This window comes from Pseudomonas sp. PDM02, assembly GCF_014852285.1.
Classification (GTDB): Bacteria; Pseudomonadota; Gammaproteobacteria; order Pseudomonadales; family Pseudomonadaceae; genus Aquipseudomonas; species Aquipseudomonas migulae.
On record NZ_JACVBL010000008.1, the window covers coordinates 227314 to 284984 of the forward strand.

The window sequence follows — 57671 nt, forward strand, 5'->3', positions numbered from 1 at the left end:
CTGCCGATGCCTGGGGCGCCACGTCCGCCCAGGCGCGCTCGCTGGTGCTGCTGAAAATCGCCGACCGCATCGAGCAGAACCTGGAACTGCTGGCGATCACCGAATCCTGGGACAACGGCAAAGCCGTTCGCGAAACCCTCAACGCCGACATCCCGCTGGCCGCCGACCACTTCCGTTACTTCGCCGGTTGCATACGTGCGCAGGAAGGCAGCGCTGCCGAGATCGACGGCAACACCGTGGCCTATCACATCCATGAACCGCTGGGCGTGGTCGGGCAGATCATCCCGTGGAACTTCCCGATCCTGATGGCCGCGTGGAAACTCGCCCCGGCGCTGGCGGCGGGTAACTGCGTGGTGCTCAAGCCAGCAGAACAAACGCCGCTGGGCATTACCGTGCTGGTAGAGCTGATTGGCGACCTGCTGCCACCGGGCGTGCTCAACATTGTGCAAGGTTTCGGCAAAGAAGCCGGCGAAGCGCTCGCCACCAGCAAACGCATCGCCAAGATCGCCTTCACTGGCTCGACCCCGGTCGGCTCGCACATCATGAAATGCGCTGCCGAAAACATCATCCCGTCCACCGTGGAGCTGGGTGGCAAATCGCCGAACATCTTCTTCGAAGACATCATGAAAGCCGAACCGTCCTTCATCGAGAAAGCTGCTGAAGGCCTGGTGCTGGCATTCTTCAACCAGGGCGAAGTCTGCACCTGCCCGTCCCGCGCGCTGGTTCAGGAATCGATCTACGACGACTTCATGAAAGAGGTGATGAAAAAAGTCCTGTCGATCAAACGCGGCGACCCGCTGGACACCGACACCATGGTCGGCGCCCAGGCGTCCGAGCAGCAATTCGACAAAATCCTTTCGTACCTGGAAATCGCCAAGGGCGAAGGCGCCGAGCTGCTGACCGGCGGCAAGGTGGAAAAACTCGAGGGCAGTCTGGCGACGGGTTATTACATCCAGCCGACCCTGCTCAAGGGCACCAACAAAATGCGTGTGTTCCAGGAAGAAATCTTTGGCCCGGTGGTGAGCATCACCACGTTCAAGGACGAAGCCGAAGCCCTGGCCATCGCCAACGACACCGAGTTCGGCCTCGGCGCCGGCCTCTGGACCCGCGACATCAACCGCGCCTATCGCATGGGCCGCGCCATCAAGGCCGGTCGCGTGTGGACCAACTGCTATCACCTGTACCCGGCGCACGCCGCGTTCGGTGGCTACAAAAAGTCCGGCGTCGGTCGTGAAACCCACAAAATGATGCTCGATCACTATCAGCAGACCAAAAACCTGCTGGTGAGCTACGACATCAATCCGTTGGGCTTCTTCTAACCCCGCGCGATACCGCGTAACGGTCTTCGCGAGCAAGCTTCGCTCCTACAGGATCACGCCGTACCTGTAGGAGCGAGGCTTGCCCGCGAAGGCATCCTCAAACACACCACAAATCACTGCCCTACCGCTCTGGCACGGGCTTTGCGTGCCCGCTCCACACCAAAAACCAGTTTCCGAAAGTCCAACAGATCAAACAATAAAAAAGACAGCGAGGACTTATGACTTCTTCCACACAGCTCAAACCCACACTCGGCACCCTGCACTTATGGGGCATTGCCGTCGGCCTGGTGATTTCCGGCGAGTACTTCGGCTGGAGTTATGGCTGGGGCACCGCAGGCACTCTGGGTTTCCTCGTCACCGCCCTGATGGTGGCGACGATGTACACCTGCTTCATCTTCAGTTTCACTGAATTGACCACCGCCATTCCCCACGCTGGCGGGCCCTTTGCCTACAGCCGACGGGCTTTCGGCGAGAAAGGCGGCTTGATTGCCGGCATTGCCACGCTGATTGAATTCGTCTTTGCGCCGCCAGCCATTGCCATGGCCATTGGCGCTTATCTGAACGTTCAATACCCGGAACTTGACCCCAAGATTGCCGCCGTTGGCGCCTATTTTGTGTTCATGACGCTCAACATCCTCGGCGTCAGCATCGCCGCCACGTTTGAACTGGTGGTGACCGTGCTCGCCGTCGCCGAGTTGCTGGTGTTCATGGGCGTGGTCGCACCGGGCTTCAGCTTCAGCAACTTCGTGCTCAACGGCTGGTCGGGTTCAAACGAGTTCACCATCGCCTCAATCCCCGGCATCTTTGCGGCGATCCCGTTTGCGATCTGGTTTTTCCTCGCGATTGAAGGTGCGGCGATGGCGGCTGAAGAAGCCAAAGACCCGAAACGCACGATTCCCAAGGCGTACGTCAGCGGCATTCTGACGTTGGTGTTCCTCGCGATCGGCGTGATGGTGATGGCCGGCGGCGTGGGCGACTGGCGTCAATTGTCGAACATCAACGACCCGCTGCCTCAGGCGATGAAAGCCGTGGTCGGCAACAATTCGACCTGGATGCACATGCTGGTCTGGATCGGCCTGTTCGGGCTGGTGGCGAGTTTCCACGGGATCATTCTCGGCTACTCGCGTCAGTTCTTCGCCCTGGCCCGGGCCGGCTACCTGCCACGTTCGCTGGCCAAACTGTCGCGTTTCCAGACCCCGCACCGGGCCATTCTGGCCGGCGGCGTGATCGGCATCGCGGCAATCTACAGCGACGGCCTGGTCAACCTGCAAGGCATGACGCTGACGGCAGCGATGATCACCATGTCGGTATTCGGTGCCATCGTGATGTACATCATCAGTATGCTGAGCCTGTTCAAGCTGCGTAAGACCGAGCCGAACCTGGAACGCAGCTTCCGCGCGCCGGGTTACCCGATCGTACCGGGGATTGCGCTGTTCCTGGCCGTGGTGTGCCTGGTGGCGATGGCGTGGTTCAACCCGCTGATCGGCTGTGTGTTCCTCGGTTTCATGGCGGCCGGGTATTTGTATTTCCAACTGACCGCCAAGCAGCGCTTCGATGCGCCGGCGGATGCGATGCTCGAAGGCGCCTGAACTGCACCGGCGCCGGGCGCACGCCCTGTTTGAGTGCGCCCGTTTCCTGTAGGAGCGAGGCTTGCCCGCGAATGCGGTGTGTCATTTGCATAGATGCTGACTGACCCACCGCATTCGCGGGCAAGTCGGATCGCCGCACCGCTCGCTCCTACAGGATTAGCGGCGCTGTTACGTTTTTCATAGAACCAGGAGGACACCGTGGCCACATTTGCCCATTCCATCGGCGCCCAGACCTACCGCTTCGCCAGCCTCAAAGAGGTCATGGCCAAGGCCAGCCCGGCGCGCTCCGGGGATTTCCTGGCCGGCGTCGCCGCCCTTAACGATGGCGAGCGCGTCGCCGCGCAAATGGCCCTGGCTGACATCCCGCTGACTCACTTCCTGCAGGAAGTGCTGATTCCTTACGAGGCCGATGAAGTCACCCGACTGATCATCGACACTCACGACAAACAAGCCTTCGCCGTGGTCAGCCATCTCACCGTTGGCGGGTTTCGCGACTGGCTGCTCAGCGATGCCGCCGACGAACAGAGCCTGCGCGCCCTCGCACCAGGCCTGACGCCGGAAATGGCCGCGGCCGTGTCAAAAATCATGCGCGTGCAGGACCTGGTGCTGGTCGCACAGAAAATCCGCGTGATCACGCACTTTCGCGGCACCATGGGCCTGCGGGGACGCTTATCCACCCGCCTGCAACCCAACCACCCCACCGACGAACCGGCCGGTATCGCCGCGAGCATTCTCGACGGCCTGCTGTACGGCAACGGCGACGCGATGATCGGTATCAACCCGGCCACCGACAGCATTGCCTCGATTTGCGCGATGCTGGAAATGCTCGACGCGATCATCCAGCGCTACGAAATTCCTACACAAGCCTGCGTGCTGACCCACGTCACCACGTCAATCGAAGCGATCAATCGCGGCGTTCCGCTGGACCTGGTGTTCCAGTCGATCGCCGGCACCGAAGCGGCCAATGCCAGCTTCGGCATCAACCTGAACGTGTTGCAGGAAGGTTACGACGCCGGTTTGAGCCTGAATCGCGGCACGCTTGGGCAAAACCTGATGTATTTCGAGACCGGCCAGGGTAGCGCGCTGTCGGCCAACGCCCACCACGGCATCGATCAACAAACCTGCGAAACCCGCGCCTACGCAGTTGCCCGACATTTCAAACCGTTCTTGGTGAACACCGTCGTAGGATTTATCGGCCCGGAATACCTCTACAACGGCAAACAGATCATCCGTGCAGGCCTGGAAGACCACTTCTGCGGCAAATTGCTGGGCGTGCCGATGGGCTGCGACATCTGTTACACCAACCACGCCGAAGCCGACCAGGACGACATGGACACCCTGCTGACCCTGCTGGGCGTGGCCGGGATCAACTTCATCATGGGCATCCCCGGTTCCGACGACATCATGCTCAACTACCAGACCACTTCGTTCCACGACGCGCTCTACGCCCGACAAACCCTGGGCTTGAAACCGGCGCCGGAGTTCGAACAGTGGCTGGCAAAAATGGGCATTTTCACTCAGGCCGATGGCAAGATTCATTTCGGCGAGCGCCTGCCGCCAGCCTTCCGCCAGGCGATGGGGCAACTGGGATGAGTGTCGAGATGGATAAACCGCCTGTTGATTCAGATAATCCTTTGCTGGAACTGCGGCGCCTGACCCCGGCACGGATTGCCCTGGGCCGCACCGGCACCAGCATGCCGACCAGCGCACAGCTGGATTTCCAGTACGCCCACGCCCAGGCTCGGGACGCGGTGCACCTGCCCTTCGACCATGCCGGGCTCAGCGCGCAATTGGCTGAATGCGGATACGAAAGTGTGCTCCTGCACAGCGCCGCCACAAACCGCGACAGTTATTTGCAGCGCCCTGACTTGGGGCGGAAATTGAGCGATGAGTCCGCGCAAACCCTGCGCAACCATGCTTCAGCCTATCCCGGCGGCGTCGATCTGGTGATTGTCGTGGCCGATGGTTTGTCGGCACTGGCTGTGCACCGCCACACCGTGCCCTTCCTTTCGCGCATGCGAGAGCAGATCGAAGTCGATGGCTGGACGGTTTCACCGGTGATTCTGGTAGAACAAGGCCGGGTTGCGATAAGCGACGAAATCGGCGAATTGCTGGGCGCAAAAATGGTGGTAATCCTGATTGGCGAACGCCCTGGCCTCAGCTCGCCAGACAGTCTGGGATTATATTTCACCTACAATCCAAAGGTCGGTCTGACGGATGCTTACCGCAACTGCATCTCCAATGTGCGACTGGAAGGCTTGAGTTATGGCATGGCGGCACACCGCTTGCTTTATCTGATGCGCGAAGCCTGTCGGCGGCAGTTGTCGGGGGTCAACCTGAAGGACGAAGCGCAGCTTCAGACGCTGGAGTCGGACGCAGGAGCGGACATGAAAGGTAATTTCCTACTGGGCCTGCCGGATGCCTGAACCGTTTCCGCATTGCGTTTCTGATTCAATTTCAGGCAGGATCGAAACACGGCTGCCCGAGTGAAGAACCGTTCGCCGTCAGAGCATGTGAAGACAGCCACTTGAAGACGAGACCTATCGATGCGGATTATTCAAGCGACCCTTGAACACCTGGACCTGCTGACCCCGTTGTTCGTCAAATATCGCGAGTTTTATGGTTCCCTGCCGTATCCGGACTCGTCCCGGGCGTTCCTCGAGAAACGCCTGCGCCGCAAGGAATCGGTGATCTACCTGGCCCTGGCCGATGACGACGACAAGAAGCTGATGGGTTTCTGTCAGCTGTACCCGAGCTTTTCGTCGCTTTCACTTAAACGCGTGTGGATCCTCAACGACATTTATGTCGCCGAAGACGCCCGCCGGCAGTTAGTGGCTGACAACCTGATGCGCACCGCGAAAAAAATGGCCAAGGAAACCAATGCCGTGCGCATGCGCGTTTCCACCAGCAGCGACAACAAAATCGCACAGAAAACCTACGAATCCATCGGATTCAAGGAAGACACAGAGTTCAAAAACTACGTGTTGCCGATCAGCGACGAGCTTTGATCCGCACCGAGCCCTCGTAGGAGCGAAGCTTGCTCGCGAAAGCGGTATGTCATTCAGCATATCCGCCGGATGCTCGACCGCTTTCGCGAGCAATCGAGCGTCGACCGGCTGCTCCTACAAAAAAAAGCAGACCGCGCCGCCGGTCTTGCGCGACACTCCTCGCTACAAACTCGACGCGCTTTTCACTTCTCAGCCCGTATAATGCCGACCTTTCCGGCTTGTAAGAAAAACTACACCCGTCTGTAGCCTTACGCGAAGTCATCCGCACAGGCCTGCCGAGTCGGGCCGTCACCACAGGTGCCTCCATGGATTTCAACCCGCTCGACCTTATCCTGCATCTCGATGTTTACCTCGACTTGCTGGTAAACAACTACGGGCCATGGATCTACGCCATCCTGTTTCTGGTGATCTTCTGCGAGACCGGCCTGGTGGTGATGCCTTTCCTGCCGGGCGATTCCCTTCTTTTCATCGCCGGCGCCGTGGCGGCCGGTGGCGGCATGGACCCGGTATTGCTCGGTGGCCTGCTGATGCTAGCGGCGATCCTCGGGGACAGCACCAACTACATCATCGGACGAACGGCGGGCGAGCGACTGTTCAGCAACCCGAACTCGAAAATTTTCCGCCGCGATTACCTGCAACAAACCCACGACTTCTATGACAAGCACGGCGGCAAAACCGTGACCCTGGCGCGCTTCCTGCCGATCATCCGCACCTTTGCACCGTTCGTCGCCGGCGTGGCGAAAATGCCTTACCCGCGTTTCTTCTTTTTCAGCGTCATCGGCACCATCCTCTGGGTGGGCGGTCTGGTGACCCTCGGTTACTTCTTCGGCAACGTACCGTTCATCAAGAAAAACCTCTCGCTGCTGGTAGTGGGCATCATTCTGCTGTCACTGGTGCCGATGATCATCGGTGTGATTCGCAGCCGCTTCGGCAGCGCCGCGTCCAAAGCCGAACCACACTGAACGATGTGGTCGCTCAGCGCCTGGCGTCGCCGGCGCATCCTGGCCAGGCACCCGATTGCCGACGATATGTGGCAGCGGGTGCGCCATCACCTGAGTTTCCTCGACGGCATCAGCGCGGCTGAAGACCAGTGGTTGCGCGAAGCCTGCGTACTGTTTCTCGACGACAAACACCTGACCGCCCTGCCCGGTGTCGAACTCCACCAGGAGCAGCGTTTACTGCTCGCCGCCCAGGCGCAATTACCGTTGCTGAAGCTGGGCGATCTGAACTGGTATCAGGGTTTTCACGAAATCGTCCTCTACCCCGACGACTTCCTCAGCCCGCAGCGCCATCGCGACGCCAGTGGCGTTGAACACGAGTGGGACGGCGAACACAGCGGCGAAGCCTGGCAGCAAGGCCCGATCATCCTGGCCTGGCCCGGCGTGATGGCCAGTGGTGGCTGGGAAGGCTACAACCTGGTGATCCACGAACTCGCGCACAAGCTCGACATGCTCAACGGCGACGCCAACGGCCTGCCACCGCTGCACGCCGACATGCGCGTCAGCGACTGGGCCAGGGTCATGCAAGAGGCCTACGACGACCTCGACCTGCAACTGGAACGCAACCCGGACGCCGAAACCGCCATCGACCCCTACGCCGCGGAAAACCCCGCCGAGTTCTTCGCGGTCACCAGCGAATACTTCTTCAGCGCCCCGGATTTGCTGCATGAGGCTTATCCACAGGTCTACGAACAGTTGAGTCTGTTTTACCGACAGGATCCACTGGCGCGTCTGCGGCAACTTCTGGCCGAGAACCCTGTCTATCAGGCACACGACTAAGGTCTACACGACCTCTGATCCGTAGCGTGATCGGCGGAATATGCCTATAATCGCCGCCACTTTTTGGTCAATCCGGCCAAGTGTTTTTGGTCAACTAACGGGGGCACCGCCCAATGAGCTACAGCAAGATTCCGGCTGGCAAAGACCTGCCGAACGACATCTACGTCGCTATCGAGATTCCGGCCAACCACGCGCCGATCAAATACGAAATCGACAAAGACAGCGATTGCCTGTTCGTTGACCGTTTCATGGCCACCCCGATGTTCTACCCGGCCAACTACGGTTACATCCCGAACACCCTGGCTGACGACGGTGATCCCCTCGACGTGCTGGTCGTGACCCCTTACCCGGTTGCTCCAGGCTCCGTGATCCGCGCTCGTCCGGTCGGCATCCTGAACATGACCGACGACGGCGGCGGCGATGCCAAAGTCATCGCAGTCCCACACGACAAGCTGTCCCAGCTGTACGTCGACGTGAAGGAATACACCGACCTGCCAGCCCTGCTGATTCAGCAGATCGAGCACTTCTTCGCGAACTACAAAGATCTCGAAAAAGGCAAATGGGTGAAAATCGAAGGCTGGGCCGGTGCAGACGCCGCCCGCGAAGCGATCACCAAGTCGGTTGCTGCCTATAAAGGCTGAGACGCCACTGGCCTTGCGCCACTGACGACATGAAAAAACCCCGGTTTATCCGGGGTTTTTTGTGCGCGCAGAAAAGCTTTTAAACGTGTCGTTTAACCATCCGGTGAATCGGTTTTTTCTTGTTTAATTTTTACTCGATACGTCTTACATCCGGTCTTAAATTTCCCTCGTATTTTGAACGGTTCGTTTATTCAAAGCCTCGCCATACGCCCGTAAACTCGTGCCTATGAAGAAAAAAAACACTAGCGGTCCACGGTTTAAAGCGCTCCTCAAAGTAGCGAACATCACGACGACCGGATTCGCCGAATACCTCGGCACGGCGCCGCAAAACGTCCACAACTGGTACACCCGCGGTGTGCCCGATCACTGCATGGAAGCCGTCGCCAGAAAACTCTCGGTCAACAGCGAGTGGCTCAAATATCTCGAAGGCCCGAAAGACGCCAAACACCTGCGTCTGGTCAGCGACACTGGCAACACCTTCGACGCCCAGGCCCTCCGCGGCATCTACACCGTCATCGAACCCACCGATGTCGAATTGCACTTTTACAAAGAAGCGCCCATCGCTCCCGGCTCCAGCAAAACCCACGTGATCGAGGACACCAGCCACCCCATCCGCCTACCCCGCAGCCACCTCGACTCCCTGGAAATCAACCATGCGGATGCCATCTGCGCCTACATGATCGGCAACAGCATGGCCGAGAAAATTGAAGACGGCTCAACCATCGCCATCGATCGCGGCCTGACCCAGATTGTCGATGGAGAAATTTATGCGATCGAACACGACGGGATGCTGCGCATCAAGTACCTGCACCGAATGCCGGGCAATGGATTGCGAATGCGCAGCCACAACAGCGCCGAGTACCCGGATGAGACTTTCAGGGCCGCGCAAATCGAAGAGCAGAACATCCGGGTGTTGGGTTGGGTGTTTTGGTGGTCGACGCTGAATAAGCGTCGCCCGCCCATTCCGTTCCTGTAACACCGCGCCGCCCCCTTCGCGAGCAAGCCCGCTCCCACAGGGATTGCGCAGTACCTGTGGGAGCGGGCTTGCCCGCGAAGGCGGTGGAACATTCACCTCAAAACCCGGATCAGCTACCCGATCCCAAGCAATTGACAGCTCTACCCCGCACACCACACTGGGAATTCCCCAAAAAAATCAGTATGCTGCGCCCCACATTTGCGCATCGACCCGCCCCGCGGCTCCGATCGCACCGACAAGGCAGATGATTTTCTCGCCGAGTCCCACAGCCGGACGCAAGATCCGGGTGTACGTTTTGAAGGCTGGCGCGGTTTACCAAAAATGAACCAAGCCAGTCCCCGAGAAGCCGGCCACAAGCCGGCTTTTTAATGCCTGAAATCCAAGCAAAATAGGGGCTGAATACAAAACGCCATTCTTGACCCACACTTTGACCCACACCCAAGCGCTGGGTTGCAGGCCGGAGCTCCATCGGTTCGCATTCAACGAACATGGTTGGTGTCGGCTACTCAACATCTGAAGAAAAGCGCATTTGGATCATGCAGCGGGCTCAGGAGGCTGAGACACTAGCTCCACCTCCTGTACTACCGCACTGATTAAAACAACACTCGAAAACGCCGCTTGTCAGCATCCGACGATTTGAGAATTCGATACTCCATCCCACTGGCCACCGCGATCTGCTGGGCGAAGTCCTTTTTGGCCTGCACCACGGCATCTTCGATCTGGTTGTCGGCTTTCACTTCGACGATAACGTACTTCAGGCTGCCATCCGGTTCTTCACGCAGGAAGATGAAGTCAGGATAGTAGCTGCGCACGGTACGTGAGTCCGGGTCGATATACTGAATAAAGAAGTCGGACTGACCGTGCGTCAGCATTCCGGTGAAGTAGATCTTCCTCACCCGCTGCTCGCGCAGCAAGTCCCAAAAAAGCCAGTTTTCTGAGCCCGAATCGAAGCAGTAGGTGTCAAGGTGGAAGCTCTTTGCGCGTTCCTCGTCCTTGATCTGCACGTCGTGCATCCGCACGATCTTGTCCTTGGACGCCGACACCTCGTAGTAGCCGTTGGCAGGCATCTTGATCAGATCGACCTCGTACTCGTCCTTCTTCTCATACTCGTCAAGATCAAACAGCAAACGGAATAGGCGTGGAATGATCTCGTCGTAGAGCAGCTCGTTGAACTCGTTGGTGATGGCTACCAGTTCGTCGATGCCTTCGCTGGTCGTGTCAAGCAACTCCTCGATTTCCAAGGGGCTTCGGTTCAGATAGCGGGACACCTCGGCCACCAGCGATAGCTGTGAGAAGACTCGCTTTTCTCGGCGCGAAGTCAGATCGAAAGTTCGACTACCGGAGGCCCGCGCCGCGTCGGCGGCGGTCAAGCCATCTTGCTGAGTTTCGATCAGGCGGTACTTCTCGACCAACGTACTCCAGTTTTTCTTTTCGGCGCGGTCAATTCCCAGCTTCTGGCCGGGCAGAATTGCCTTCTCACGTATCTGATAGAGCTTGCGAACGCGAACCAGTTTGATCTTAACCGGGGGTTCTACCACGCGGACTTCAACTCGCTCTTTGTCCTTGGCGACATTCTGCAGCTCATCGGCGCTGAGGCGACCGCAGTCAACCTACTGGACAGCCTTTTGCAAGTCAGCCCTAACCGCTTCGAAGTCATAGTGCTGGATGTATTGCACAGCCTTGGCTACGGCGCTAAGCATGTCACCGACTTCTTGCTGGAACTGGGTGCAGGCTTTGCCTTCGTCGGCAAGCAAGTGCTGCTGGATGTAGGTGGTGACGAATTTTTCGTCGACTTGCTGTTTTATCACCTCAAGCTACGTTGCTATGTCGTCATTGAACTCAAGGCTGGCAAGTTCAAGCCCGAACATCTGGGTCAGCTTGGTTTTTACCTCACCGCAGTGGATGCTCAACTCAAGCTCCCGCAGGACGGCCCAACCATTGGCCTTCTACTATGCAAGAGCAAGAATAAAGTAGTGGCCGAATACGCCCTGCGTGATAACGCCCGTCCCATCGGCGTGGCCGAGTACCTGTTAGTGGAGTCCTTGCCAGCAGAGTTGCAAACCAGCCTGCCCAGCATTGAACAAATTGAGCGCGTACTAGCAACTGAAGGCTCATCCTTCGAGGACGATGCGCAATGAGGGAACAAACACTGCGAATGCGGTGTTTGAGCCTCACGGATAACTAAACCCCTTAACCAACGTCAACTCCCCCACCGCCCGCATCGGCACCAGAAAAGTCTCCATCTTCTCGTTCGGCGTCCCTTCCTCGGTAATCACCGTCACCTGCGCCGTCGTCAGCGGCTGAACCGCATCCTCCTGCCCCTCTTCATCACTCCGATACCCGCCCCCAAAGTAATTCACATACACCAAATACTGTCCTTTGATCGGCGCCGGCATGGCGAAGATTTCCGGCCCATACCCCGTCGTCACGTCCACATCCAGCGCCGCGCCATTGGGCGCAACACGATCGCCGTACCAGATGTGCGCGCCATCGGGCGTGATGAGGTGCAAATCCAGATCCGTGCCGTCGCTGTCCCAGGCCAGCAACACCCGCAATTTCGCCGGTGTCGCACCACCGCTTGCATTGAGGAACTGCGTGCGATGCCGTTGTTGGCCGTCGGGGCTGCGGACTTCGACGCTGTTGCTGCCGTTGGGGAAGGAGAACGGTCGATCGAAGCGTCCAGCGGAGTCGATCTTCAGCGGCATGCTGACGCCGTTGACGATCAACCGGCCCGGTTCAGTGGACTTGGGTGTGGCTTTGATCTGGCCGGTGATGCGTGCGGTGTTGGCTTGGCCCACCGGCGTGCTCACCGAGGAGGCCGGGTAGTTGACGGTCTGGCGGAAGTTTTCGCCTTCGCCCTCGGCCGCGCCTGTGCGCCAGCCGCCGACGGGGGTGTCGAGTTTGACGGCGCTTTCAGCCGCAAAAACCGTCGGCAATACGCAAACAGAACAAAGGAACAGGAAGACCTGTGGATAACGGAGTTTCATGGCCTATTCCAGCAAGAGGTGGCGGGCGAGCCCTTCGATGTAGGTTTCATCCTGGCCGTTGGGGTGTGCTTCGAAGGCCAGGTGCAGGTATTCGTGGGTCAGGTCGAGGCGGTCTTGCAGCGACAGCACGCCGCGCACGTAAATGCGCTGACGTTCGCGGTCGACGTAGGGGCGGCCGAAGGCCAGGCGGCAGACGGCGAAAGTGCTGACTTCGTTGTAGCCGGTTTCGTTTTCGAGGCGTTGGCGCCAGCCGCGTCGTTGGGTTTGCAGCCAGTCTTGAGCAGCGGGCAGTGCTTCGCAGGAGGCGACGGGGTTGTCCCAGCGGCTGAGGCTCGCGCGCGGGTAGGCGTGCAGCAGGATGGCGTCGTAGCGCTGGCCTGCGTTGGCTTGTTCGACGGCGTGCTGCCAGGAGAGTTTGTCCGGGCCGGGTTGGTCGGAGTGATAGGTGACGGTGCTGCCGGCGAGTACCAGGTCGCTGGTCCATGCGGCGATGTTGCGTGATTCGGCGGTGGCCGGGCGTGGGGCGACGCGTTGGCGGCTGCTGCTGTCGTCGATGCTCAGGCAGTCGCCGTTGCGGGTGGCGTTTTGCAGCAGGTAGGTGCGGATGGCGATGGCCAACGCTTTGGCGGCTTCAGCAGGTTCGGGTTTGGCTTCTCGTTGCAGGACGCGAGCGACGTATTCTTCGCGATCCAGACGGGCGATCAATTTATCGCCCACCAAAAACAGTTCTCCGTCGCTGTGGATATCGAGTTGGTTGCCATTAGAAAACTCGACGCGAAAATCGCCCTGCAATGGTCCGGAAGAAACAACACGATCCCCCGCCAGAACCCGCCCGATCGGATAACGAGAAAACAGACCGACTTCGACGCAGCGCCCCGCATCCAGAGGCCATTCAACCGGCAGCACCGAAGCCAACGCCTCACCATAATTGCGCAGCACCATTTGACTGGTCCCGCGTCCACCCGCCCAGATCGGCGTGCCATCCGCCAACCAACCGGCAAACCCACCTTGGCGCGACGATGGATCCTGGTCGCCCAACCAGCTCCAGGTTTTCACCCGCAACCGACCACCGAGTTCGCCCACGACATTGCCGTCGGCGGCATTCAACACCACATCCAGCAACACTCGCCGTGCCTGATCCTGCGCGGGCATCACGGCCAGCACTTTAAGCAATTCAGCCACCGACACTCGCGTGGATGGCTGCAATGAAGGCAAGTCCAGCAACCACTCCGGTGCCTGCCGTGCCTGCCAATACGTGCGCCAATCCGCGCCAGCAATGCCCAACCGCGCAGGCTCGAAGTACAAGCCACACGACTTCACCAGCGCCTGATCGCGCTCGATCTTGCCGCCTGCGGTGCAGCAATAGACTTCTTCTTTCGACTGCCCGCGACACTCATACGCAGGCTCACGGGCGTCGGTATCCACCAGCCAGCCGTACACAAACAACTTCCACAGACTGCCCAATGGCGTTTGCAAATCCGAAGGCAACGGTTCGCGAGCAATCACCTGAGTCCGGCTCAGCGACAGCAATTCACCCTTGAAGCCCAGACGCAGCGGCTCGTCCTGCGCCGTCGCCAGCGCAGGGATCAAACACAGCAGCCACCAGAACCAACGCCGGGTCATGTCAGTTGACCGTGACCTGGCCAAGCGCCGGTTTCTGTTCCTGAGCCTGATGCTGCGGCGCGTAGACCTGAGTGAAACGCACCGGCGGCAGGTTGAACTGGCCCTTCTGCGAGAAGCGCACTAAATGGCGCAAACGCAATTCGCCGCTCAAGGCATCCACCGGAATTGCGTAAGCCATCTGGCCCGGCTCAAAGCGCGCCTTCTCCAGCGCCGTCGGTTCGGTGCCCGCCTTGCCCATCAACTTGATGCCCCACGTGGTGCGCTCGACATCCGCGCCCGGTGGCAGCGGCACTTCGATCATGCCGTAGCGCAGCGGTTTCGCGGCTTTGCTGGTGATGATCACTTCGTCCAGATACAGGCTGTCGCTGGACAACGGCTTGGTGCTCACCGCTTCCAGTTTGAAGGTGAAGGCTTCGTCACCCGGCACCAGACGCGACAAGCGACGGGTGATGGTCACCGCCATCGGATCGACCGGCGGTTGTTTGGTCTGGAAACTCAACGCGGCACGCAACGGGCGCTCTTGCGTCCCGCTCAGCGATAGCACTGCCGGCACCGACGAAGCGCCCTGCCACGTCCAATACATCTCACCGGTATCACCGTATTTTTTCTTCCAGCCTTCACCCGGTGCCAGTGCGATGGTGGGCGAAGCCTGCTCGATGCTGCGTTGCAACCAGGTCAGCGCCAATGCGCGTTCCAGGGTCGATTGCTGTGGCAACAAACGTTGCAACAACGCTTGCGCATGAGCCTGATCGAAGCTTTGCAGCGACAGGTTCAAGGCTTCGGCAAACGGCTGCGAACTGACGGCCAGACGCTGTTGCGCATCCGCCAGTTGCCGATTGAAAGCATCCGGCAAAGTGACCTTCGACTGCTTCGCCAAAGAAGCGGTCAACGCACGCGCCGCCGCCAGGCCCAACGCCGAATCCGGATCGCTCATGACAATGCTGTCTTCGCCATCCTCCATCAGCGTCGCGGCATTGCCCTCGCCCGCTTTCGCCAGATCATCCATCAAACCACTGAGCAACGTGTTGACCGGCAATTGCATCTGTTTGGCGAACGACAGGATCAACGCACGCTGCAACAGCGGTGTGTTTTTCGCCTGCTTCGAATACACCTCCAGCACCCGCTGCCAATGCTCCGGCGGCAGGCTCAGTTCCAGCGCTTTGCTGGCGTGCCAGTCGGCGTAATAGGCGTACGCGGTGAGGAACGCGTCCGGCTCACCGTCCATGCCCCACCAGGTGAAACTCGCCGACGGCCCGGCCATTTGCACCAGGCGCAGACGGCTGTTCTGCATGATCAGGCGCAAGCGATCGCGGATCTGCGGGTTCGCCGACAAGGTCGGGTAGGCAATGCTCAACGGCAACAAACGACTGGCCGTCTGCTCGACGCCGCCGTACGGATAGCTGAGCAAATCATCCAGTGCCGAACGGAACAGCGCTTGCGGGCTGTCATCCAGACGCAGGCGAATGTCCGTCGCATCTGCCGGCAAGGTCAGCGGCGTATCACCGCTGGCCACATCCAGGCTTTGACTCTGCGTAACGAGCCAACCTTCGCCGGTCGCGGTCAGACGCACGGCCAGGGTGTCAGCGGTTTTGCCGTCCTGCACCAGCTCGGCGGTCCACTCGCCACTGGCCAAGTCGAACGCCGGCAGCGCGATGTAATTGATGCCGTTGTTCAGCGTCACCGGCACCCGTTGTTCGGCGCCGGCGAAATGAATCACCAGCTCAGCCTTGACCGGTTTTTCCGCCTGGCTGAAGGCGAACACGCCGAGATCCGGTTTGTCGCCAGTGCGGAATTTGGTCGGGCCGCTCCACTTCAGGTACAGCGGCTTTTCCGAGCGCAGGAATTGCTTTTTCTGCCCGACCTGACCGTCATCGGCGATGGCACGCGCAGTGATGCGCCAGCGGGTCAGCGAGTCCGGCATTTTGAAGGTGAAGCGGGTTTTGCCGTTGGCGTCGGTGATCAATTCCGGCTGCCACGCGGCAGTGTCGACGTCTTCACGACGCGGCCGCTCCAGCACTTTCACACCACGCTCGCTGCGATTGGCTTTGCCCGGCGCACCAGGGCTGCCCGGCAACGCGACGTCGTAGCTGATGAACGACAGACTGGCGCTGGTGCGCACGTTGTTGCGGCGCGGGTGATAGAAGAACTGGTCGATGGTCGGCGCCACTTCCGGTTGCAGCGCGTAGACCATTTCGTCGACAACGCTGACCGTCAGGTGCGCCGGAATCGGCTTGCCCGCGAACTGAGTGGTCAGGTCAACGGACACCGTATCGCCCGGCTGATACACCTCTTTATCGGTGACGATGGCGACGTCGATTTGCGGCGCAACCACCTTGATGCCGGCGTTCTGGAAGCTGTACTGGCCACCCTTGGTGTAGAGCACGGAGAAGGTCAGGTTCGGCGCGAAATTATCCTTCACCGGAATGCGCGCGCGGTATTGGGTGTCGCTGAGTTTTTCCATTTTCAGCCAGTCGCCGCCCTTCGACATCAACGCCGTGGCCTCGACCTTGTCGCGTTCCAGCGACAGCAAGGCATCGCTGACAGGCTCGGGGAAAGTGATCAGCGCGAGGGCTTCGTCGCCCGCCTTGTACTCGGGTTTATCGAGGACGATTTCCACGGTGCCGGGCACGGCTTTGACGCCATCGCCAGTGACCGAATGCCCCGTGGCACCGACCACGCGACCATGGTCATCCTTCAACGTCAGGTTGTAAGTCCCCGGACGTTCGAAGGCCAAGGTGAAGCCTTTATCGCTTGCCGCCAGTTTGCCTTCGCCCGTGGTCTGATCTTCCAGACGCACCCAGCTGTAGCCGCTCGGCGTGACTGCTTTGCTCTGCTCGCTGCCACCTTCGTTGGCGTAGCTGAACGCAACCTTGTCGCCCACCGCACTGAAGCGCTGCGGCGCGTTCAAGCGGAAACTCGCGGCGCCACGGTCGATGAGGATTTCCTTGGTGGTCTTGACCCGATACGCCGCGCCATCGCTGGCGAAAACGGTGAGCATGTAACGGCTAGGTTTTTCGGCGGCGGGCAGGTCGAGGGTCGCGTTGCCCTTGGAGTCGGTGGTCAGTTCGGTGCTGGTCAACTCCACCGGGAATTGCCCGAGGTATTGCAGCTCATTATCGACCATCGACAGTTGCTGGGCGCGCAGGCTCAGGCTCAACTTGGCATTCGCGACGGGTTTGCCGTCCGGGTACAACAGCACGAGGCTGCCTTTCACCGGTTCGCCGGTGCGGTAATCCTGCTTGGCCAGGTTCAGCGAAATCTCGAAGTGCGGCTTGATGTATTCAGCCACGCGGAAAGCACTGCTGTAGGCCTGATCCTTGTAGCTGAAACGCAGTTCATAACCGCCCGCGACCGCGTTGTCCGGCAGCTGGAAACGACCTTGAGTGCCGGCCTTGGAATCTAGTTTCAGCGCCAGCGTTTGCAGCGCGGTGCCGGTGGCATCGAGCACCGTGACATTCACATCCGCCGCCGTCGGCAACACCGAGTCACGGGCGTTCTTGAACTCGCGACCGACGATTTTCAGCGACACCCAATCCCCCGGCCGATAAAGCGGCCGGTCCGTAAACGCATACAGTTTGGTGTCGTAGATTTCGCTGTCGTAATAGAAGTTTTCGGAGACAAATACCCCGCCCTCTTCGTCCTCGCCGATCACGAACGAACGCTCCGGGCTGACGTGTTTCAGGCGCAGCAAACCATCGGCATCGGTGGCGCCACTGCTCATCACGCCGAGGCCATCGGTCCACAACACATTAACCTTCGGCACCGAACTGCCTTCGTGTTTACGCGCCGCCCAGACCAGCAGTTCATCACCGGCAATCTTGCTCACGGCCACGGTGTTGGAAACGAAAACCATGGTGGTCGCGCGGTACTTGCCGATCAGCGCTTCCACCAGGTACAGGCCCGGCTTCAGGTTGCCCAACGGGATGTACACGTTGCCCGGTGCGACAGTGACGAACTCGCTGGACGAACCGGCGAGGTTCACGCCCTCAGGCGGCTGGATCGGTTTGGCTTGCCACAGTGGATAACGGAACTGACTGACCACCGGCAGACCCGGGATCAGTGCGAATTGCGGCTGCGCGTCGTAAGGCGTTGGCGCGGCAATCGCAGTGCCCATCTTCAGCTCAGGCACTTCCTCGGTGACTTGTTTACGCGACTCGTAGGAAAACGCCCGCTGCATCACGCGACGGGATTTGCGGTACCAGTTGTCCCACAGGTACGCGAGGGTGTTCGACAGGCCTTCACCCTTGAACTGACCGTCGCTGACCACGCGGTGCAGGTTCTTCTGGCGCTTGAGGAAATCCAGCGGTTTGTCGATGCGGTACACACGAATGTCCGCGCCGCCGTAAGGCTCCATGCGGAAACGACGATAGTCGCGGCCCGGCGCTTCGAGGCGCACCATCGCCTGTTCGTCGCTGGCGAAACTGCTGTCCGCCAGCAGGAAAAAGCTTTCACCGGCCACCGGCGTGTAGCCGCTCGGTTCGACGGTGTCTTCGGCATTCACTGCCGAAAAAGGCAGGACCAATACCAACAGTAGAGACAGAAAACGCAGCATGCGGGCACCGGTCATTGGGAGAGAAAGTTCAGTCGATAGACGCCGATGAAGTTGGGGTTGGCTGCGTCGGGTATCCATCGGGTGTCCTTCCATGTCATGAGTTGCTGCAGGCTCGCGGAACGCATGCCGTTGTCAGTGGGGGTGGTGGTGCCGGTGTGATAGGCGATGTAGCGGCCCATCCAGATCATCAGGTGCTGGTCGTCACCCTGATCGAAAAACATCAGGTCGCCGGGCCGGGCTTGCGCCAGGTCGCGGCCAACCAGATGGCTGTTGAACTGAATCAGTTTGATCGCGTTGACGTATGGCCCGACCTTGCCGCCGCCCTGCTGCCATTGCTGGGCGAGGCCGCGTTGCGCCTCGCTCAATTGCAGTTCCGGCGGCAGGTAGCGGTTAGACAGGCCATTGCTGCGCAGCCATTTGTCGTCATGGACTTTCAGCGCTTCGTTGGCGGCGAAGCGCACCAGCCCGGCGCAGTCCTGCTGATACCAGCGCGGGCTCGGGCCCTGGGTCAGTTGCTCCTGGGCGATGCGCACGAACCAGGCGCGGAATACCTGGGATTGCTGCACGTCGAGCGGCGCGGCGTCACTGGCAAACACCCGACTGCCCAGCAACATCGCCAGCAGGCCGAGGCCTCGGATAAGTGCGGTCACAGCGCTTTCCATTCCAGCGGCAGCCATTGCCAATGGCCGTCGGGCTCGCTGCCTTCCGGCAACGTCAGCGCGTATTTGCCGTAGCCGCCGAGCTTGCGCAGTTTCGGGATCAGGTAAGTTTGCGCGGCGTTGTAGAACACCGGCTCCATGTCCTGCGGCAGGCTGTCGAGGGTTTCCTGTTGCATCAGCTGCGCCATGGAATCCGGGCCGAAGTAGACCGGCATCAACAGGTCTTTCGGCACCACGTCGGCCATCGGCGGGAAGCGTTTGTCGAGGGTGCCGAGGGCTTTGTCCACGAGCTTGTCGTCGAGGGAGAACAGCAGCGTCGAACCGTGGCGCGCCAGGCTCACGCGCATGAACGCCTTGCCGGTGATCGCGTTCGGGTCCTCGGCGTCCTTGGCTTTGTAAGGGCCGAAATTGGAACTGACCTGACGCTGCCACTGGCGGTTTTCACCCTCCTGTTTCTCGACCACCGGGAACGCGTGTTCTTCGACGTTGCCTTCGTAGGCGCCGACCATCGAGCTGAACAAGTTACCCAGGTCGCCGTCGAGTTTGGCGCTGTCGTCGTCATTCAGACTGGCCACCAGCAGCGGCGTGTACAGCCGCGAATCGGCGTACCAGCACAGGCCGGCGGCACCGGCCATGTGTTCGGTCAGCGCCTGGGCCACGGTTTCTTCGGCGCCGAGTTTCACCAGCAACGGCTTCTGTTGTTCGGCGGCGAGCGGCAAGGCCACGCAAGCGCTGGCGCCCATCGGCATGGCTTGCCAGATCGGTTTGAAATCGAAGTCCGGCTGGTTTTCCAGTTCGTCCATGGCGAGGAAGCTGTGCCAGCCCTTATCGTCCATGTCGAAACGCAGGCCGGCGAAGTTCGGGATGAACCGCTGGTAACCCATGGCCAGCACGCTGGAATTGACCGACAGGCGCTGTTTCACTTCCGGCGCGCGCAGTGGCAGGCCGAAGGCTTCGGGGAAGAGTTTCTGACCGCCTAGCAATGCTTCCAGCGATTGAATCGAAACCATCCCAGGCTCATCGATCGGGCCATTGCTGTTGTCGTACAGTTTCGAAGGATTGGACAGCACCACCAGCTTGTCGCCATGAGAGGCAAACAGCAGCGCCTTGCTGTTGTTGTAGGTGAGCTGAAACAGCGGCACCGTATCGCCGGCGACTTTGATGTCACCAAGTTGCGTCAGCTGCGAATCATCCAGCGCCACTTTGGCCAGCGGCTCCAGCACCTTGGCCAGACCACCGCGATCCATCACCAACAAAAAGTCCTTCAGGCGACCATCCGCCCCGCGCCACAACGCGACATCCGCCGGCTGATCGAAAAGCTGCTCGATCAGGCTGTCCTGCAACTTCAGGTCATGTTCGTAGATGATCCGCCGCAGACTGCCGATCAAGCCGAGGCGATCGGCATGGGCTTCGTAATAGAAGACGAAATCTTCGGTCAGGGTTTCCTTGAGGAACGGCACCGCCAGCAAGTCCTTGGGCAATTGGCTCAAGGAGCGGGTTTCAAGCAGACCGTCCGGGCGGCTCATGCCCAGTTTGTCGCTGGCCAATTGCGCCGCCGGCGCCTTGGGTTTGTGCATGAACCAGCCAAGTCCGGCCGCCACGCCAGCCACCAGGATCAGCCCGCCCAACAGCAACGGCCAGCGCCGGGAAGGTTTGGCAGCAGGTGCGTCAGCAGCCGGGGTAACAGTGTTATCGCTCATGTTCACAACGCCCAGTTCATCCGTGGTGCGGGATGCTTAATAGTTGAAAGTCTTGACCAGCAGCAGGTCACCGATCGCGCGCAGGGGCACGATGAAGGTCTCGCGTTTTTCGTCGACGGTGTTTTCGTTCAGCACCAGGTTGATCTGCGAGGTGATCACCTCGTTCTGGTTGCTGGTCTCATCGAAGTTATAGCCGCCGCTGCCGAAGTTGCCCCAATAGTTCACGTAAACCAGATAGGTGCCATGCAGCGGCGCGGTCATGGTGAACATTTCCGGGCCGGGGCCGTCGACGCCGTCCGGGTCGAGGCCGCCGCCGTTGCTCATCGCCGGGCGAGCCCAGAACGCATGTTGGCCGTCGGGGGTAATGATGTGCAGGTCGAGCTCGGCTTTCGGATCGTCCCAACCCAGCACCACGCGAATCCGCGCCGGGGTACGCAGGTTGTTGGATTCATAGAATTGGACGCGCTTTAGGGACTGGCCTTCGACGCTGCGCACTTCGACACTGTTGGAGCCCGCGCCAAACGCATACGGCCGGGCGAAACGCCCCTGGTCGTCGGTGTACAGGTTCAGAGGATTGCCGTTGACCGCCAGCGTGTGCGGCCCGCGTTGAGTGCCGATGGCCTTGAGCTGGCCTTCGATCATCGTGCGATTGCGCTGTACGCCCCGGTCGATGGGCGGCGTTGGGTAGGCGACTTGCGGGTTTTCGCTGCGATCGAGCAGGCCGTTGTAGCGCCAGCCGCCCACCGGTTCCGACAGCTCGGCTGTCGGTTCGGCACAGGCTGCGGTCGCGCAGACCCACCCCATCAGCAATAGAAGAAATGAACGCATGTGATGCCTCCTGCCATGCATAACGAAACCTTGCGCCTGATCCTCGGCGCGTTACAGATCCAAATACTGCGTTTCGTCAGAAAGACCCGTGACTATTGGGTCGTAGAAGGCGCGAAGGTTAGCCATTTGGCGGGTTTTTAACAATCGGATACATCTTGAATTGCGGGGGGGATCACGATGATTGTTGGGTGTGAGCCGAATGATCCTCGTCACTGCAGTAGGGCTGTTACCTGAGAAAGCAGTCCTGCGGATGTATCCGGCACCTTTGTGGGAGCGGGCTTGCTCGCGAAGGCTGTGTGTCTGGTGACGAGTTTTTTGATGGTGTACATATCCATTACTGGGGTAGCGGCGGCTATTGGTTCCGCCCTTACGGCGGGTTACTTGGAAAAGCGCCAAGTAACCAAGCGCCCGCGCCCCTGACGTACGGTGCCTCGCTAATGCTCGGCATACCCTCGCTCCGGCCTTCCGACGGGGCAGATCAAGATCAAAAGCCAAGGCAAAAACGAGGCGGCCTGCCAGCCGACCTGGCTCTTTGTTCGTACGCCCCCCCCTGTAGGAGCCGGCTTGCTGGCGATAGCGTCCGTCCAGTCAATACACACGTTGACTGACCCACCGCCATCGCCAGCAAGCCGGCTCCTACAGGGGTCGGCGTGTGCTTTTGACTCTCACCACTCATCAGGCCGAGCGTTAGCTCGCCTTCAGCTTTTGATCTGGCGGTGCACGCCCCCTCGAGAGGCCGAGCGCAGGTTCTGCGCAGTGGGCAACCCGGCATGGATGCCGGGTTAGCCGCGCACGGCCAGGGATGGCCGATCGCGGCGGGCCCACGGAGCAGGACCGGAGCGAGGGCATGCCGAGCCACAGCGAGGCACCGAACGAAAGGGGCAAAAGCCCTTGGTTACTTGGGGCTCTTCCAAGTGACCCGCCGTAAGGGCGGAACCAATAGAAGCCGTTACCGCAAAAACGGATATACCCCCAACCAACCAACCGCGCACCAGACAATGCCCTCATTTGCCCATAACCCCCATGTCTGCTAGTGTCGCGCCGGTTTAACGTCAACCGGAAATCGCCGCCATGGCCCGCAAAAAAGCTGCACTGGATTTCGAACAATCCCTCGCCGACCTGCAAACGCTGGTAGAGCGACTGGAGAACGGCGAACTGTCGCTGGAAGACTCGCTGACGGCTTTCGAGCAAGGCATCGGTCTGACCCGTGATTGCCAGGCAGCGCTGGCCCAGGCCGAGCAGAAGGTTCAAGTGCTGCTCGAACGTGATGGCGAGCTCGCCGAGGAACCCTTCGACGCGGATCAACCAGAATGATTGCAGCGTATTCGGCGACGAGCCAGGCCCGCGTCAACGCGGCACTGGAAACCCTGTTCAACGCACCAAGCCCGGAACTCGCGCGGCTCTACGAAGCCATGCGCTACAGCGTGATGAACGGCGGCAAGCGCGTGCGCCCTCTGCTGGCCTACGCAGCGTGCGAAGCGCTGGGCGGCAAGCCCGAGCAAGCCAACGGCGCTGCCTGCGCGGTGGAACTGATCCACGCTTATTCGCTGGTGCACGACGATTTGCCGGCGATGGACGACGACGATCTGCGTCGCGGCCAGCCGACCACCCACAAAAAATTCGATGAAGCCTGCGCGATTCTCGCCGGTGACGGCTTGCAGAGCCTGGCCTTCAGCGCCCTGCTCGACCCGCGCCTGAGCACGTCCGATGCTGAGATCCGCCTGCAAATGGTCAGCGCATTGGCATTGGCAGCAGGGCCGGCCGGCATGGTCGGCGGTCAAGCCATCGACCTCGGTTCGGTCGGCTTGAAGCTCGATCAGAAAGCCCTCGAATACATGCACCGGCACAAGACCGGCGCGCTGATTGAGGCCAGCGTCAAACTCGGCGCCCTCGCCAGCGGCCGGGCCGAGAAAGACGAACTGAAGTCCTTGCAGACCTATGCACAGGCCATCGGCCTGGCCTTCCAGGTGCAGGACGACATTCTCGACGTCGAAAGCGATACCGAAACCCTCGGCAAACGCCAGGGCGCCGACATCGCGCGCGACAAACCGACCTACCCGGCCCTGCTCGGCCTTGATGCGGCCAAAGCCTACGCGCTGGAACTGCGCGATCAGGCCCTGCATGCGCTGCGACCGTTTGACGCGGCCGCCGAGCCATTGCGCGATTTGGCCCGGTATATCGTCGAACGGCGCAGCTGACAGCGTATCCGCCAAAAAAGAGCAACGCGTGGGCAGGGGCCGATGCATCAGGTAAACTGCCGCCTCTTCTATACCTATAACGATTCGCCTGATGCCCACGACGTTTCATGAGATTCCCCGCAAGCGCCCGACCACGCCCCTGCTCGACCGTGCCAACACGCCGGACGGCCTGCGCCGGTTAGGCGAAGCCGAGCTGGAAACCCTGGCCGATGAGTTGCGCCTGGAATTGCTCTACACGGTCGGTCAGACCGGCGGGCATTTCGGTGCCGGCCTGGGCGTCATCGAGCTGACCATCGCGTTGCATTACGTCTTCGACACCCCGGACGACCGGCTGGTGTGGGACGTGGGTCATCAGGCCTATCCGCACAAGATCCTCACCGGCCGTCGCGAGCGCATGGGCACCCTGCGCCAGAAGGACGGCGTCGCCGCCTTCCCGCGCCGCTCCGAGAGCGAGTACGACACCTTTGGCGTCGGCCACTCCAGCACCTCGATCAGCGCAGCGCTGGGCATGGCCATTGCCGCCCGCCTGCAGAACAGTGATCGCAAGGCCATTGCAGTGATCGGCGACGGCGCGTTGACCGCCGGCATGGCGTTCGAAGCGCTGAACCACGCGCCGGAAGTGGACGCCAACATGCTGGTGATCCTCAACGACAACGACATGTCGATCTCGCGCAACGTCGGCGGCTTGTCGAATTACCTGGCGAAAATCCTTTCCAGCCGCACCTACGCGAGCATGCGTGAAGGCAGCAAAAAGGTCCTGTCGCGCCTGCCCGGCGCCTGGGAAATCGCCCGTCGCACCGAAGAATACGCCAAAGGCATGCTGGTTCCCGGCACGCTGTTCGAAGAGCTGGGCTGGAACTACATCGGCCCGATCGATGGCCACGACCTGCCGACCCTGATCGCCACTCTGCGTAACATGCGCGATCTCAAAGGCCCGCAGTTCCTGCACATCGTCACCAAGAAAGGCAAAGGCTTCGCCCCGGCGGAAGTCGACCCGATCGGTTACCACGCCATCACCAAACTCGAACCGCTGGACGCTCCGGCCGCTGCGCCGAAAAAAGCCAGCGGTCCGAAGTATTCCGGCGTGTTCGGCGAATGGCTGTGCGACATGGCCGCGGCCGACCCACGTTTGGTGGGCATCACCCCGGCGATGAAAGAAGGCTCCGACCTGGTGGCCTTCAGCGAGCGTTTCCCGCTGCGCTATTTCGATGTGGCGATTGCCGAACAGCACGCCGTCACCTTCGCGGCGGGTATGGCCTGTGAAGGCGCGAAACCGGTGGTGGCGATCTACTCGACGTTCCTGCAACGCGGCTACGATCAGCTTGTTCACGATGTGGCGGTGCAAAACCTCGACGTCCTGTTCGCCATCGACCGCGCAGGTCTGGTTGGCGAAGACGGCCCGACGCACGCCGGCAGTTTCGACCTGTCGTTCCTGCGTTGCATCCCCGGCATGCTGGTGATGACCCCGAGCGACGAAAACGAACTGCGCAAAATGCTCACCACGGGCCATCTGTACAACGGCCCGGCGGCGGTGCGTTACCCGCGCGGCAACGGCCCGAACGCAACGATCGAGAAAGACCTGCAACCAATCGAAATCGGCAAGGGCGTGGTTCGCCGTCAGGGCAGCAAAGTCGCCCTGCTGGTGTTCGGCGTGCAACTGGCCGAGGCGCTGAAAGTCGCCCAGACGCTGGATGCCACCGTGGTCGACATGCGTTTCGTCAAACCGCTGGATGAAGAGCTGGTTCGCGAAATCGCCGGCAGCCACGAGTTGCTGGTGACCATCGAAGAGAACGCAATCATGGGCGGTGCCGGTGGCGCGGTCAGCGAATTCCTCGCCCGCGAGAACATCCTCAAGTCGGTGCTGCACCTGGGCTTGCCGGACCTTTACGTCGAACACGCCAAGCCCGCGCAAATGCTGGCCGAGTGCGGGCTGGACGAGGCCGGGATCGAAGCCTCGATCCGCGAACGCCTGCAACTGCTCAACAGCTAAATCTCTGGATGCATGCAACACCCTGTGGGAGCGAGCCTGCTCGCGATAGCGGACTGACAGTCAACTTATTCATTGACTGACACACCGTCATCGCGAGCAGGCTCGCTCCCACATTGGTTTTCTGTGTCTTTCAAAATGTGTGTTCGCCCGGATTCCCCATGAAACTCTCCCGCCTCGCCCTGACGCTGACCCTTCTGCCGTCCGGCCCGCTCCTGGCCGACACCTTCGAACGCGATCAAGCCCTGAAACTGCCCGACGTGCTGATCAGCGCCAACCGCCAGGTCGAAGCGCGCAACGACAGCAGCGCCGCCAACACCGTGTTCACCCGCGACGACATCGACCGCCTGCAACCGGGCAGCGTCACCGACCTGCTGCGTCGCGTGCCGGGCGTGCAAGTCGGGCAAACCGGTGGGCGCGGCAGCTTGCCGGGGGTTTACATTCGCGGCACCAAATCCGCTCAGAGCCTGGTGCTGGTGGACGGTCAACGCATCGGCAACTCGACTTCCGGCGACAGCAACCTGCAACACATCAACATCGAGCAAGTCGAGCGCGTGGAAGTGCTGCGCGGCTCCCGCTCGGTGATTTATGGCAGCGATGCGATTGGTGGGGTGATCCAGATTTTCACCCGTCGTGGCGCCGAACAAGGCCTGCAACCGCGCCTGCACATGGGTTTTGGCAGCAACCAGACGTGGGAGCGCAGCCTTGGCGTGTCCGGTGGCGATGAGCAAACCCGCTTCAACCTGGGCGCCAGTCTCGATGAGACCGCCGGGATCAATCGCACCCACGCGTCGTACCCCAGCGATGGTGATCACGATGAGTATCGCAACAAGTCGGTGAGCCTGAGCCTGAGTCACGCCCTCACCGATGACCTCGAAATCGGCGCCAACCTGCTGGATAACCGTGGCAAAAGCGCGTTCGACAACCCGTTCGGCCGCTTCGATGCCACCACCTTCGAATCGGTCCAGCAGCAGCCTTACAACGAATTCACGGTGAGCAGCCTCAGCAGTTACCTCGATGCGCGCATCAACGACCGGTGGAAAACCCGCGTTGAGTTCGGCCACAGCGAAAACCGCGAGCAGACCTTCGACAAGCTCAGCGATGAACGCAGCGTGTTCAACACCTACCGAGACTCGGTGAACTGGCAGAACGACCTGACGCTCGACGCGCGCAACAGCCTGATCCTCGGCGGTGATTGGTACGAAGACCGCATCAACAGCAGCACCGCATTTGACGAGGACAGCCGCTGGAACCGCGCGGCATTTATCCAGCATCGCTATCAGGCCGACAGCTTTTCCACGGAGCTGGGCTTGCGCCGCGACCAGAACCAGCAGTTCGGCAGCCAGAACAGCTGGAGCGGCACCTTCACCCTGCCGTTGAACCCGGACAACGATGTGCTGCTGACCTACAGCGAAGGCTTTCGCGCACCGACGTTCAATGACTTGTATTACCCGGATTTCAGCAATCCGGACCTGAAGCCTGAAACCTCGAAAAGCTACGAGCTGCAATGGCGCAGTCAGCTAACCGAAAACAGCCGCCTCGAAGCCTCGCTGTATCGCACCGACCTCAAGGACGCGATTATCTTCGGCAGCAACGACCGCCCGCAAAACGTCGCCTCGGCGCGGATCAACGGGTTTGAAGCGGCGTTGAAGCAGGAGCTGTTCGGTTGGCAGAGTAACCTTGGCGTGGCGTTCATCGACCCGCGGGATCGCGACAGTGGGCACACCCTGGCGCGTCGTGCACGGCGGACCTTGAGCCTGGATCTGGATCGACAGTTTGATCGACTGGGTCTCGGCGCCAGTTGGCAAGCGGTGAGCAGCAGCTTTGACGATGAGGACAATCGGCAGCCGTTAGGCGGGTATGCGCTGCTGGGATTGCGCAGCAGTTGGGAGCTGAATCGTGAGATCAAGCTTGAGCTGAAGGTCGATAACCTGCTGGACAAGGGTTACAGCCGGGCGTTGTACAGCCATGAGGGTAGTCAGTATGGGTATCGCGAAGAAGGTCGGGCGTGGATGTTTGGGGTGACCTGGACGCCGGAGATCTGATCTGACATTTGCGGTGTTCGGGCGGGCCTCTTCGCGGGCAAGCCTCGCTCCTACAGAGGATCACGGTGCTTTGTAGGAGCGAGGCTTGCCCGCGAAGGCCGCGCCGCGGTTTAACGATCGGGCGCTATCAATTGGCAGAGCTTGGCCGTCGCCTCGATCATCTGCCCACTCGGCCGCTCCAGCCCTTTATCCGTCACCAACCGCAATCGCCCCTGCGCCACCGCCGTCACTTGCGGCCACGCCTTCCACGCCTCCAGCTGCGCCTGATCACCGGCCAGAATCACCTCGGGATTACGCTGCAACACCGCCTCCACGCTGACCTGCGGCGCTGGCAATGTCAGGTCGGCAAACACATTGCGCGCGCCGCACACGTCCAGTGCATCGCTGATGATCTGCCCGCCACCGACGGTGTACAGCGGACGATCCCAGACCTGATAAAACACCCGCAGCGGTTCATCCCGCCGATAGCGCTGGCGCAGTGCATCGAGGCGCTGACGCAGTTCGCTGGCCAATGTCGCGCCTCGCTCGGCCCGGCCAAGCTGCGTGGCAATCGCCTCGATTTGCGCGGTCAGTTGATCAAAAGTGTGGGGGTCGGCGACGTACGTAGGGATGTTCAGGCGCTTGAGTTGTTCACGCTGGGCCGAGCCGACACTGCCGGGCCAGAGCAGCAGCAAATCGGGTTTGAGGCTGAGCAACCGCTCCATGCCCAACTGGCCATAGCGGCCAACGGAAGGCAGGTCTTTGAGTTCAGCAGGACGATCGCCGGCATCCAGTACGCCGACCAGAAGATCAGCAGAACCCAGCTCAACGACGATTTCAGAGAGAGACGGCGCGAGGCTGACGACGCGCTCGACCGCAAAGGTCAGGCTACTGACGACCAGCAGCAAAACCGCCAGCCCGATGCGGCGCATCAGCCGAGTTGACGCGGGATACGGTAGAGGTAGAACAGCACCGTGGTCGACAGCGCCAACAGCACCAACGGCACCGTTTCAAGACCGACAAATACGGCCAACGCACCGATCCAGGCCGGTAAACCGGCAGCCAGAAACGCAGTGCGGCGCTTGGCAGCCAGGACAATCCACGCGGCGGGCTCTTCAGGGGTATCGAGGGCTTTCTGGGTGGCGATCAGTGCGTGTTTGTAGCCACCGAAAAACTTCAGGCTGACAAACATCGAGGCCACACCGGCGATGAACAGCGGCATCGCCAGCACCGGCAGGATCGCCTCGCCCTGGCCAAACACGCCGTTGATCACGAACAGCGGCAGCAGGGCCAGCGCCAGGTATTGCCACCAGCTGACGGACAGTCGGCGCCGCACTTGACCCCGGGTCACGCCCGGTCTACCTCACCCTGATGCTCGTTGCCCATCATGTGGTCGAGCTTGCTGGCCTTGGTGGCCAGGTAGAGTTTGTTGTGCGGATTGTGGCCAGTGTGCAGCGGCACGCGCTCGGCGACGACGATGCCCATGTCGGTCAAGGCTTTGACCTTGCGCGGGTTGTTGGTCATCAGGCGCAGGGATTTCACCCCCAGGTGCTCGAGCATCGGCAGGCACATGGCGTAGTCGCGCTGGTCGGCGGCGAAGCCCAGACGCTCGTTGGCTTCAACGGTGTCGGCGCCGCCGTCCTGCAATTCATAGGCGCGGATTTTGTTCAGCAGGCCAATGCCACGGCCTTCCTGACGCAAATACAGCAATACGCCACGGCCTTCGCGGGCGATGGCCTGCAAGGCTGCCTCGAGTTGCGAGCCGCAGTCGCAGCGCTGGCTGAACAAGGCATCGCCGGTCAGGCATTCAGAGTGCAAGCGGCCGAGTACCGGGGCACCGTCGTCGAACTCACCGAGGCTCAGGACAACGTGCTCGCGTCCGTTCTCTTCATCGAGAAAGCCATGCATGGTGAATTGCGCAAAAGGCGTTGGCAGCTTGGAAGCGGCGACAAAAACGACAGGCACCGGTGTGCTCCTGATCAATAAGTACTGGAGATTCGCAGACGCGGCATTGTAACAGCAGGTTCCTACAGACGCTTAGGCTGAATTATGGAGCATAACGATCTAAAAGTTTGATCACCGAGTGCGCAACAACACCTGTAGGAGCCGGCTTGCTGGCGATAGCGGAGGTTCAGCCTGCATATTTATCGCCTGAATGGACGCCATCGCCAGCAAGCCGGCTCCTACAATGTTCGCGGTGTGCCGCGGAATTTGTGTTCAATTCGGGTCGAACGGATACGGCTGTTTCCAGCGTTCGAAAATCGGTTTCAACTGGCCGTTTTTGACCAGCACGTCCATTCGCTGGTCGAACAGCGCCATCAGTTTTCGCGCCTTGGGCGTATTGGCAAAGCACAGGTACAGCGGCAATTCCGCGATGTGCGTGCGCCGGAACTGGGACGGATCCTTGGTCCAGCGGAGCACGTAATCCACCTCGGTCAGCGCGTCGATGTAGTAGTCGGCACGGTTGTGGGTCAGCATCGACAGAATGCCGGTGCGCCGCATCACCTCGTTATAGCGACGTACGTTGGGCAGGTAGTTCTGGAAGCTGTAACCCCGGACCCAGGCCAGCCGGTAGTTGCCCAGCGTTTGCGGCGTCGGCACCGGATTGCTGGCCAGCCCCAGGGCGTAAATGTGATCGGTGTCGTAATTCCAGCGCGGATACAGCAAGTCGCTGACGTCATCCCGATAACCACCGACACAGGCGTCCACTTCGCCACGCTGCGCCAGGCCGATGGCGCGAATGTAGGGTTCGGTCCTGATGTCCAGTTTGACGCCGACCGGTTCGAAGACTTCGCGCAACACGTCCCAACCCAGGCCATGGCCATCGGCGGCGGTGTAGTCTTCCCAGTCTTCGCTGGCCAGATGAATCACCGATGGCGTTGTCACTGCCTCCCCCGCCTGGGCGAGCGAAGCAAACAGTGCGAAACCCATCACAGCCAACCAGCGTCGAGCCATCCTAGTTCCCTGTTCCGCCACTCAGGCGAAAATCCATACCAGCCCCTGCATCGCCAGCCACGCGAACACTCCGGCCAATACGTCGTCGAGCATGATCCCGACACCGCCGTGCACATGCCGGTCAATCCAGTGAATCGGCCACGGCTTGAGGATGTCGAAGAAGCGGAACACCAGAAAGCCCGCGAGCAACCAGTACCAGCCTTCCGGCACCAGCCACAGGGTGATCCACATCCCGACCATTTCGTCCCAGACGATGCCTTCGTGGTCGTGCACCCGCAGATCGTCGGCCACTTTGCCGCACAGCCAGAAGCCAAACAGCATGGTGATGCCCAGCATCAGCCAGTAACCCCAGTCGGGCAGCATCTGCCACAACGGAATAAAGGGTAGCGCAACTAACGAACCCCAGGTGCCCGGTGCCTTTGGCAAGGTGCCCGAGCCGAAGCCGAACGCCAGGAAATGCCAGGGATTGCGCCAGACCGACGGCGGTACGAATTCCGCCGGAACCTGTTTGGGATGATCTGTCACGGTGTCTCCCGAAAATGTTGATAGCCCCGTGCTTGCGGGGTGATGTCTTGTCCGGCGGCATCCAGCAGCACAACGCCCTGCCCCGTGACCACGCGCCCGATCACATGGATTGGCCAGCCATCTGCCAGCAACCCCGGCAACTCGACGGACGGTAAGGTGAAGGCCAGTACGTAATCGTCACCACCGCTCAGGGCGGCGTTTTCGGCGCCCGATTGACCGAGGAAAGCCACTAGGGCCTTCGACAGCGGCAAGCGGTCCCGCTCAACCTGAATGCCGACCCTCGACGCGAGCGCGATGTGCCCGCAGTCGGCGAGCAAGCCATCGGAGATGTCCAGCGCCGAGGTGGCTTTACCGCGCAACGCCTGGCCCAGCGCGAGTTGCGGCTGTGGCGACCAGTAATGCGCCAGCAGCGGATCGGCGACGGCGGCTTCAGCCGTGCGCTGACCGAGCACCAGCGGCAAGGCACCGGCGGCGTTGCCCAGCTCGCCGCCGACACACAGCAGGTCGCCTGGTTGCGCACCGCTGCGGGTCAACGCCAAACCACTAGGCACACGCCCGAACACGGTCATGGTCAGGCTCAGCGGCCCACGGGTAGTGTCGCCCCCCACCAGCGCGACGCCGCAGTTCTGCGCCATGCGGTTCAAACCACGGGCATAGGCGTCCAGCCAATCGGCGGTTACCGTCGGCAAGGTCAGGGCAAGGGTAAAGGCAACGGGGGTGGCGCCCATGGCCGCCAGATCGCTGACGGCCACGGCCAGCGAACGCTGACCGAGCAGAAACGGGTCGCAGGGGTCTGCGAAATGCACACCGGCCACGAGCGTGTCGGTGGAAATCGCCAGCTGCTCCCCGGGAGGAACAGCGAGCAAGGCGCAGTCATCGCCGATCCCCAGGGCAACGCCTTCGCCGCCCTGCGCACAAGGCGCGGCGGCGAAGAAATTGCGGATCAGCTCAAACTCGCCCATGGCTGAGACAAAGAGTTCAAGCGCCAATCAGCGCTTGAACGCCTTCACTTCAGCTTCACGCAGACGCGGGGCCAGCTTGTCGAGTACACCGTTGACGAACTTGTGGCCGTCGGTGGAACCGAAGACCTTCGCCAGTTCAATACCTTCGTTGATCACAACGCGGTAAGGCACATCGACGCGCTCGAGCAGTTCCCAGGTGGACAGGCGCAATACCGCCAGTTCAACCGGGTCCAGCTCTTCAATGGTCAGGTCCAGGCAAGGTGTCAGTGCGGCGTCGATACGGTCTTTCTGCGCGGGAACCCCATGCAGGATTTCACGGAAGTAGGCGCCGTCGACATCGCTGAAATCGTTATCGACCCGGAACTGCGCTTCGATCTCGTTCAGCGATTGCCTGGCCATGTGCCATTGGTACAGCGCCTGAGTCGCGAGCTGACGGGCTTCGCGACGCTTGACGCTTTTCGATGGCTTGCCGGCATCCGCAGGCTTTGGATCGCGCGGGTTGAAACGATCGCTTTCGTCGCTAATCACTTGGCCTCCAACTGCGCCAGCAGGCTGACCATTTCCAGAGCGGACAGGGCAGCTTCGGCACCTTTGTTACCGGCCTTGGTGCCGGAACGTTCGATGGCTTGCTCGATGGAATCAACGGTCAGGACGCCGAAGGCAACCGGAACGCCGAACTCCATGGACACCTGGGCCAGGCCCTTGGTGCATTCGCCCGCCACGTATTCGAAGTGCGGAGTACCGCCACGAATGACCGCGCCCAGAGCGATGATGGCTGCGAACTCGCCCTTCTGAGCGACTTTCTGCGCAACCAGCGGGATTTCGAAGGCGCCAGGTGCGCGGATGATGGTGATGTCGCTTTCGCTCACGCCATGGCGAACCAGGGCATCAACTGCACCGCTGACCAGGCTTTCAACAACGAAGCTGTTGAAACGGCCCACTACCAAAGCGTAGCGGCCTTTAGGGGCGATGAAGGTACCTTCGATGGTCTTCAGGGTCATTCGTTAGTTCTCTTAAAGAGCCGGGACGCGTCTTCTACGCGTCCCTCAGTGATATTTGAACCGCGAATACAGGGCCGGGAACAACCGGTCATTATTCGGAGGGCACGTATTCTACAACTTCCAGATCGAAACCGGATATCGCATTAAATTTCATTGGCGCAGACATCAGGCGCATTTTGCGCACGCCCAGGTCCCGAAGGATCTGCGAACCGGCACCGACGATGCTGTAGGTGGTCGGTTTTTTCACCGCTGCGTGATCGGCGGTTTCGCGGATGTGCGCCAGCAACACGTCGCCATCGAGCGGGTGACCGAGCAACAGCACCACGCCGCTGCCAGCCTCGGCAACCGCGGCCATGGCGGCACGCAGGCTCCAGCGGCCAGGTTGCTTGACCATCAACAGGTCGCGCAACGGGTCCATGTTGTGCACGCGAACCAGGGTCGGTTCTTCGGCGCACACGGTGCCCAGGGTCAGTGCCATGTGCACGTCGCCTTCCACGGAATCACGATAGGTCACCAGGTTGAATTGGCCCAGTTCGCTGTCCAGCGGCTGCTCGGCAATCCGCTGAACGGTACGTTCGTGGATCATCCGGTAGTGAATCAGGTCGGCGATGGTGCCGATCTTGATGTTGTGCTCGGCGGCGAAAGCTTCCAGTTCGGCGCGACGGGACATGGTGCCGTCGTCGTTCATCACTTCGCAGATCACGCCGCTCGGCTCGAAACCGGCCATGCGCGCGAGGTCGCAGGCAGCTTCAGTGTGACCGGCGCGAGCCAGGGTGCCACCGGCCTGGGCCATCAGCGGGAAGATGTGGCCGGGGCTGACGATGTCTTCAGCCTTGGCGTCTTTCGCGGCAGCGGCCTGCACGGTGCGCGCACGGTCAGCGGCGGAGATGCCGGTGGTCACGCCGGTGGCGGCTTCGATGGACACGGTGAACTTGGTGCCGAAACCGGAACCGTTGCGTGGCGCCATCAACGGCAGCTTCAGCGTTTCGCAGCGCTCGCGGCTCATCGGCATGCAGATCAGGCCACGGGCGTGCTTGGCCATGAAATTGATGTGTTCGGCCTGGCAGCACTCGGCGGCCATGATCAGGTCGCCTTCGTTCTCGCGGTCTTCGTCATCCATGAGGATGACCATCTTGCCTTGGCGGATGTCTTCAACCAGTTCTTCGATGCTATTGAGCGCCACAAGGCACCCCCTTGGGTCAGGATTTGAGGTAGCCGTTGGCGGCCAGAAAGCTTTCGGTAATGTTACTGGAAGTCGGCTCGGCGGCCTTGTCACCCAGCAACAGGCGCTCCAGGTAACGGGCCAGCAAGTCCACTTCCAGATTCACCCGGCGACCCGGCTGGTACGACGCCATGATGGTTTCGCTCAGGGTGTGCGGAATGATCGTCAGCAAGAACTCGGCGCCATCGACCGCGTTCACGGTCAGGCTGGTGCCGTCGACGGTGATCGAGCCTTTGTGGGCGATGTACTTGGCCAGTTCTTTCGGTGCACGGATGCGGAATTCCACGGCGCGTGCGTTCTCGGTGCGGGCAACCACTTCGCCCACGCCATCGACGTGACCGCTGACCAGGTGCCCGCCGAGGCGAGTGGTCGGGGTCAGGGCTTTTTCCAGATTGACCGGGCTGCCGCTTTTCAGGTCGTTCATGGCGGTGCAGTCGAGGGTTTCGCGACTGACGTCCGCGGCAAAACCGTTGCCTGGCAGCTCAACGGCCGTCAGGCACACGCCGTTGACCGCAATGCTGTCGCCCAGTTTGACGTCGCTCAGATCGAGCTTGCCGGTTTCTACATGGACCCGCACATCTCCGCCTTTTGGGGTCAATGCACGAATACTGCCGATGGATTCGATGATGCCGGTAAACATGAAGTCCTCCTCGAGAACAGGGCCGTCGCGTGGCGCAGGCCCGGAATTATACGCTCGCCGTCGGCGCAGGAATGGCAATGACTCGCCAGTCATCGCCAACCGCGCGGATTTCAGTGATTTTGAGCTCGGGCGCGTCTTTCATCTGCGCCAGTGGCCAGTCCAGCAACGGGCGCGCTGACGAGCCCAGGAACTTGCCGGCGATGAAGATCTGGAATTCGTCCACCAGACCTTGCTGGGCAAAGGCCCCGGCCAGACGCGGACCGGCCTCGACCAGCACTTCGTTGACGCCGCGATTGGCCAGTTCGACCAGCAACTTGCGCAGGTCAACCAAGCCATCGTCGCCGGCCACAATCAGGCATTCCGGGCCGTTGGCGTATTGTTCTTCAATCGCCATGCAGGTGGCGACCAGCGCCGGGCCGGCCTTGAAGAATGGCGCATCCAGCGGCACGCGCAGGCGGCCATCTATTAAAACGCGCAGCGGCGGACGGCTCATTGCCAATGCGGTTTGCTCGGCGTCCAGCCCCAACTCGTCAGCGCGCACGGTCAAACGGGCGTTATCCGCCAGCACGGTGTCGGCGCCGGTCAGCACCACGCTGGCCTGGGCGCGCAGGCGTTGTACCGCCGAACGTGCGGCCGGGCCGGTGATCCATTGGCTCTCGCCGCTTTCCATCGCCGTGCGACCGTCGAGGCTCATGGCCAACTTGACCCGCACGAACGGCAAGCCGTGTTCCATGCGCTTAAGAAAGCCTTGATTGAGCTTGCGTGCCTCACCTTCCAGCACACCGCTTTCGATGGCAATGCCGGCCTGAGCCAGACGCTGCATGCCACGGCCGGCCACCGACGGGTTCGGGTCCTGCATCGCCGCGACGACGCGTGCGAGGCCGGCATTCACCAGCGCATCGGCGCAAGGCGGCGTGCGGCCGTGGTGGCTGCACGGTTCGAGAGTCACGTAAGCGGTGGCCCCACGGGCCTTGTCGCCCGCAGCGCGCAGCGCGTGGACTTCGGCGTGGGGTTCGCCGGTGCGCTCGTGCCAGCCTTCGCCGACAATCTGCCCGTCCTTCACGATCACGCAGCCAACACGCGGGTTGGGATGCGTCGTGTAATGGCCTTTGCGCGCCAGTTCCAGGGCGCGCGCCATGTAATGGGCGTCGAGGATGGCAAGCTCTGTGGAGGTGGTCATTCTTTCACCGGCTCACGGGCCAGGCGATCGATCTCTTCGCGGAACTCGTTGAGGTCCTGGAAGCGCCGATACACGGAGGCGAAACGAATGTAGGCGACTTCATCGAGCTTTTGCAGCTCGGCCATCACCAGTTCACCGACCACGAGGGACTTGACCTCGCGCTCGCCGGTGGCGCGCAGCTTGTGTTTGATGTGCACCAGCGACGATTCGAGGCGCTCGACACTCACCGGGCGCTTCTCCAGCGCACGCTGCATGCCGGCGCGGAGTTTTTCTTCGTCGAACGGCTGGCGGCTGCCGTCGGTTTTGATCAGGCGCGGCAACACCAGTTCAGCGGTTTCGAACGTCGTGAAACGCTCGCCGCAGGCCAGGCATTCGCGCCGGCGGCGCACCTGTTCGCCCTCGGCGACCAGACGCGAGTCGATGACCTTGGTGTCGTTGGCACCGCAGAAGGGACAGTGCATGGTGGCAGGCAACAAAAAAAGGGAGGGCCATGGTAGCGCATCCCGGTGGCAAGACAAGCCATAGGGTTTGCGGTATACAGACTGGCTATAGAGAATGATCCATGGATTTCACCTTGCTGGAGCCGCAAATGTCACTCAGACCGCTCGTATTGCTCAGCCTTTTCAGCCTGTTGGTGGCCTGCAGCAGCGATGCACCCAAGCCCCAGCCGCCTACGCCCGGCCCCGCTCCACAGGCGGCGCAGAAAAAAGCCCGCGAGTCCGCCAACCTCGGTCCGCTGCCCGCTTATCAGCGTGAATTGAGCGGCACCTTGCAAGGCGTGCCGGCCGGTGCCGAAGTCGAATTGGCGCTGCTGGTGATCGATGAAAAGGATCGCCCGCAACAATTGCTCGCCAGCTCCAGCCTGATCGGCACCAATCAGGTATTGCCGTTTCACCTGCGCTTCAACCCGGATTCGTTTCCGGCCGGTGCCCGCGTGGAACTGCGAGGCCGCGCCAGCCAGTCCGGCCAGCTGATTCTGCACCTGCCGTCGCAAGTCATCACCCAGCCGACGACCCAGGCCCTGGGTCAACTGCAATTCGTCAAAGCGCCATGATTGCACCGCTCGACCTGCAACAGGCGTTGGGGGAGTTACTGGGCGATGCACAACTTGTCCCGGTCGCCTTGCCCGATACCGCCCTGAAACTCTGGCTGATCGACGGCGACAACATGGACCGCGCCTTCAGCCCGGAAGAAACCCGGCGGATCCTGCATGAACCGCCGTACTGGAGTTTCTGCTGGGCCAGCGGGTTGTCGATGGCCCGCTACCTCGCTGAATTCCCCGAGTGGGTCAAAGGCAAACGCGTGCTGGATTTTGGTGCCGGTTCCGGCGTCGCGGGGATTGCCGCGGTAAAGGCCGGGGCGCTGGAAGTGGTGGCGTGCGACCTGGACCCGCTGGCGATTGCCGCCTGTCGGGCGAATGCCGAACTCAATGAAGTGGAACTGAATTACTCGACGGACTTTTTCGCCGAGGCGGATCGCTTTGATCTGATCCTGGTGGCCGACGTGCTGTACGACCGGGAGAATCTGCCGCTGCTCGATGCGTTTTTGAGTCGCGGCCGTGAGGCACTGGTGGCGGATTCGCGGGTGAGGGATTTTCGTCATCCGTTGTATCAACGCATCGAAATGCTCGAAGCGATGACCTTGCCGGATCTGGCCGAGCCTGAAGAGTTTCGGTATGTGAGCCTGTATCACGCGCGGCGCGCTTAAAAGCTTCGCGGGCAAGCCTCGCTCCTACAGGTTTAGTGCCGCTCTTAATAACGACGCGGACCTGTAGGAGCGAGGCTTGCCCGCGAAGGCCATCTGTCAGACTGCGCACACTTTCAGCCACCCCCCGCCAAGCCGTATAGTTGCCCCATTCACGCTTTTACGAGATCCCCCATGAGTCAGCAAACGCCGTACATCTTCGACGCCACGACTGCCGATTTCGACCAGTCGGTGATCGAGAACTCTTTCCACAAACCGGTGCTGGTGGATTTCTGGGCCGAATGGTGTGCGCCCTGCAAAGTGCTGATGCCGATGCTGCAGACCATCGCCGAGAGCTATCAGGGCGAGTTGCTGCTGGCCAAGGTCAACTGCGATCTGGAACAAGACATCGTCGCTCGCTTCGGTATCCGCAGCTTGCCGACCGTGGTGTTGTTCAAGGATGGCCAGCCGGTGGACGGTTTTGCCGGTGCGCAGCCGGAATCCGCCGTCCGCGCCATGCTCGAACCTCACGTACAAATGCCGCCACCGGCGGCGGCTGATCCGTTTGAACAGGCTCAGGCGCTGTTTGACGAGAGCCGTTTCGCTGACGCAGAAGCCATTCTCAAAGTGCTGCTGGGCGAAGACAACACCAACGCCAAAGCGCTGATTCTGTATGCCCGTTGCCTGACTGAACGGGGTGAGCTGGGTGAAGCGCAAACCGTGCTCGACGCGGTGAAAAGCGATGAACACAAGGCCGCATTGGCCGGTGCAAAAGCGCAGATCCAGTTTCTCGGCCAGGCCAAGGACTTGCCGGATGCCGCCGACTTGAAGGCGCGCCTGGCGAAGAATCCGCAGGACGATGAAGCGGTGTATCAACTGGCGATCCAGCAACTGGCCCGTCAGCAGTACGACGCGGCGCTGGATGCGTTGCTCAAGCTGTTCGTGCGCAACCGCAGCTACAGCGAAGGCTTGCCGCACAAGACGTTGCTGCAAGTGTTCGAATTGCTGGGCAATGATCACCCGTTGGTGACCACGTATCGCCGCAAGTTGTTTGCTGCGCTGTACTGACAGACCGCGTTTTCGTTCATCGCCGGCAAGCCGGCTCCTACAGGATTTGCACGAACCTGTAGGAGCCGGCTTGCCGGCGATGGCGGCCGCAAAAACAACGCATTTCTACAGCCAGCGATACAGCGGCGTATCACCGCCACTCTCCACCTTCACCTCCGCGCTATGCCGCAACCGCACCAGCAGTCGCTTGCCCGACGCTGCGCTGCCAGTCAAACCTTCCAGTTGCTCCAGCAAATCCGGCCCGCTCAGTTGCCCGGCCTTGCGCAGCAGATCCTTTGCGACCTGCCACTGCGCATCATCCTGGTTCACCGGTTTGGCCGGCGTCGCACTGACCTCTGGCTTGACCACCTGCACCTGCGCTCCGAGCCGCGCCCAGTCAGCGTCATCCATCTCCAGGGTCAAATCCACCGGCCAGTCGCCGATGCTTCCGCGTATACGCAACATGGTTTCGCTCCCGCACATTTCTGACCTGCATGCTCCCATGGGACTTGTGCAACGCCAAGTAGCCGGTCAAACTCCTCGCACTTACGTTATAAGATTACATAACAAATTCTTCATTTTACTTTTCGGAGACCCGCCATGCGCCGTCTGCTGCTCGCTTTGCCGTTTGCCCTGTTGCCGCTGGCCATCGCCCATGCCGCCGATGAGCATGATCACGACCATGAACACGGCAGCCTCGGTGCCCACGAGCATGGTGTCGGTCGCCTGAACGCAGCGCTGGACGGTCAGACCCTGGAGCTGGAGCTGGAAAGCCCGGCGATGAACCTGGTGGGTTTCGAACACGCGGCCGCCAGCGACGCCGACAAAGCCAAAGTCGCCACCGCCCGTGCACAACTTGAAAAACCGCTGGCCCTGTTCAACCTGCCGAAAGCGGCGGGTTGCGTGGTCGCGACTCAGGAACTGGAAAGCCCGCTGTTCGGTGACAAGCCGGATGCCGATGATGATCATGACGACGATGCCAAAGACGAGCATCACCACGACCACAGCGAAATCCACGCTCACTACCAGTTCACCTGCGCGACGCCGGGCGCACTGAAAACCCTGGATCTGACAAACCTCTTCAACACGTTCCCGGCGACCCAGAAAATTCAGGTACAACTGATCAGCCCGAGCGGGCAGCAAGGGGTAGAAGTGACGGCCAAGGCGGCCGCCCTGAAATTCTGAACCCACCACCGCCCCCTGTAGGAGCGAGGCTTGCCCGCGAAGAGGTCGTCACATTCAACATTGATGTCGACTGGCAGTATGCCTTCGCGGGCAAGCCTCGCTCCTACAAGGGATTGGTGTTGCATGTGAAATTGAGACAACCCAATGAAACCGGTGTTATGACCCAAGCACTCATCGAACTGTCCGACCTGGGCTTCAGTTGGCCCGGTCACCCGCCGCTGCTGGACATCCCGGCCTTTCGCCTGGAACCGGGTGAAACCCTGTTCCTCAAAGGCCCCAGCGGCAGCGGCAAGACCACCCTGCTCGGCCTGCTCGGTGGCGTGCAAAAGCCCGATCGCGGCAGCATTCGCCTGCTCGGCCAGGAACTGACCGAACTCGGTGCCGGGGCGCGTGATCGCTTTCGCGTCGATCACACCGGCTACATCTTCCAGCAGTTCAACCTGCTGCCGTTTCTCTCGGTGCGCGAGAACGTCGAGCTGCCCTGCCACTTCTCCAGGCTGCGCGCCGAACGGGCGATCCAGCGTCATGGCAGCGTCGATCAGGCGGCGGCAACCTTGCTCGCTCATTTGGGTTTGAAGGATGAAAGCATCCTCGGTCGCCGCGCCGACTCGCTGTCCATCGGCCAACAGCAACGCGTCGCCGCCGCCCGTGCGTTGATCGGTCAGCCGGAGCTGGTGATCGCCGACGAACCGACTTCCGCGCTGGATTACGACGCCCGCGAAAACTTCATTCGCCTGTTGTTCGCCGAATGCCGCGAAGCCGGGTCGAGCCTGTTGTTCGTCAGTCACGACCAAAGCCTCGCGCCGCTGTTCGATCGCAACCTGTCGCTGGCCGAACTCAATCGCGCCGCCACGCCTGCAGAGGTTTGAGATGTATTTGTTTCGTCTAGCCATGGCCAGCCTGGCTAACCGCCGCTTCACCGCGATCCTCACCGCGTTCGCCATCGCCCTGTCGGTCTGCCTGCTGTTGGCCGTGGAACGCGTGCGCACCGAAGCCAAGGCCAGTTTTGCCAGCACCATCAGCGGCACCGACCTGATCGTCGGCGCCCGCTCCGGTTCAGTGAACCTGCTGCTGTACTCGGTGTTCCGCATCGGCAATGCCACCAACAACATCCGCTGGGACAGCTTCGAGCACTTCGCCAACAACCCGAAAGTGAAGTGGGCGATCCCGATGTCGCTGGGCGATTCCCATCGCGGGTATCGGGTGATGGGCACCACCGAGGCGTATTTCGAGCATTACCAGTACGGTCATCAACAGCACCTGGAACTGGCTGACGGTCGCGCCTTCGCCACCGATCCGTTCGAAGTGGTGCTCGGCGCCGAAGTGGCCGATGCACTGCACTACAAACTCGGCGATAAACTGGTGCTGGCCCACGGCGTGGCGGTGATCAGCCTGGTCAAGCACGACGACAAACCGTTCACCGTGGTCGGCATTCTCAAACGCACCGGCACGCCGGTGGACCGTACATTGCACATCAGCCTCGGTGGCATGGAAGCGATTCACATCGACTGGCACAACGGCGTGCCGGCGCGCGGCAACGGTCGGATCAGTGCTGATCAGGCACGCAACATGGACCTGACGCCGCAAGCGATCACCGCGTTCATGCTCGGCCTCAACAGCAAGATTTCGACCTTTGCCCTGCAGCGCGAAATCAACGAATTCCGTGGCGAACCGATGCTGGCGATCCTGCCGGGCGTGGCGCTGCAAGAGTTGTGGAGTTTGATGAGCACCGCAGAAAAAGCCTTGTTCGTGGTCTCGCTGTTTGTGGTGCTGACCGGGTTGATCGGCATGCTCACGGCGATCCTCACCAGCCTCAATGAACGTCGGCGCGAGATGGCGATTCTGCGTTCGGTGGGCGCGCGGCCATGGCACATCGCGACGTTGCTGGTGCTGGAGGCGTTCGCCCTGGCGCTGTCGGGCGTGATCGCCGGCGTGGCCCTGCTTTATGTGGGCATCGCCGCTGCGCAAGGTTACGTGCAGGCCAATTACGGTCTGTTTCTGCCGCTGGCGTGGCCCAGCGAATATGAATGGACGCTGCTCGGTGGCATCCTGATCGCCGCGCTGCTGATGGGCAGCGTGCCGGCGTGGCGCGCGTATCGCCAATCCCTGGCCGATGGCCTGTCGATCCGACTATGAGGACGTTAATGATGCCCCGCGCTTTGCTTGCGCTGTTGATGCTGGTTGCCTTGCCGCTGTGGGCCGCCGAGCCGAAAGAGCTGACCTGGTCGGAAATGATCCCGCCGGACGCCGCGCCGGAAGTGCCGAACATGACACCCCTGCACGACCTCTCGCAGATGGGCAGCGCGCTGTCCGCCGAGTCGGCGCCAGCCGCGAAACAGGACATGCCCAATGCACCGGTGGTGAAGAGCCTCGACGGCCAGAGCATCCGCCTGCCGGGCTACATCGTGCCGCTGGAAGTGAGTGAAGAAGGCCGCACTACAGAGTTTCTGCTGGTGCCGTATTTCGGCGCCTGCATCCATGTGCCGCCACCGCCGTCGAACCAGATCGTGCATGTCAAAAGCGAAGTCGGCGTGAAGCTGGACGAGCTGTATCAGCCTTATTGGATTGAGGGGGCGTTGCAGGTTAAAGCATCGACCAGTGAGTTGGCGGATGCGGGGTATCAGATGGAGGCGGACAAGATTTATATCTATGAATTGCCGGAGTGAATCCCGGTAGTCATGTGTTGTTTCAGTAGACGCCTTCGCGGGCAAGCCTCGCTCCTACAGGTTAGCGCCACACCTGTAGGAGCGAGGCTTGCCCGCGAAGGCATCCTCAAAGGTTCCGCAAAAAAACGTGCCATCACCGTTTCATTGAGCTGAGTCAAAAGACCGGACCAGACCGCTCCGTACCATTGGACATCGAACATTTTTAACGTCCTCTGGAGCCTCCATGCACAAGTCCTTGCTCAGCGCCTCGCTGTTTGCCCTCGCGCTCGCAGCCCCGCTCGCCCACGCCCACGAAGCCGGCGACATCCTCCTTCGTGCCGGTGCAATCACCGTCAACCCGAAAGCCGACAGCTCCGACGTCAAAGTCGATCAAGGCCCGCTGGCAGGTACCAATCTGGGTGGCAAGGCCACCATGAGCAGCGACACCCAACTGGGTCTGAACTTCGCTTACATGCTCAACAGCCACTGGGGCATCGAGCTGCTCGCGGCCACGCCATTCGAACATGACGTGAAGCTCAAAGGCACCGTGCTGGGCGCGGCCAACGGCAAACTCGGCAGCCTGAAACACCTGCCGCCGACCTTGAGCGTTGTCTACTACCCACTGGACGGCAAGTCTGCATTCCAACCGTACGTTGGCGCCGGTATCAACTACACCTGGATCTACGACGAGCACGTCGGCAGCGAGGCCAGCGCCAATGGCTTCAGCAACTTCAAGGCAGACAACTCCTGGGGCATGGCGTTTCAGGTCGGTGCCGACTACATGATCACCGACAACATCATGCTCAACGCCCAAGTGCGTTACATCGACATCGATACCACCGCCACCGTGGAAAACAACGCCGTGGCACAAGGCACCCGTGCCAAGGTCGATGTCGACGTGGACCCGTTCATCTACATGGTGGGCCTGGGTTACAAGTTCTAACGAGCAAACATGTGGTGGTGTTTGAACGCTGGCAATGAAGGTGAAAAAACCTGTGGGAGCGAGCCTGCTCGCGATTACGGTCTATCAGTCGACATAGATGTTGACTGATCTGCCGTTATCGCGAGCAGGCTCGCTCCCACAGTAGTTTGCGGTGTTCGAAAGTCTTAGCTGATCACAGTGTTCTAACGACCGAGCAACCGCGCCAGGCCGACACTCATCGGCGTCTGAGCCGGGCAGGAAAACCGCTCCAGCAGTCGCTGATTGTTCGCCCGCGAATGGCGGATATCACCCGAACGCGCCGGGCCGTAGCTCACTGGCGGCAGTTCACCGACCGCCACTTTCAACGCTTCCAGCATTTGCTTGAGCGTGGTTGCCTGGTTCCAGCCGACATTGACCGCGCCGACTTCAACCTGCGGTTTTTCGATGGCTTGCACCAGCACGTCGACCAGATCTTCGACGTAAACAAAATCCCGCGTCTGCTCACCATCGCCAAACACGGTGATCGGCAGGCCGTTTTGCGCGCGCTCGCTGAAAATGCTGATCACCCCGGAGTACGGCGAGGACGGATCCTGGCGCGGGCCGAAGATGTTGAAGAAGCGGAAAATCACCGGTTCCAGCGCATGCTGGCGACGGTAGAAATCAAAGTAATGTTCACTGGCCAACTTGTCTGACGCATACGGCGTCAGCGGTTCCTTGGGCGTGTCTTCGTCGATCGACTGGCCTTCGCCATTGTTGCCGTAGACCGCTGCGCTGGAGGCAAACAGCACACGTTTGACGCCGCTCTGGCGCATGGCTTCGCAGACATTCAGCGAACCGATGAAATTGCTCTGGTGAGTCTTCACCGGATCATCCACCGAAGCCTGCACCGACGCCACGGCCGCCAGATGCGCGACCGCACTGCAACCGACCATTGCGCGAGCAACCAGGGCGGCATCGGCGACGTCGCCGACTATCAGCTCGACGCGAGGATTATCCAGCGCCAGGTTGCTGCGTTTGCCGGTGGACAGGTCGTCGAGAATCCGTACCGAATGGCCCTTGGCGAGCAAGGCGTCGGTCAGGTGCGAGCCGATGAAGCCCGCGCCGCCGGTGATTAAAACAGGGCCGTCAGCCATGGCGATAGAACCTGTCCAGTAAGCCAGGGAGTGCCGCACGCCAGGCGCGGGGCTTGATCCCGAAGGTGTGAAGGATTTTCTTGCAGGCCAGCACCGCGTGTTGCGGCTCTTCGGCAGCGTCCGGACGTGCGGCGTGAGCCTGGGCGGTCGGTGCTTCGATGGCCAGCGGATGCAATGCGCGGGCTTCGGTGAGAATCGCCTGCCCCAGCGCCAGCGGCGTGGTCGCCTCGTGCCCGGCGTAGTGGTAGGTGCCCCACAGTGGCGCCGCGCAATCGAGTTGCTTGAGCACCGAAATGATCACCCGGGCCGCGTCGTCGACCGGCGTCGGGTTGCCGCGACGGTCATCGGCCATCAACAGTTCTTCCGGTTTTTCGGCACGGGACAGGAAACGCCCGAGGGTGCCGTCGGGGCTGTCATCGAGCAGCCAGCCGAACCGCAGCAGCACATGCTGCGGGCAGGTCGCGCGCACGCTTTGCTCGATGCGCCACAAGGCCTGACCACGCAGGCCCAGCGGCACCGGCTCGTCTTTTTCGCTGTAGGCGGTCGCCCGCGAGCCGTCGAACACCCGATAGCTCGAGGGTTGCAGCAGAACGATGTTGTGATGCTGGCACAGTTCGGCCAGACGCTCGATTGCACGCTCTTGCCCGGCCAGACGCGATTCGCTGACCGTCTCCGCCTGGAACCAGTCGAAGTAGTAGGCGAGGTTGATCAACGCGTCCGGGCGCGTGTCGTCGAGCAGTTGCGTCAGGCTCGCGGCATCCCAGCCGTCTTGCGGTGGGCGGGGGGCGAGGAAACCGATGTCTTCCTCCGCACCGAGGCGAATCAGCGCCTGCCCAAGGGCATTTCCGCCGCCCAGTAACATAAGGCGCATTCGCATAGAGTCAGCAGGCCCAGTCTGATTGGATCAATGGCTTTATCGGCACCGCTCGCGGGCAGTGCCGTCGATAGTTGCCGGAATCGTTGCATTTTGCGGGTTTAGTGCGCAACCGTCATCCGTAAAGTGTAGATCTCCGGGATTTGTGGTGCTGCTGATGGCCTCTTCGCGGGCAAGCCTCGCTCCTACAAGGCCACGCGTGAAACCTGTAGGAGCGAGCGGGCGGCGATCCGACTTGCCCGCGAAGAGGCCCTGAAGGCCAGCAAAGGTCTTGAGCGGTACTTGCATCTTCCTCACCCCACCCGCATAAATTACTCCATGAATCTGCCCATCCCCACGGACGCGGCCATGGCAGGCTTCCACCCCGCCGTCAGCGCCTGGTTCAGCAGCACCTTCCCGACGGTCACCGCCGCCCAGGCCCGGGCGTGGCCGCTGATCCGTCAGCGCCGTTCGACCCTGATCGCCGCGCCCACCGGCTCCGGCAAAACCCTCACCGCGTTTCTCGCCGTCATCGACGATCTGGTTCACCGTGGCCTGGAAACCGCAGACGGGCTGCCCAACGAAACACTGGTGGTCTACGTCTCGCCGCTCAAAGCCTTGTCCAACGACATCCAGATCAACCTGCAAAACCCGCTGGCCGGCATCACTGAACAGTTACGTGCGCTGGGCCTGCCCGAGTTGCAGATCAACACCGCCGTGCGCACCGGCGACACGCCGCAAAAAGAACGCTCAGCGATGCGCAAGACCGCGCCGCACATTCTGGTGACCACCCCGGAGTCCCTTTACGTGCTGCTCGGCTCTGACTCCGGCCGGCAAATGCTCGGCACCACGCGCACGGTGATCGTCGATGAGATCCACGCCATCGCTGCCAGCAAACGCGGCAGCCATCTGGCCCTGAGTCTGGAGCGTTTGCAGGCGTTATGCGCAGCACCGTTGATGCGCATCGGCCTGTCCGCCACGCAAAAACCCATCGAAGCAGTTTCACGCTTTCTGGTCGGTCGTGATCGCGCATGCGAAATCATCGACATCGGCCACGCCCGTCCAAGGGATCTAGGCATCGAAGTACCGCCGGTGCCGCTGTCGGCGGTGATGGCCAACGATGTGTGGGAATTGGTCTACGACCGCCTCGCCGTCCTCGCCCGCGAACACCGCACCACACTGATTTTCGTCAACACCCGGCGGCTGGCCGAACGCCTGAGCCGGCATTTGAGCGAACGTCTCGGCAAGGAAGCAGTCGCCGCCCACCACGGCAGCCTGGCCAAGGAGTTTCGCCTCGATGCCGAACAGCGCCTCAAGTGCGGCGACCTGCAAGTGCTGATCGCCACGGCGTCGCTGGAACTGGGGATCGACATCGGCGATGTCGATCTGGTCTGTCAGATCTCATCGCCGCGTTCGATTGCCGGATTCCTGCAACGGGTCGGCCGCTCCGGCCACCAGGTCGGCGGCACGCCCAAGGGCCGATTGTTCGCCACCACCCGCGACGATTTGATCGAATGCACCGCCCTGCTCGACTGCGTGCGCCGGGGTGAACTCGACACCTTGCAGATTCCTCAAGCGCCGCTGGACGTACTGGCCCAGCAGATCATCGCCGAGGTCAGTTGCCAGGAATGGCCGGAGCACGCGCTGCTGGAGATGTTCCGCAATGCTTCGCCCTATGCTGACCTCGACGAAAAACATTATCAGGCGCTGCTGCAGATGCTCGCCGAAGGCTACAACGGTCGCCAGGGTATCCGCAGCGCGTACCTGCACCGCGACGCCGTGACGCGTACGTTGCGCGGTCGGCGCGGCAGCAAACTGACCGCCGTGACCAGCGGCGGCACCATCCCGGACAACGCCGACTACAGCGTGCTGCTGGAACCGCAAGGGCTGAACATCGGCAGCGTCAACGAAGACTTCGCCGTGGAAAGCATCGCCGGTGATGTCTTTCAGTTGGGCAACACCTCGTACCGAATCCTGCGGGTCGAAACCGGCAAGGTCCGGGTCGAAGATGCGCACGGCCAGCCGCCGACCATTCCGTTCTGGCTCGGCGAAGCGCCGGGGCGCAGCGCGGAGTTGTCCTTCGCCGTGGCGCGCCTGCAAGCGCAACTCGACGACCTGCTCGGCACCACGCCCGGCAACTTGCAACCAGCCCTCGACTGGCTGACCGAAACCCTCGGCCTGAACCTCGACAGCGCCGGACAACTGGTGGATTACCTCGCCCGCGCACGCCTGACATTGGGCGCCCTGCCCTCGCAGGACACGCTGTTGATGGAGCGCTTTTTCGATGAGTCCGGCGGCACGCAACTGATCATCCACACGCCCTTCGGCAGCCGCATCAACCGCGCCTGGGGCCTGGCCCTGCGCAAGCGTTTCTGCCGCACCTTCAACTTCGAATTGCAGGCTGCCGCCAGCGAAGATGCGATCGTGTTGTCGCTGTCCACCAGCCACAGCTTTGAGCTCGATGAGGTCTGGCGCTACCTGCACAGCAACAGCGCCGAACACCTGCTGATTCAAGCGGTGCTCGATGCGCCGCTGTTCGGCGTGCGCTGGCGCTGGAATGCCGGCGTCGCATTGGCGTTGCCGCGTTACAGCGGCGGGCGCAAAGTCCCCCCGCAGATTCAGCGGATGAAAAGCGAAGACCTGATCGCCAGCGTGTTTCCCGACCAGATCGCCTGCGTGGAACACCTCGCCGGCGAACGGGAGATTCCCGATCATCCACTGGTGGAACAGACCCTCGACGATTGCCTCCACGAAGCCATGGACTGCGAAGGCTGGCTGACGTTGTTGCGGCGCATGGAACGCGGCGACGTTCGTCTGATCAGCCGCGACCTGCCAGCGCCTTCGCCACTGGCCGCCGAAATACTCAGCGCCCGGCCTTACACCTTTCTTGACGACGCGCCGCTGGAAGAGCGCCGCACCCAAGCCGTGCTCAACCGGCGCTGGACCGATCCGCAGTCCACCGACGACCTCGGCGCGCTGGATGCCGAGGCCATTCAAGCGGTGCGCGATGAGGCCTGGCCGACGCCGACCAATGCCGATGAAATGCACGAGACGTTGATGAGCCTCGCGTGCATCGCCGATGCCGAGGCGCAGGCCAATGCGCAGTGGATTGATTGGTTGAATGCCCTTGCCGAGAGCGGTCGCGCCAGTCGTTTGCAGATCGATGCCGGGCAATTGCTGTGGCTGGCGGTGGAACGGCTGACGTGCCTGCGCGCCATTTATCCACAGGCAAATTTTTCGCCACCGCTGGAGGCGCTACCCGGTTTTGATGAAGCCTGGGAGTCGGACGAAGCGGTGCTGGAAGTCATCCGCGCACGGCTCAGTGCTTTTGGTCCGTTGCCGCTGAGCGCGATTGCCAAACCTCTGGGATTACCTGCGACTCACGTCAACCAGGCACTCGCGCAACTGGAGCGCGAAGGGTATGTGCTGCGCGGCCACTTTACCCCCGGCGCCGATCAGGAAGAATGGTGCGAGCGGCATCTGCTGGCGCGAATTCATCGCTACACGGTCAAGCGTCTGCGGCGAGAAATCGAGCCGGTGGCGCTGCAGGATTTCATGCGATTCCTGTTCGACTGGCAGCATCTTTCTGCCTCGACTCAAGGCCAGGGCAATGCGGTGCTGCCCGCCATCGTCGCTCAGTTCGAAGGCTATCCCGCCGCCGCTTCAGCCTGGGACAGCGACATTCTTGCGGCACGGATCAAAGGCTATTCGGCGAGTTGGCTGGATGACCTGTGCCGTAGCGGCAAACTGGTCTGGACCCGCCTGACCGCACACAACAAAAGCGTCAGCACGGCGCTGCGCAGCACGCCGATTGTGTTGCTGCCGCGCAGCCAGGTCGGGTTGTGGAGCGGTCTGACCGAACAGACACCGGTCAGCGACCTGTCACCCAAAACCCAAAAGGTTTACCAAGCCCTCAGCCAACATGGCGCGCTGTTTTTCGATGAGTTGATTCACGAGGCGCATCTGCTGCGCTCGGAGCTGGAAATCGCCTTGCAGGAACTGGTCGGCGCCGGGCTGGTGAACGCCGACAGTTTTGCCGGTTTGCGGGCGCTGATCACGCCGGCCAGTAAACGGCAGAATCGCAGCAGCCGACGCGGACGCGGGGCGTTTATCGGAGGCATGGATGACGCCGGACGCTGGGCCTTGCTTCGACGCGGGGCGCCAGCGCCGGTGGTGGATAACAAACATACAACGCCGAGCGACACCCTGGAACACATCGCCATGACCTTGCTGCGCCGCTACGGCGTGGTGTTCTGGCGCCTGCTGGAACGCGAAGCAGACTGGTTGCCGAACTGGCGCGAATTGCTGCGCACGTTCCATCGGCTGGAGGCTCGCGGCGAGATTCGCGGCGGGCGGTTTGTCAGTGGTTTGGCCGGTGAACAGTTCGCCTTGCCCGAGGCGATTCCGTTACTGCGCGAAGTGCGGCGGCGGGCGCATGACGGGAGTCTGATTGCCGTGTGCGGGGTTGATCCGCTGAACCTCGCCGGCACGCTTTTACCCGGAGTGAAAGTACCGGCACTGACGAGTAATCGGTTGGTGTACCGCGATGGTTTGCCGGTGGCTGCCGAGATCGCTGGCCAGCAGGTTTTCTGGATGGAATCGACGAGTGAAATACGCAACAAGCTGATCCGGCATTGATGCTGTCCGGGCCGGCCTCTTCGCTGGCAAGCCAGCTCCTACAGGTCCGGTGCCACATAAAAACCCTGGATTACACACAACCCTTGTAGGAGCCGGCTTGCTGGCGATGAGGCCCTCGAGAACGGCGGCGTATATGAGGCCGCCTTCGCCAGCAAGCCGGCTCCTACAAGGGACCGTGTGTTTCTGTGGGAGTGATATTTGCGCTCAGGGCAAATATCAAATGCCAATACCTCTATTTTTCCGCACAACCCAATCCCCGACACTGCGCTCCATCAATCAACCCACCGGAGTTGCAGCCATGCCCATTGCCTTGCTCGCGCTGACCCTCAGCGCCTTCGCCATCGGGACGACCGAGTTCGTCATCGTTGGCCTGTTACCCACTATCGGCGCCGACCTCGGCGTCAGCCTGCCGTCCGCCGGCCTGCTGGTCAGCCTCTATGCCCTGGGCGTTGCCATCGGTGCCCCGGTGCTGACCGCCCTCACCGGCAAAGTCCCGCGCAAAATGCTGCTGTTGTCGCTGATGGTGCTGTTCACCCTTGGCAACCTGCTGGCGTGGAAAGCGCCGAGCTACGAATCGCTGATCATTGCGCGAATCGTCACCGGCCTGGCCCACGGGGTGTTTTTCTCGATTGGCTCGACCATCGCTACCAGCCTGGTGCCGAAGGAAAAAGCCGCCAGCGCGATTGCGATCATGTTCACTGGTCTGACGGTGGCGCTGGTCACCGGCGTACCGTTGGGGACGTTCATCGGTCAGCATTTCGGCTGGCGTGAAACCTTCCTCGCTGTCTCTGCTTTGGGTGTGATTGCGTTCATCGGCAGCCTGCTCTACGTGCCGAAAAACATCACCCACAGCAAACCGGCTTCGCTGCTGGAGCAGTTGCGGGTCCTTAAACAACCACGCCTGTTGCTGGTGTATGCCATGACGGCAGTCGGTTACGGCGGTTCGTTCATCGCCTTCACGTTCCTTGCACCGATTCTTCAAGACATCTCTGGTTTCAGCGCCGGCACCGTCAGCCTGGTGTTGCTGGTGTACGGCATCTCGGTGGCCGTCGGTAATATCTGGGGCGGCAAACTGGCCGACAAACGCGGCCCGATCAAAGCCCTGAAAATCATCTTCGCCCTGCTCGCTGCTGTGTTGTTCGTGCTGACCTTCACCGCCGGCAACCCGTGGCTGGCGCTGGCCACCGTGCTGGTCTGGGGCGCGGTCGCTTTCGGCAACGTGCCTGGCTTGCAGGTGTATGTGGTGCGCCAGGCCGAACATCACACGCCGAATGCGGTGGACGTGGCTTCCGGCCTGAACATCGCGGCGTTCAACCTCGGCATTGCCGGTGGCGCGTGGGGCGGTGGTTTGATCGTCGCCCACATGGGCCTGATCCATACCGCGTGGATCGGTGGTCTGGTGGTGTTGGTGGCGCTGGCGCTGACCGCATGGAGCGGTCGCCTCGATCGCCTCGGCCCGGTGTACGCCGCGGGTTCAACCCGCATAGTCGCCGGTCACTGATTACCCTTGTAGGAGCCGGCTTGCTGGCGATCGCGGTGGCACATTCAACATGGATGTGACTGACACACCGCTATCGCCAGCAAGCCGGCTCCTACAGGTCCGTGTGTCCATTCAAGGTTTGTACCGTCTGTAGTCCCGTCGAAACTTTCTCGCTTGCCCCGCAGTCATCAAAAGACAGGGGCAACCGGGGACCATCAGACGGGAGGCGACATGGCGGGGAATCACAGCGGTATTTCAGCTTGGCGCTTCTTTGCCTCCGGCGAGCCTGCAGCACAAGGCGTGTCGCCATGAACCGCGCCGAGCAGTTCAACCCCGACGATGACTCGTCAGGAACCGTGAACGCCGTACGCCGCTTCACCGTGCTGACGGTCAACACGCACAAGGGTTTCACCGCGCTCAACCGGCGTTTCATCCTGCCGGAGTTGCGCGAAGCAGTGCGCAGCGTGTCCGCCGACGTGGTGTTTTTGCAGGAAGTCCACGGCACCCACGAGCACCATCCCCAGCGTTACAGCAACTGGCCGACGATGCCGCAGTACGAATTCCTCGCCGACACGCTGTGGCCGCAGTTCGCCTACGGACGCAACGCGGTGTACCCGGCAGGCGATCACGGCAATGCGCTGTTGTCGAAATTCCAGATCATTCGCCACGACAACCTCGACGTGTCCATCAGCGGGCACGAAAACCGCGGCATCCTGCATTGCGTATTGCGCTTGCCCGTCGATGGCCCGGAGGTGCACGCGATTTGCGTCCATTTGGGGCTGCGCGAAACCCATCGCAATGAACAGCTGAAGCTGCTGACCCAACGCCTCGCAGAATTGCCGAGCGACGCGCCGGTGATTGTCGCCGGTGACTTCAACGACTGGCGTCAGCGCGCCGATGCAATGCTCAAACCCTGTGGTTTGCGCGAGGTCTTCGCCGAACTCCACGGCAAACCGGCGCGCAGTTTTCCGGCGCGCTTGCCGGCCTTGCGCCTGGACCGCATCTACGTGCGCAACCTCAAGGCCAGCCGTCCGCAAGTCCTGGCGGCGCGGCCCTGGTCCCACCTCTCCGACCATGCACCGCTATCGGTGGAGATCGAGCTATGAGCAGCGCACCGATGGAAAAAACCACCGTGGATCACGTGCCCACCAACCCGCCCGTGCGTGAGCCCGGCGTGGTCGACGTTGAATACGGTTGGCAGGGCAACAACCGGGTGGAGCTGCTGGAAAACGGCGAAGAATATTTCCCGCGGGTATTCGAAGCCATGCGCCAGGCCAAGACTGAAATCCTCCTGGAAACCTTCATCGTTTTCGAGGACAAGGTCGGCGAAGAGCTGCAGCACGTGCTGATCGACGCGGCTCAACGCGACGTACGCGTCACGGCCAGTCTCGACGGGTTTGGTTGTGGCGAGTTGAGCACCGATTACCTCACCGCGTTGAGCGAGGCCGGCGTGCACCTGCAAATATTTGACCCGGCACCGAAGCGGCTGGGTATTCGCACCAACTGGTTCCGACGCCTGCACCGCAAAATCGTGGTGGTCGACGGCACGATTGCGTTCATCGGCGGGATCAACTTTTCCGCCGACCATCTGGCTGACTTCGGCCCCGAGGCCAAACAGGATTACTCGGTTGAAGTGCAAGGCCCGGCGGTGACCGACATTCATCATTTCGCCCTGCTGCAAAGCGGTCGCCCGGCCCGCGCCAAATACTGGTGGCAACGCCGGCGGCAGCGGCGCTCGGAACTGGCGCTCAACGATCACGATGGCCAGGTCCGTTTGGTGTACCGCGACAACGGTGATCATCAAACCGATATCGAAGAGGTTTATCGACATGTCCTGCGCAGCGCCCAGCGTCGCGTGGTGATTGCCAACGCCTATTTCTTTCCCGGTTATCGCTTGCTGCGCGAGATACGCAACGCCGCGCGGCGAGGCGTCGAAGTGCGACTGATCCTGCAAGGCCAGCCAGACATGAGGGTGGCCAAACTGGCGGCACGCATGACCTATGACTATCTGCTCAAATCCGGGGTGCAGATTCACGAATATTGCGAGCGCCCGCTGCACGGCAAAGTCGCGCTGGTGGACGAAGACTGGAGCACCGTCGGCTCGAGCAACCTCGACCCGCTGAGCCTGGCGATGAACCTGGAAGCCAATGTGCTGATCCGCGATCGCGCCTTCAACCGCGATTTGTTCGAACGCCTCGAGAGGCTGAGCGACAACCACTGCAAAGCCATGTGTGCGGACACATCCCCACGCGGACGGGTCTGGCACATGACCGTCGGTTTTCTGGTGTTCCACTTCCTGCGGCACTTCCCGGCGTGGGCCGGCTGGCTGCCGGCACACAAGCCACGCCTGAAGCCCTTCACCCACCTCGCCGGGGGCGATCACCATGAGCCGCGCTGAATCCCATTCGGCGCCTCACGCCGAGAGCCCGCACAAGTCGCATTGGAGTCGCTGGAAAAAACCGCTGACGATGCTGTTTTTCCTGGCGCTGATCGTCCTGTTCACGATGCTGGCCCAACGCATCGAATGGAACGAGGTGTTCGACACCCTCGCCGATTTCAAGGTGCGCACGCTGGTCATCGCCTCCGGGCTGACGCTGGTGAGTTTTCTGGTGTACGCCTGTTTCGACCTGATTGGCCGCACCTATATTCGTCAGGACCTGACCTGGAAACAGATCCTGCCAGTGGGGATCATCAGCTACGCCTTTAACCTCAACCTGAGTGCCTGGGTCGGCGGCATTGCCATGCGCTACCGGCTTTACTCGCGGCTCGGCGTGAGCAAAAGCAACATCGCGAAAATCCTCGGCCTGAGCCTGGCGACCAACTGGTTCGGCTACATGGTGATTGCCGGCGCGATGTTCAGCAGCGGGCTGGTGCGCATGCCACCGGGCTGGAAACTCAGCAGTGGTGCGTTGCAGGGCGTGGGGGTGCTGTTGCTGTTGGTGAGCGCGGGATACCTGGCGGCCTGTCAGTATTCCAAGCGGCGGGAGTGGGCGATTCGCGGCGTCGAAATCAACCTGCCGTCCCTGCGCATGGCGGTGTTGCAACTGGCGCTCGGGGCGCTGAACTGGTCGCTGATGGCGGCGGTGATCTTCACCCTTCTGCCGAGCAAGCTGGATTATCCGCTGGTGCTTGGCGTGTTGTTGATCAGCGCAATTGCCGGGGTGATCACGCACATTCCGGCGGGGCTCGGGGTGTTGGAGGCGGTGTTTGTGGCGTTGCTGCAGCATGAGGCTTCGCGGGGGAGCCTGGTGGCGGGGTTGCTGGCGTATCGGGCGATTTATTTCATCTTGCCGCTGTTGATTACGTTGGTGATGTATTTGATTGTGGAGGCCAAGGCGAAGTCGTTGCGGATTGCGAAAAAACCCGAGTGATTGGGTGGTTGTAAGGACGCCTTCGCGGGCAAGCCTCGCTCCTACGGGGTTCGCGCGCTTCCTGTAGGAGCGAGGCTTGCCCGCGAAGAATCCACCGCCGCTCTTACGTCGACTGGATAATGCTCAACCGCTCACCCACCACCATCTCGGTAATCCAGTCCACCAGGATCGACGTATACGCCTGCTGCGAAACCGGCTCGCTCAATGCGTGATCGGCGCCGTCGATGATGCGGTGGGTCAGCGAGTGCGTCTGCTGACACGCCGCCCGGTAACTCATGATGGTCGCGTGGGGCACATAGTCGTCAGTCTCGGACTCCACCAGCAGCACATCCCCGGTAAATTGCGAACAGGCATGCAACGCGCGATTGCTGTCGGCCCGCACCAGCGTGCTGCGGTAATCACGCAAATCGAGCTTGTCCAGTTCGCGCTTGGGCGCGTGCCATTGCTCATCGCGATACAACGCCGGCACCCGCAGCGCCAGCCAGCGCACGGGGCGCAATGAGGTCAAAATCGCAGCCAGATAACCGCCATAACTGGTGCCGACCACAGCAATCGCTGAGGTGTCGAGCGCAGGGTGCGCGAGCAATCGGTCGTACGCCGCCAGCAGATCTCGCAGGTTGTCTTCGCGGGAAACCCGCGTCAGTGGAATGCCGGTGCCGCCGGTGTGCCCGCGCAAGTCGAACGTCAGGCACACGCAGCCCAGACCTGCGATGCCTTTGGCCCGTTCAAGATCACGCTCCTGACTGCCGCCCCAACCGTGCACGAAGAGCACGCCGGGGACCTTCGATTTGGGGCTGAGAAAAGTCCCGCTCATCTGCTCATCGTCGATGTCGATCTGAATGGTTTCGCTTCTAGCCGTCATAGGATTTGACCGTTACGTACTTGAGGAGAAATTCACTGTTGTGCGCCGGCCCGCGGTACACCTCGATGGCGTCCGCCGGCAGCGCTTGATCGATGTAGGTTTCCACCGAAGACACACGAATCGCGCTCATCTGCGGGTCGTTGACGAAGCTCTGCAACGCCGCCACTTCGGCGCTGCTGGCACCGCCCATGCGCCAGGACTGCTCAAGCACGCCGCTGCGCTGTGTGCCGTTACTGTCCAGGCCTTGCGCGATGTCGTAGTTGCGCCGCGAGGCATAGAAACCGGGATAGGCCTCGTCCGCCGCACGGTCGAACACTTGCGCTTGGCGGATGGCCAGCCGCACGTCGTCGGGCAGTTGCAGTTCGAGCAGCTCGTCGTAGCCGCCCTGCACCACGAGCAGATTGGAACCACCATAAACCTGCTCGCCATGACCGTCTGCGGTCAAATACTGATCACCGCAGTAACTCAGCACTGTGTCGCCAATGAAGCTTTGGCCGACGCTGTGGGTCACCACCTCGGTCAGGTCTTGCTCCAACACCACACCTTCGGTGAATAGCGCCTTGGCATCGGGTCTGTCGAGGATCGCATCGAATTGGTCGAGGCTCTGGATCACCTCCTGACCGCGTCCGGCGCAGGCATGGATCGGTTTCAGGCGAATCGGTCCGCTATCGAGCAAATACTCCGCCGCAGGGCGCGCATCGTCGAGGGAGAACACGCTGAGCCCCTCGAGCACCACGTTGCGCACCCGTTCGCAAAACAACGGCGACCAGCCGTGCGGCGCAAAAGCGTTTTTGTTGCGCAAGCCGTGGCTGATGGCTTTGGTGCAGATGAAATCATGCTCGACGTAGCCGCCCCACAAATCCTCCGGGCCCTTGACGCCCAATTGCCGCGCGGCCGCAGCGCCGACAATGGTTTGTGTCGGCAGCAGATAAAGATCGCGACCGCTGTGGTGTTCGGGGTCGTAGCTGCCGCCGAATTTGAACCCGAGAACCTGCGCCAGCCAACGGGCCAATGCGTGATTGGTTTCGACTTCGTGCTGTGGCGCGTCGGGCCGCACCGAATGGGCGACCACCAGTTTCTTGCTGTTTGTTGGGGTCATGCGTCCCCCTTCAATCGGCGCTTGATGAATGTAGTGGTAGGGGTGCAGAGATCAGGCCAACGGCAGCTGATTTGAAATAATCGGCAATTCAATCAGTTGCCGATTCGGTGATAGCAATGAGCCTGTCTCATTCTGCACGACGGCCACTTCGCTCCCGGCATTTTGCACGATCAAAGCCTTGCATAGACCCACTGTAGGAGCGAGCCTGCTCGCGAAAGCGACCTTTCAGGCGACATAGATGCTGACCGTCACGGCCTCTTCGCGAGCAGGCTCGCTCCTACATTGAATTGAAGTTCACTGACGGACCGATGCGGCAGCCGGCGTCACCCCAAACCGCGTCCGATAATCACTCGGCGCCAGCCCGGTGATTTTCTTGAACGTCGCACGAAAGGCGCTCGG

Annotated in this window: 51 protein-coding genes and 1 pseudogene (2 of these 52 only partly in view); 27 read left to right on the forward strand and 25 right to left on the reverse strand. The window is 61.2% G+C overall.

Going from position 1 to position 57671, the window contains the following annotated elements; genetic code table 11:
* The 9 genes from IB245_RS16170 to IB245_RS16210 all read left to right on the forward strand — a co-directional run.
* Nucleotides 1–1319 carry the 3' portion of an aldehyde dehydrogenase family protein gene (locus tag IB245_RS16170; protein ID WP_008035766.1) on the forward strand. Its footprint begins 202 nt before the window's first position, so the window shows 1319 of its 1521 coding nt (coding positions 203–1521); the start codon falls outside the window, past its left edge; it ends in the stop codon at nt 1317–1319.
* A gap of 218 nt (nt 1320–1537) precedes the next feature.
* The gene (eat, locus tag IB245_RS16175) at nt 1538–2908 is read left to right on the forward strand and encodes an ethanolamine permease (protein ID WP_008035770.1); all 1371 of its coding nucleotides are present in this window, start codon (nt 1538–1540) and stop codon (nt 2906–2908) included.
* Between the two features lie 198 nt (nt 2909–3106).
* Nucleotides 3107–4501, forward strand: a complete 1395-nt coding sequence (locus IB245_RS16180; protein WP_192228058.1) for an ethanolamine ammonia-lyase subunit EutB — start codon at nt 3107–3109, stop codon at nt 4499–4501.
* Nucleotides 4502–4509: 8 nt separating this feature from the next.
* The gene (eutC, locus tag IB245_RS16185) at nt 4510–5334 is read left to right on the forward strand and encodes an ethanolamine ammonia-lyase subunit EutC (RefSeq protein ID WP_192228059.1); all 825 of its coding nucleotides are present in this window, start codon (nt 4510–4512) and stop codon (nt 5332–5334) included.
* A gap of 120 nt (nt 5335–5454) precedes the next feature.
* Nucleotides 5455–5916, forward strand: coding sequence for a GNAT family N-acetyltransferase (locus IB245_RS16190; protein WP_008042983.1), 462 nt, complete (start codon nt 5455–5457; stop codon nt 5914–5916).
* A 305-nt stretch (nt 5917–6221) separates the two neighbouring features.
* On the forward strand, nt 6222–6878 hold the full coding sequence (locus tag IB245_RS16195; protein ID WP_192228060.1) for a DedA family protein: 657 nt from the start codon (nt 6222–6224) through the stop codon (nt 6876–6878).
* Between the two features lie 3 nt (nt 6879–6881).
* Nucleotides 6882–7694: a zinc-dependent peptidase gene (locus IB245_RS16200; protein ID WP_192228061.1), complete on the forward strand. Its 813-nt coding sequence runs from the start codon at nt 6882–6884 to the stop codon at nt 7692–7694.
* A 113-nt stretch (nt 7695–7807) separates the two neighbouring features.
* Entirely contained in the window at nt 7808–8335 is a 528-nt protein-coding gene (gene ppa / locus IB245_RS16205; RefSeq protein WP_007990564.1) for an inorganic diphosphatase, read from the forward strand.
* 226 nt (nt 8336–8561) lie between these two features.
* Nucleotides 8562–9311: a S24 family peptidase gene (locus IB245_RS16210; RefSeq protein ID WP_008042988.1), complete on the forward strand. Its 750-nt coding sequence runs from the start codon at nt 8562–8564 to the stop codon at nt 9309–9311.
* Between the two features lie 593 nt (nt 9312–9904).
* On the opposite strand, the gene IB245_RS16215 is transcribed toward IB245_RS16210, so the two are convergent.
* Nucleotides 9905–10723 (reverse strand): TnsA endonuclease N-terminal domain-containing protein, encoded by an 819-nt coding sequence (locus tag IB245_RS16215; RefSeq protein WP_225609902.1) that lies wholly within the window; start codon nt 10721–10723, stop codon nt 9905–9907.
* 282 nt (nt 10724–11005) lie between these two features.
* On the opposite strand from IB245_RS16215, the pseudogene IB245_RS16220 reads away from it, so the two are divergent.
* Nucleotides 11006–11449, forward strand: a pseudogene (locus IB245_RS16220) (PDDEXK nuclease domain-containing protein); the annotation flags it as partial.
* 33 nt (nt 11450–11482) lie between these two features.
* Here IB245_RS16220 and IB245_RS16225 read toward each other — a convergent pair.
* From IB245_RS16225 to IB245_RS16250, 6 genes are read right to left on the reverse strand one after another with little or no spacing between them, the layout of a single operon-like run.
* Nucleotides 11483–12298, reverse strand: coding sequence for a YfaP family protein (locus IB245_RS16225; protein WP_192228062.1), 816 nt, complete (start codon nt 12296–12298; stop codon nt 11483–11485).
* 3 nt (nt 12299–12301) lie between these two features.
* Nucleotides 12302–13921, reverse strand: a complete 1620-nt coding sequence (locus IB245_RS16230) for a DUF2300 domain-containing protein (RefSeq protein WP_192228063.1) — start codon at nt 13919–13921, stop codon at nt 12302–12304.
* 1 nt (nt 13922) lies between these two features.
* On the reverse strand, nt 13923–18488 hold the full coding sequence (locus IB245_RS16235; protein ID WP_192228064.1) for an alpha-2-macroglobulin family protein: 4566 nt from the start codon (nt 18486–18488) through the stop codon (nt 13923–13925).
* A complete protein-coding gene (locus tag IB245_RS16240; RefSeq protein ID WP_008035794.1) occupies nt 18485–19135 on the reverse strand; it encodes a DUF1175 domain-containing protein in 651 nt (216 codons plus the stop codon). The genes IB245_RS16235 and IB245_RS16240 overlap by 4 nt, the downstream gene beginning before the upstream one ends.
* Nucleotides 19120–20832, reverse strand: a complete 1713-nt coding sequence (locus IB245_RS16245) for a DUF2138 domain-containing protein (RefSeq protein WP_192228065.1) — start codon at nt 20830–20832, stop codon at nt 19120–19122. Before IB245_RS16245 ends, IB245_RS16240 begins: the two co-directional genes overlap by 16 nt.
* Nucleotides 20833–20868: 36 nt before the next feature.
* On the reverse strand, nt 20869–21660 hold the full coding sequence (locus IB245_RS16250; protein WP_192228066.1) for a YfaP family protein: 792 nt from the start codon (nt 21658–21660) through the stop codon (nt 20869–20871).
* A 1071-nt stretch (nt 21661–22731) separates the two neighbouring features.
* Here IB245_RS16250 and IB245_RS16255 point away from each other — a divergent pair.
* The 4 genes from IB245_RS16255 to IB245_RS16270 all read left to right on the forward strand — a co-directional run bounded on the left by IB245_RS16255 (nt 22732) and on the right by IB245_RS16270 (nt 27890).
* On the forward strand, nt 22732–22974 hold the full coding sequence (locus IB245_RS16255) for an exodeoxyribonuclease VII small subunit (RefSeq protein ID WP_007894317.1): 243 nt from the start codon (nt 22732–22734) through the stop codon (nt 22972–22974).
* Entirely contained in the window at nt 22971–23858 is an 888-nt protein-coding gene (gene ispA / locus IB245_RS16260; RefSeq protein ID WP_192228067.1) for a (2E,6E)-farnesyl diphosphate synthase, read from the forward strand. The genes IB245_RS16255 and ispA overlap by 4 nt, the downstream gene beginning before the upstream one ends.
* Nucleotides 23859–23949: 91 nt before the next feature.
* Complete coding sequence (dxs, locus tag IB245_RS16265; RefSeq protein ID WP_192228068.1) at nt 23950–25848, forward strand: 1-deoxy-D-xylulose-5-phosphate synthase; 1899 nt, start codon at nt 23950–23952, stop codon at nt 25846–25848.
* A 158-nt stretch (nt 25849–26006) separates the two neighbouring features.
* Nucleotides 26007–27890 carry a TonB-dependent receptor domain-containing protein gene (locus tag IB245_RS16270; RefSeq protein ID WP_192228069.1) on the forward strand — a complete coding sequence of 628 codons (1884 nt, stop codon included), beginning with the start codon at nt 26007–26009 and terminating at the stop codon, nt 27888–27890.
* Between the two features lie 110 nt (nt 27891–28000).
* Here the strand turns inward: IB245_RS16270 and IB245_RS16275 are convergent, their stop codons facing one another.
* From IB245_RS16275 to nrdR, 12 genes are all read right to left on the reverse strand, one after another.
* Nucleotides 28001–28801: a cobalamin-binding protein gene (locus IB245_RS16275; protein WP_192228070.1), complete on the reverse strand. Its 801-nt coding sequence runs from the start codon at nt 28799–28801 to the stop codon at nt 28001–28003.
* Nucleotides 28801–29220 (reverse strand): MFS transporter, encoded by a 420-nt coding sequence (locus tag IB245_RS16280; RefSeq protein ID WP_192228071.1) that lies wholly within the window; start codon nt 29218–29220, stop codon nt 28801–28803. The genes IB245_RS16275 and IB245_RS16280 overlap by 1 nt, the downstream gene beginning before the upstream one ends.
* The gene (ribA, locus tag IB245_RS16285) at nt 29217–29834 is read right to left on the reverse strand and encodes a GTP cyclohydrolase II (protein ID WP_008033730.1); all 618 of its coding nucleotides are present in this window, start codon (nt 29832–29834) and stop codon (nt 29217–29219) included. The genes IB245_RS16280 and ribA overlap by 4 nt, the downstream gene beginning before the upstream one ends.
* 252 nt (nt 29835–30086) lie before the next feature.
* Complete coding sequence (locus tag IB245_RS16290; protein WP_192228072.1) at nt 30087–30824, reverse strand: substrate-binding periplasmic protein; 738 nt, start codon at nt 30822–30824, stop codon at nt 30087–30089.
* Nucleotides 30825–30845: 21 nt separating this feature from the next.
* Nucleotides 30846–31349 carry a phosphatidylglycerophosphatase A gene (locus IB245_RS16295; RefSeq protein WP_008033735.1) on the reverse strand — a complete coding sequence of 168 codons (504 nt, stop codon included), beginning with the start codon at nt 31347–31349 and terminating at the stop codon, nt 30846–30848.
* The gene (gene thiL, locus IB245_RS16300) at nt 31346–32311 is read right to left on the reverse strand and encodes a thiamine-phosphate kinase (protein ID WP_192228094.1); all 966 of its coding nucleotides are present in this window, start codon (nt 32309–32311) and stop codon (nt 31346–31348) included. The genes IB245_RS16295 and thiL overlap by 4 nt, the downstream gene beginning before the upstream one ends.
* Before the next feature lie 27 nt (nt 32312–32338).
* A complete protein-coding gene (gene nusB / locus IB245_RS16305; protein ID WP_008042952.1) occupies nt 32339–32839 on the reverse strand; it encodes a transcription antitermination factor NusB in 501 nt (166 codons plus the stop codon).
* Nucleotides 32836–33312, reverse strand: a complete 477-nt coding sequence (ribE, locus tag IB245_RS16310) for a 6,7-dimethyl-8-ribityllumazine synthase (RefSeq protein ID WP_003228649.1) — start codon at nt 33310–33312, stop codon at nt 32836–32838. Before ribE ends, nusB begins: the two co-directional genes overlap by 4 nt.
* Before the next feature lie 91 nt (nt 33313–33403).
* A complete protein-coding gene (gene ribBA / locus IB245_RS16315) occupies nt 33404–34495 on the reverse strand; it encodes a bifunctional 3,4-dihydroxy-2-butanone-4-phosphate synthase/GTP cyclohydrolase II (RefSeq protein WP_008033745.1) in 1092 nt (363 codons plus the stop codon).
* A gap of 16 nt (nt 34496–34511) precedes the next feature.
* A complete protein-coding gene (locus tag IB245_RS16320; RefSeq protein ID WP_008033746.1) occupies nt 34512–35174 on the reverse strand; it encodes a riboflavin synthase in 663 nt (220 codons plus the stop codon).
* A 46-nt stretch (nt 35175–35220) separates the two neighbouring features.
* A complete protein-coding gene (gene ribD / locus IB245_RS16325; protein ID WP_192228073.1) occupies nt 35221–36354 on the reverse strand; it encodes a bifunctional diaminohydroxyphosphoribosylaminopyrimidine deaminase/5-amino-6-(5-phosphoribosylamino)uracil reductase RibD in 1134 nt (377 codons plus the stop codon).
* The gene (gene nrdR, locus IB245_RS16330) at nt 36351–36815 is read right to left on the reverse strand and encodes a transcriptional regulator NrdR (RefSeq protein WP_003228656.1); all 465 of its coding nucleotides are present in this window, start codon (nt 36813–36815) and stop codon (nt 36351–36353) included. The genes ribD and nrdR overlap by 4 nt, the downstream gene beginning before the upstream one ends.
* 128 nt (nt 36816–36943) lie before the next feature.
* Here nrdR and IB245_RS16335 point away from each other — a divergent pair, with 128 nt between their 5' ends.
* The 3 genes from IB245_RS16335 to trxA all read left to right on the forward strand — a co-directional run bounded on the left by IB245_RS16335 (nt 36944) and on the right by trxA (nt 39105).
* Nucleotides 36944–37408, forward strand: coding sequence for a YbaY family lipoprotein (locus tag IB245_RS16335; RefSeq protein ID WP_032832770.1), 465 nt, complete (start codon nt 36944–36946; stop codon nt 37406–37408).
* On the forward strand, nt 37405–38061 hold the full coding sequence (locus IB245_RS16340) for a class I SAM-dependent methyltransferase (protein ID WP_192228074.1): 657 nt from the start codon (nt 37405–37407) through the stop codon (nt 38059–38061). Before IB245_RS16335 ends, IB245_RS16340 begins: the two co-directional genes overlap by 4 nt.
* A 171-nt stretch (nt 38062–38232) precedes the next feature.
* Nucleotides 38233–39105, forward strand: a complete 873-nt coding sequence (gene trxA, locus IB245_RS16345) for a thioredoxin (RefSeq protein WP_192228075.1) — start codon at nt 38233–38235, stop codon at nt 39103–39105.
* 105 nt (nt 39106–39210) lie between these two features.
* On the opposite strand, the gene IB245_RS16350 is transcribed toward trxA, so the two are convergent.
* On the reverse strand, nt 39211–39549 hold the full coding sequence (locus tag IB245_RS16350) for a hypothetical protein (RefSeq protein ID WP_192228076.1): 339 nt from the start codon (nt 39547–39549) through the stop codon (nt 39211–39213).
* Between the two features lie 135 nt (nt 39550–39684).
* Here IB245_RS16350 and IB245_RS16355 point away from each other — a divergent pair, with 135 nt between their 5' ends.
* The 5 genes from IB245_RS16355 to IB245_RS16375 all read left to right on the forward strand — a co-directional run bounded on the left by IB245_RS16355 (nt 39685) and on the right by IB245_RS16375 (nt 43857).
* Nucleotides 39685–40269: a DUF2796 domain-containing protein gene (locus IB245_RS16355; protein ID WP_192228077.1), complete on the forward strand. Its 585-nt coding sequence runs from the start codon at nt 39685–39687 to the stop codon at nt 40267–40269.
* 158 nt (nt 40270–40427) lie between these two features.
* Nucleotides 40428–41138, forward strand: a complete 711-nt coding sequence (locus tag IB245_RS16360; RefSeq protein ID WP_008033756.1) for an ABC transporter ATP-binding protein — start codon at nt 40428–40430, stop codon at nt 41136–41138.
* Between the two features lies 1 nt (nt 41139).
* Nucleotides 41140–42405, forward strand: a complete 1266-nt coding sequence (locus IB245_RS16365; RefSeq protein ID WP_008033758.1) for an ABC transporter permease — start codon at nt 41140–41142, stop codon at nt 42403–42405.
* An 11-nt stretch (nt 42406–42416) separates the two neighbouring features.
* Nucleotides 42417–42935, forward strand: coding sequence for a DUF3299 domain-containing protein (locus IB245_RS16370; RefSeq protein WP_032829112.1), 519 nt, complete (start codon nt 42417–42419; stop codon nt 42933–42935).
* A 223-nt stretch (nt 42936–43158) separates the two neighbouring features.
* Nucleotides 43159–43857 (forward strand): OmpW/AlkL family protein, encoded by a 699-nt coding sequence (locus IB245_RS16375; protein ID WP_008042936.1) that lies wholly within the window; start codon nt 43159–43161, stop codon nt 43855–43857.
* Between the two features lie 182 nt (nt 43858–44039).
* Here the strand turns inward: IB245_RS16375 and IB245_RS16380 are convergent, their stop codons facing one another.
* Together IB245_RS16380 and IB245_RS16385 are read right to left on the reverse strand one after the other, a co-directional pair.
* Nucleotides 44040–44969 (reverse strand): NAD-dependent epimerase/dehydratase family protein, encoded by a 930-nt coding sequence (locus tag IB245_RS16380; RefSeq protein WP_192228078.1) that lies wholly within the window; start codon nt 44967–44969, stop codon nt 44040–44042.
* Entirely contained in the window at nt 44962–45846 is an 885-nt protein-coding gene (locus IB245_RS16385; RefSeq protein WP_032829110.1) for a sugar nucleotide-binding protein, read from the reverse strand. Before IB245_RS16385 ends, IB245_RS16380 begins: the two co-directional genes overlap by 8 nt.
* Before the next feature lie 315 nt (nt 45847–46161).
* Here IB245_RS16385 and IB245_RS16390 point away from each other — a divergent pair, with 315 nt between their 5' ends.
* The 5 genes from IB245_RS16390 (at nt 46162) to IB245_RS16410 (ending at nt 55311) form a co-directional block, all read left to right on the forward strand.
* Nucleotides 46162–50460, forward strand: a complete 4299-nt coding sequence (locus tag IB245_RS16390; protein ID WP_192228079.1) for a DEAD/DEAH box helicase — start codon at nt 46162–46164, stop codon at nt 50458–50460.
* A gap of 298 nt (nt 50461–50758) precedes the next feature.
* The gene (locus IB245_RS16395; RefSeq protein WP_192228080.1) at nt 50759–51961 is read left to right on the forward strand and encodes an MFS transporter; all 1203 of its coding nucleotides are present in this window, start codon (nt 50759–50761) and stop codon (nt 51959–51961) included.
* 287 nt (nt 51962–52248) lie between these two features.
* A complete protein-coding gene (locus IB245_RS16400) occupies nt 52249–53046 on the forward strand; it encodes an endonuclease/exonuclease/phosphatase family protein (RefSeq protein WP_008034453.1) in 798 nt (265 codons plus the stop codon).
* Nucleotides 53043–54338, forward strand: coding sequence for a cardiolipin synthase ClsB (clsB, locus tag IB245_RS16405; RefSeq protein ID WP_192228081.1), 1296 nt, complete (start codon nt 53043–53045; stop codon nt 54336–54338). The genes IB245_RS16400 and clsB overlap by 4 nt, the downstream gene beginning before the upstream one ends.
* The gene (locus IB245_RS16410) at nt 54325–55311 is read left to right on the forward strand and encodes a lysylphosphatidylglycerol synthase domain-containing protein (RefSeq protein ID WP_192228082.1); all 987 of its coding nucleotides are present in this window, start codon (nt 54325–54327) and stop codon (nt 55309–55311) included. The genes clsB and IB245_RS16410 overlap by 14 nt, the downstream gene beginning before the upstream one ends.
* A 103-nt stretch (nt 55312–55414) precedes the next feature.
* Here IB245_RS16410 and IB245_RS16415 read toward each other — a convergent pair whose 3' ends face one another.
* From IB245_RS16415 to IB245_RS16425, 3 genes are all read right to left on the reverse strand, one after another.
* The gene (locus IB245_RS16415; RefSeq protein ID WP_008044043.1) at nt 55415–56173 is read right to left on the reverse strand and encodes an alpha/beta hydrolase family protein; all 759 of its coding nucleotides are present in this window, start codon (nt 56171–56173) and stop codon (nt 55415–55417) included.
* Nucleotides 56163–57272, reverse strand: coding sequence for a DUF3182 family protein (locus IB245_RS16420; protein ID WP_192228083.1), 1110 nt, complete (start codon nt 57270–57272; stop codon nt 56163–56165). The genes IB245_RS16415 and IB245_RS16420 overlap by 11 nt, the downstream gene beginning before the upstream one ends.
* Before the next feature lie 294 nt (nt 57273–57566).
* On the reverse strand, nt 57567–57671 hold the end of the coding sequence (locus tag IB245_RS16425) for a GlxA family transcriptional regulator (protein ID WP_192228084.1). Its footprint extends 894 nt past the window's final position; 105 of the gene's 999 nt are visible here — the last part of the coding sequence; its start codon lies beyond the right edge, outside the window — the gene reads right to left on this strand; it ends in the stop codon at nt 57567–57569.

Coding starts and splice junctions, on each gene's coding strand:
- IB245_RS16230 (WP_192228063.1), bottom strand. CDS start 13,921: ATGACCCGGCGTTGGTTCTGGTGGCTGCTGTGTTTGATCCCTGCGCTG.
- IB245_RS16380 (WP_192228078.1), bottom strand. CDS start 44,969: ATGGCTGACGGCCCTGTTTTAATCACCGGCGGCGCGGGCTTCATCGGC.
- IB245_RS16420 (WP_192228083.1), bottom strand. CDS start 57,272: ATGACCCCAACAAACAGCAAGAAACTGGTGGTCGCCCATTCGGTGCGG.
- eat (WP_008035770.1), top strand. CDS start 1,538: ATGACTTCTTCCACACAGCTCAAACCCACACTCGGCACCCTGCACTTA.
- IB245_RS16360 (WP_008033756.1), top strand. CDS start 40,428: ATGACCCAAGCACTCATCGAACTGTCCGACCTGGGCTTCAGTTGGCCC.
- thiL (WP_192228094.1), bottom strand. CDS start 32,311: ATGGGCGAGTTTGAGCTGATCCGCAATTTCTTCGCCGCCGCGCCTTGT.
- IB245_RS16340 (WP_192228074.1), top strand. CDS start 37,405: ATGATTGCACCGCTCGACCTGCAACAGGCGTTGGGGGAGTTACTGGGC.
- IB245_RS16290 (WP_192228072.1), bottom strand. CDS start 30,824: ATGGCTCGACGCTGGTTGGCTGTGATGGGTTTCGCACTGTTTGCTTCG.
- IB245_RS16195 (WP_192228060.1), top strand. CDS start 6,222: ATGGATTTCAACCCGCTCGACCTTATCCTGCATCTCGATGTTTACCTC.
- ispA (WP_192228067.1), top strand. CDS start 22,971: ATGATTGCAGCGTATTCGGCGACGAGCCAGGCCCGCGTCAACGCGGCA.
- IB245_RS16375 (WP_008042936.1), top strand. CDS start 43,159: ATGCACAAGTCCTTGCTCAGCGCCTCGCTGTTTGCCCTCGCGCTCGCA.
- ribE (WP_003228649.1), bottom strand. CDS start 33,312: ATGACCCTGAAGACCATCGAAGGTACCTTCATCGCCCCTAAAGGCCGC.
- IB245_RS16355 (WP_192228077.1), top strand. CDS start 39,685: ATGCGCCGTCTGCTGCTCGCTTTGCCGTTTGCCCTGTTGCCGCTGGCC.
- IB245_RS16240 (WP_008035794.1), bottom strand. CDS start 19,135: ATGGAAAGCGCTGTGACCGCACTTATCCGAGGCCTCGGCCTGCTGGCG.
- dxs (WP_192228068.1), top strand. CDS start 23,950: ATGCCCACGACGTTTCATGAGATTCCCCGCAAGCGCCCGACCACGCCC.
- eutC (WP_192228059.1), top strand. CDS start 4,510: ATGGATAAACCGCCTGTTGATTCAGATAATCCTTTGCTGGAACTGCGG.
- nrdR (WP_003228656.1), bottom strand. CDS start 36,815: ATGCACTGTCCCTTCTGCGGTGCCAACGACACCAAGGTCATCGACTCG.
- clsB (WP_192228081.1), top strand. CDS start 53,043: ATGAGCAGCGCACCGATGGAAAAAACCACCGTGGATCACGTGCCCACC.
- ppa (WP_007990564.1), top strand. CDS start 7,808: ATGAGCTACAGCAAGATTCCGGCTGGCAAAGACCTGCCGAACGACATC.
- IB245_RS16245 (WP_192228065.1), bottom strand. CDS start 20,832: ATGAGCGATAACACTGTTACCCCGGCTGCTGACGCACCTGCTGCCAAA.
- IB245_RS16270 (WP_192228069.1), top strand. CDS start 26,007: ATGAAACTCTCCCGCCTCGCCCTGACGCTGACCCTTCTGCCGTCCGGC.
- IB245_RS16250 (WP_192228066.1), bottom strand. CDS start 21,660: ATGCGTTCATTTCTTCTATTGCTGATGGGGTGGGTCTGCGCGACCGCA.
- IB245_RS16415 (WP_008044043.1), bottom strand. CDS start 56,173: ATGACGGCTAGAAGCGAAACCATTCAGATCGACATCGACGATGAGCAG.
- IB245_RS16350 (WP_192228076.1), bottom strand. CDS start 39,549: ATGTTGCGTATACGCGGAAGCATCGGCGACTGGCCGGTGGATTTGACC.
- IB245_RS16410 (WP_192228082.1), top strand. CDS start 54,325: ATGAGCCGCGCTGAATCCCATTCGGCGCCTCACGCCGAGAGCCCGCAC.
- IB245_RS16255 (WP_007894317.1), top strand. CDS start 22,732: ATGGCCCGCAAAAAAGCTGCACTGGATTTCGAACAATCCCTCGCCGAC.
- IB245_RS16320 (WP_008033746.1), bottom strand. CDS start 35,174: ATGTTTACCGGCATCATCGAATCCATCGGCAGTATTCGTGCATTGACC.
- IB245_RS16385 (WP_032829110.1), bottom strand. CDS start 45,846: ATGCGAATGCGCCTTATGTTACTGGGCGGCGGAAATGCCCTTGGGCAG.
- IB245_RS16210 (WP_008042988.1), top strand. CDS start 8,562: ATGAAGAAAAAAAACACTAGCGGTCCACGGTTTAAAGCGCTCCTCAAA.
- IB245_RS16365 (WP_008033758.1), top strand. CDS start 41,140: ATGTATTTGTTTCGTCTAGCCATGGCCAGCCTGGCTAACCGCCGCTTC.
- IB245_RS16390 (WP_192228079.1), top strand. CDS start 46,162: ATGAATCTGCCCATCCCCACGGACGCGGCCATGGCAGGCTTCCACCCC.
- IB245_RS16395 (WP_192228080.1), top strand. CDS start 50,759: ATGCCCATTGCCTTGCTCGCGCTGACCCTCAGCGCCTTCGCCATCGGG.
- IB245_RS16200 (WP_192228061.1), top strand. CDS start 6,882: ATGTGGTCGCTCAGCGCCTGGCGTCGCCGGCGCATCCTGGCCAGGCAC.
- IB245_RS16275 (WP_192228070.1), bottom strand. CDS start 28,801: ATGCGCCGCATCGGGCTGGCGGTTTTGCTGCTGGTCGTCAGTAGCCTG.
- trxA (WP_192228075.1), top strand. CDS start 38,233: ATGAGTCAGCAAACGCCGTACATCTTCGACGCCACGACTGCCGATTTC.
- IB245_RS16190 (WP_008042983.1), top strand. CDS start 5,455: ATGCGGATTATTCAAGCGACCCTTGAACACCTGGACCTGCTGACCCCG.
- IB245_RS16225 (WP_192228062.1), bottom strand. CDS start 12,298: ATGAAACTCCGTTATCCACAGGTCTTCCTGTTCCTTTGTTCTGTTTGC.
- IB245_RS16370 (WP_032829112.1), top strand. CDS start 42,417: ATGCCCCGCGCTTTGCTTGCGCTGTTGATGCTGGTTGCCTTGCCGCTG.
- IB245_RS16335 (WP_032832770.1), top strand. CDS start 36,944: ATGTCACTCAGACCGCTCGTATTGCTCAGCCTTTTCAGCCTGTTGGTG.
- IB245_RS16400 (WP_008034453.1), top strand. CDS start 52,249: ATGAACCGCGCCGAGCAGTTCAACCCCGACGATGACTCGTCAGGAACC.
- ribD (WP_192228073.1), bottom strand. CDS start 36,354: ATGACCACCTCCACAGAGCTTGCCATCCTCGACGCCCATTACATGGCG.
- IB245_RS16235 (WP_192228064.1), bottom strand. CDS start 18,488: ATGACCGGTGCCCGCATGCTGCGTTTTCTGTCTCTACTGTTGGTATTG.